The following is a 57671-nucleotide window of genomic DNA, read 5'->3' on the forward strand; positions in this document are numbered from 1 at the left end:
CAAGCATCTCTCAGCACCGCACCCTGATCCTGTTCAACTCCCCGTTGAACTGCTCTGGCGGAACCACAATCGACCACCAGTCGGCCACCTTTGCGGATGGGGTCTTGTCTCCGGCAAACCGAGACCCATAGTGAATCAATTGATTGTGGCGCGTGGCGCCAAAGGCGCCAACCAATGAGCCGACGTCGTTGAGGGCGTTTGGGTATTGCTGGTCGGAACCAGGCGCTAGTCTCGTCAGTGAGATCGTCGGCCGGGCCGACGATCGTGGCTGGTTGGTGGGACTGGCTGGGTGCACAGGGTGGGATTGCCGTTGGCATAGGCAGGGTTCCGAGGCAGTGGATCAACTGCCACCCTTGCACCTCAACGGGAAACCGGTCCCTTGCGCCCGTGCCACGGTCCATTTCATCCTGCCCTACCCGGTCACACCCATTGTGCGGACCCGCGATGAGCCGTAATTGATCATCGACATCTGCACGGCGGCTTGTACCTCAGCGTCCGCGTGACCATCAGTATCAACGCAAGTCCACCGCTTTGTGGACTCAAGCAGAGAGGCCCGCGGCTATCGCCTGTGACCGACTACACGAAGCTCGACCACATGTACATCGCCACCTGCTAGGACCCGGGTCAACGACTGGATGCACCACGCCATATCTCCTTCACAAGACCAGGTCGGGCGCTAGATCACCGACGGCGACTGCCTGCGGATCCCACGGGTATCCAGGCAGTCGTCACCGGCTCGCCTCTACCAGGTAGAGCAGGCTTGGAAGACCTAACTAGCGGGTCCAAGCACGCGGCCGTCCGTCAGTCTCCGGCCAGTACGGAGTCAAGGAACACGGCTCGAACGGGCGCGAAAAGGGATTCCCAACTGGCCACCTCACCAATCAACGTCCCCCGGTCGCGATCACTGTAGTCAACCGGCACCTCGGACAAGCCAGGCACATGCCCAACGAAGAAGGCCGCACCCTCAGCCGTGAGCGTCAGGTGGGCGCCTGGGTGGGGCCACATCATCAGGCTCAAGCTGAAGAACCCGTTGCCCCTGCGTGGGACCGAGCTACCGATCGACCAAGCAGTCAGAGCCGTGTCCCGGCTCGGTCCAGTCCATGTCAGCTCGCGAACTCCGCGAGCGACCAGCACGCCTGTGTCGGCCTCCTGAAGCTGAAGTGCCTGCCGAAGGTCGAAGATGATCCCGGCGATGCCGGCGAGCGCGTCGAACCGGACATCGACGGCCTGCGCCTCTTGCAGCGCATCGACCTCGGCCAAAGGGTCCATCTCCGGAAGCGATGCATGCTGGCGCAGACTGGCGGACAGACCAAGGAGATCGTTGATCTTCATCGCGGCAGCGGGATGTGAGCGAACGGGTCGGAGTTGGCGATCGTCTGACCCGTCAATGGATTGATCGTCTGCCCGGATGCATTCATGTACACGGCGTACCCACGCGGGTACTGGTACTTCCCTGAGGTCACGGGGTCCATAATACGGACGGTAGCGACTCTCTCCGAAATCTCGGGGGTGCCGCGCGGAACGACGTACTCCATTCCCTTGCCGGTGTGGGACAGAGTTCCAATCGCGCCCTTGGGGACTGCTGGCACTTTGACATCACCAACTCGCAAGACCTGAGGTGTTTTGAGGCCGCTGCCCACGGCCGTACGGCCCGCGAGAGCATCCGCCCACTGACCGCCAACTTCGGCTGCGGCGAGTCCCTCAGCGGTTCTGACTCCGATGCCGAAGACTTCGCCAGCGCCCGAGAAGCCGAGGCCGGTTAGCGCGAGACCGATCTTGCAGGCCCGCCAATTCGAGGAGTAGTCGCCCTCCATCTGAACTGCGGCTGCGCATGCCTGATAGGTCTGGACCAACGGGTCTACGAAGACTTCGTCGCCGACCTTCTGCTGGATCGGCTTGCCGTCGCCGAGCCACTCCCCGATCTTCCTCCCGATGGACGGATCGTTGGTGAGACTCATGGTGAACCAGTTGTAGCGGCCCGTGTCGGCGACGGAGCCGACGACTGATCCGCCGTCATTGAGGGCGGTTTGGTATTGCTGGTTGGACCAGTCGCTGGTTTCGTCGGTCAGGTCGTCGGCAGGGCCCACGATCGTGGATGGCTGATCTGGGTTGACCGGGCACAGAGCCGGGTTGCCGTTCGCGCACGACGGGTCGCCAGGCGGTGGTTCGGCGGTGTCTTTCGCGTCCCGATCAAGCTCCTTGCGCTTCTTGCATGCGGCGTCACACGGTGGCGGCGGCTTCGGGTCGCACCCATGCGCCTTGCACCGCGGCGGGCAACTGCCACCTTCACACTTCGGCGGGCAGCCGTGCGCCTTGCACTTCGGCGGGCAAGCGCTGCCCTTACAACCCGGGTCACAACCCTTCTTGCAACCGCCACAGTCACCGTGCTTGCAGACTGGTGGACAGGTCCCCGTCACCTTGCACGAGCAGCTTTCCGTCTGGTGGCAGTCTCGCTTGGGCGGAGGAGGCGGGTCGTTACATACTCGTTTATAGATCGTATGGTCACTATTCGGCCCGCCCCATCCCTGGAACTGCCATACGCAATTGGGCTGAGGGTCGAATGGACGATGGCCATCGGGGTCGTTCAGAGTGACCGGGTTGCCGCCGGCGTAGGCGTACAGGTTCAGGACTGAGCTGGCTGTGCCGGCGTCGTGGGTGATGGAGTCACGGGAGTTGAAGGTGCCGTTACCTGGGTTGTACCAGCGGGCTCCTTCGTTGATGTCGCCGGAGCGGGGGTCGGTCCAGTCGCCTTGGTAGCCGATTCGGTACTTGAGGCCGGTGGCGCTGGTGGAGTTGCCGAAGGGGTCGTAGGTGCGGGTGTCGGGGAGGCCGGTGGACAGGGTGGTGTCGGTGGGGTCGAAGCCGGCGAAGACGTCTCCGTGGCGGTCGGCCAGGACGAGGCGTTTGGTGGTGTCGTAGCCGACGGACAGCAAGCCGTCTGAGGCGGAGCGGCCGAAGAACTGGGTGCCGTCGGAAACGACCTCGTCGCTGAAACCGTCATAACGCATCCGAGCCGTGCCGGACTGCACCGGGCGGTCGAGGGCGTCGTAGGTGAAGTCGCGGCCGGACCTGGTGATCATCCGGTCGAAGGCGTCAAAGCTGAAGGCTTCCGTCGTGCCCGCCGTCGTCTGGGTCAGCAGGGCACCGCGAGGTGAGTAGGTGTAGGTGGAGGTGCCGTCGTCCAGGAGCCGGTTGCGTTCGTCGTACGACGCGAGCTTCGTGCCGGCCTTGATCCGGTTCGAATTCGCGTCCCAGCTGTACGCCGTGGTCGTGGTCCCCTTCGTCCACGAGGTGAGCCGACCGAGCTGGTCGTAGACGTAGGTGTTGTTCCCGGCGCCGGCGACACCGGTCGTGTTCTTGGCGGTGATGTTGTTGTCGGCGTCGTATCCGTAGGTGATCGACGACACCGACGCCGTACCGGCCTTTAGTACATCGGAGTTCATCCGGCCGTACGCGTCGTACCCGATTGTGCGGACCCGCGACGAGCCGTAGTCGACGGTCGACAACTGCCCCGCGGCGTTGTAGCCGAGCGTCTGCAGCGCTCGCGTCACCGGGTCGGTAACCGTCGTTGGCCGACCGTTCGTGTAGGTGAAGTCAGCGGTTCCGGCCGCATCGATCCGCTGCGTCAGCTGACCGTCCGGGTCGTAGCCTTGCGTTGACGTGCCGGACGGGCCATCAGCGCGAAGGAGCATGCCGCGGTCGTTGTAGGAGTAGGTATTGACCCCGTCGAGCGAACTCGAGGTCGCGAGCCGCCCGGCCAGGTCATAGGTCAGGTTGCGAGCCGATGTCGATGCTTCGGCGCCGGTCCCGTTCTCAACGGTCAACCGACCGGCAGCGTCGAAGGTTCGAGTCCGGGTGACACCGCCAGGCGAGAGCAGGGAGACCGCGTTACCGGCCGCGTCGTACGACGCAGTCCACGTGCGGTCCGCCACCGCCGGCTGAGCGGTCGTCGAGGGCTCGATGACCTTCTCGGGCAACCCGAGCGTATTCACGGAATAGACGGTCGTGTTGCCACGGCCATCGGTGTAGCGGGTGCGATTGCCGGCGGCGTCGTACCCGTACGAGATGCCGACTTGGTCCGTCGCCGACACCGGATCGATCTGCGCCGTGAGTCGCCCAAGAGCGTCATAGGTGTACGTCGACGCGCGATTCCCGGAGGCAGGTGTCGACGAGATCAGGTCCCCGTCCAAGTCGTACCCGAGAGCAGTCGTGCCGAGCGCAACTTTCGAGGCGTTCAACGTCTTGGACGCGACCAACTGCCCGGCCTTGTCGTACGTCGCGACGCTGCTGCGACCCATTGCGTCGGAGGACCGCACTTGCCGCCCCGCGTAGTCGTAGCCGAGCTGGGTGGCGACGCCGTTCGGATCGGTCGACTTGGTCAGCTGCCCGAGCGAGTCGTATGAGCTCAACGCGACCGCACCCGACGGCGACTGCGCGTTCACGACGTTGTCCATGTCGTCGTACGTCAGCCGGGTGACGAAGTTGCCCGCCGTCGGCTTCCGCTCGACATCCGTCGACGTGACCACGCGGTCGAGGTCGTCATAGGTCAACTTCTTCACCGCACCCAGCGGGTCTGTGGTCGACTCCACGTCACCGTTCGGCGTGTACGTGATCTTCGAGACCGCCCGTACGTCGTTCGTCGCGCCGGGCACGTCGACCTGCACCTGCTGGTTCAGATGGTCGTAAGTGAACCGGGTTGCATTGCCGCGCTCATCGATCTGCTCCAGCAGATTCCCGACCGCGTCGTAGTTGAAGGTCGTTTGCGGCGTCATCACCGCACCACCCGGCGGCGTGTACGGAGCACCCGTCACCGAGACCGTCCGGCCGACTTTGTCGAAGGTCGACTTCGTCACGTTACCGAGCGCGTCCTTCGACGACGTCGCCTGACCGAACGCGCCGTACCCGACCGTCGCTGTCGGCTGCACGTCCGCCGCGGCACCGCCGTCGTGCTCGGCCTTCACCGTCGGCGCGATCGTCTTGATCGCGCGGCCCAGCTCGTCGTTCGTGTACGTCGTCGTGAAGTCGGCCTTCACCGCCCCGGACGCGTTACCTCGCGGCGTCGTCTTCGATGTCGCCAGCCCGCGCTGGTCGTACATCCACGACGTCGTCATCGCACCGGACGTATTCTGCACTGTCTGCGAAACTCGTCGCCCGGCCGTGTCGAAGACGAACGTCGTCGTGTCCGTGACCGCAGTCGGCCCGGCTATATCGGCGTTCGACCAGCTCCCCGTGTCGTCCTGCTGCGTCACGTTGCCGGCCAAGTCATGCACGTACGTCGTCTTCCGGGCCAGGCCGGTCGGGTCGACCGTCGACGTTGCCACCCGCCCGGCCACGTCGATCGTGTACGTCGTCGTGGACTTGCCGTTATCCGTCACCGCCTTGGTCCGGTTCCCGGCGCCGTCGTACGTGTCGGACTCCAGCACGTAGTCCCGCGTGCTCCCGTCCGGGTTGTGGAAACTCTTCAGCGTCTTTGTCTTCAGCGTGTCGTCGAGGTTGTAGTCGTACGTGACCAGCCGCCCCATCGCATCGACCTCGGCCACCTTGCGGCCGGCCGGGTCGTACTGCGTCTTCGACCGGACGGCATAGTCGATCCCTTCCCGCGGCCCGTCCGTCGGCGGGTTGTTCGGGTCGGCCGGGAGGTTCAGGTCCCAGACCTCGGTCGGCATGTTCAGATCGCTGTACTTATACTCGAACCGGTTGCCGTTCGCATCCTCCGACCACGTCCGGTTGCCGGCGTCGTCGTACCCCTGTTGCGCTTCCTTGCCGTTGGCATCAACCGTCGACGCCAAGCGGTTTCGGTCGTCGTACGACATCGTCGACACTCGCGGATCGTCCGAGGTCTTCAGGTCCCGCGCTGTCGTCTTCGTGACGTTGCCGTCGGCGTCGTACTCCAACTCCGCCTTCTGCTGGTGCTGCTCCCCCGTCACGGCGTCGGTGGTCACCGGGCCAGTCACCGCCGCGAGGCGCGACATCTTGTCGTAGTCGTACGTCGTGGTCACGCCGCTCAGGTACATGTCCGAGACCTGTGTCTCGGTCTTCTTCCGCCCGATCTCGTCGTAGGTGTACTTCGTCACCAGACCGGACGGCGCCGTCGTCTGCACGAGATCGCCGAACTGGTCGTACAGGTACTGCGTCACCGCTGTCCGTGCCGCGTCCACCTTCACCGACTCGGTCTTCAGCAGCCCCGGCGGCATCGCCTTCCCGTCCGGACCGGTCTGCACTCCATCGGTGTACGTGTAGAGCTTGGCGCCGCCGTCCGGGCTGACGTCCGAAGCCACGTCTCCGTACGTCGTCAGGTTCGAGTACCGCTTGTACGTGTCGTCGGTCGCGCTCGCCGACCGTCCGTCGCGGTACGTCGCGAGCTTGTCCCACCGCGGATCCAGCGCCGGCCAGGCCGGATCGCCGTGGTACGTCGTGTAGTCCGTGTGGCAGTCCGTCCCGGCGCCACGACAGGTCATCGTCGACGTCACGTTCCCGCGATCGTCGTACTTCATGCTGACCTCGCCGCCGACCTCACTGGTGACGCCGGTCAGCTGACCGGTCTTGTCGTGGGTGTAACTGCGAATCGCGTAGCCGGTGTCAGGCCAGTGTCGAGTGGTGGTTGCGCTGGGTGGTCGCTGCGTGTCCTCACCGAGCGGCCTCCCGGTCCGCATCAGCCACCCGCCGAGTGCGTCGTACTGGTAGACGTAGTCGGTGTCGTTGGGACCGGTGACGTGAACCAGGCGGTATGCCGGGAAGTAGGGCGGGCGCCCCTGCTCCGTCTCCGGTGTTCCGAGCGTCCAGCCTCCGCCGTTCTCATCGACGTACTTCTGCACCCTGTCGTTGGCTGAGTTGTACTCGACCTCGGCGGTCGTTCGGCCGCCCGCGGAGGTGATCGACGACAGTTGGTCCGCGGCGGTCCGGCCCTGCTGCCAGTGCGCGGCCACGTCCCGTGTTGTCAGCGGGTGCGAGTACAGCGCGACCTCGTCGATCTGACCGGTGAAGTACCGCAACGCCTGCGTGCCGTACGACGGCCACGCGCTGGGAGCCGCGGCAACGGAGGCGCCGATCTCGTTCACCGCGAACTGCTCGTGGTCCACCACGCTCTGCGTGATCGTCCCGACCGCCGCGCCGTCCAGGTACAACGACTGCCGGGTTCCCATCGAGCTCAGGACGACGTGATGCCAGGCGCTGTCGTTCACCAGCGCCGACGAGGTCATCGGCGCCGCCGAGCCGTGCCAGAACTGACCACGAAGCTTGCCGTCGGCACCGACGTAGAGCACCGGCATGCCACCGGTCGTCGTACTGCCCAGCCGCTCCTTCTGGTACCCGATCAGCGGCTGGCTGGTCGCTCCGCTCGTCTTGAACCAGAGCTCGATCGCCTCGTCACGGCTTCGTGTCGCCATCCCGTCCGGCATCGAGATCCACGCGTTGCCGGCGAACGAGACGGCCTTGTCCGCGTCACCGACGCCGGACAGCGGGCTGGTCTGCCCGAACCCGACGCCGGAGTAGGTGCCGAAGGCGTCGCTGCGGACGATGTCGACCTCGTTCGTCGCATCGCGGTCGGATCCGTCGTCGGACATCCGGAAGTAGCCGTCCGGCTTGCTGTCGAGGACCGCGCTCCGGTAGTGCGAACCTTGCGCGGACCCGTAGGTGGTGCACTTCTGGTCCGCGTTGCACGACTTCGTCAGGACGTCACCGGAGTACTCGTAGGTCCACGTGAGCGGAGCGCCACCGACCGCGTCGGTACTGACCGACGCGACATGCTTGTTGTCGGTGGTGTAGGTGAAGGACAGCTTCCGGCCGGCGCCGTCCAAACTCGCGGCCGACTGCAGCGTCCCGTCAGCACGGTAAGAGAGCGCCACCGGTTTGCCCTGCGTGCTGTAGATCTTGCTCAGCTTGCCGGTGCCGGCAGCGAACTCGTACTTCGTGCCGGCGACGATCTGCAAGGTCCACGGTCCGGTCGCGGACGTGGCGGTCAGGATTGCCTTGTCGCCACGTGGCGCCGCGAACGTACCGTCCGCATTCTTGCCGAAACGCACCTGCCGCCCGTCCGGATAGGTGACCAGTGCGCTGCCGTCGCTCTCGATGAGCAGCCGCATGTCGTAGCGGCTGGTCCAGCCGGCACCGAACAGGCCGTCACGTCGCGGGTCGAGACTGTTGTACGTCCGCGCGACGTTCAGCTCCGGGCCGGCGACCGGTACGACGACGTCGAGCGCGGACGCGGTGTAGTTGCCGACCGCCGGATCGTACGGCTTGTCCTGGGACTTTCCGTCGTTGTTGGCGATGTGCGCGGTGATCTCCGGCTGGGGCACGTCGGTGAACAGGGTGATCGGAGTGCCGATCGTGTGCTGCCCGTCGTTGTCCTGGACGTAGATCTGCCACTGGTACTCGCGATTCCAGGCCAGCTTCCCTGCCGGTACCACCCAAGTCTTTGAAGACGTGTAGTCGCCGCTGAAGAAACAGCCCACGGTCGGGTTGTCGTCGACGACCTCACAGATCCGGAACGAGTACTTCAGGGTGCTCTCCGGAGCGTCGGGATCGATCCCGGACGCCCAGACCTGTGGCGTCAGCGTGTACGCCTGTGCGCCGTTGAGCGGCCAGACCTTGGACAGGTCGACCACGGGCGGGACGTTCTGGACGGTGATCAGCACAGCCTTCGGATCGACGCCCCAGTCGGTGTACCAGCGATAGACGGTGGTATCTCGATGCACCATCGAGAACTCGATCTGATAATCGATCCCGTCCGCCGAACCGGGCAACGCACCGACCGCAACGTCGAGATTGATCTTGCCGTCGTGTGGAACAGAGGTCGTTACCGGCGTCGCCAGCGCCGACACGTTGACCAGCTTGTCGTCCTTGAACACCCGGTAGCTCATGAAGTCGTTGCCCGGCTGCCAGGTGAAGTCACCCAGGTTCGTGATCGTCATCGGGAACTTGCCGGCCCTGTCCTGCGTGACGTAGTCCTCCGGCGGCTGGCTGCGAAGCGCGTACGTCGCGTGGTACGGCGAGTGCGTCACCGCCAGCTTCGGTGGGTTCGCGGTGCTGATACCGGCGAATCGCTTCCAGGAGTACCGGTCCGTGCGCTGGTTCGCGTACATCGCGAAACCGAAGTTCGACCGCTGTCCGTCGACCAGGCTCTGCAACCAGGACACACCCGCCGAGTTGAACGCGAGAGCGTCGTAGGTCGGCTGGCATGCGGTCGTACCCGTCGTGCTCGAGACATAGCCGCGCGAGAAGCTCTTGGACGCAATCACCGACGGGGCCGTCTGCGGGCCCGGGTATTTCAGGCTGGACAGCGGCGTGGACTGCCAACCCTCCATCACGCCGTAAACGTCGACGCCACGGGATGAGCACGTATCTGCCTGATAGTTGTAGACCTCTAGCTGTGCGCCGAGGATCGTGTCGTACCGGAACGCGTCAACCAGGTTCGGGAAGGAGAGCAGCGAGGTGTACGCGTTCCAGCCGCTGGTCGACGAGCAGTTCGTCGTACCCGACGCCGGGCGGCAGCCGATCTGGAGGTCACTCGCTCCGCTGACCGAGCCGTTGACGCCCGCGCTCACGGCATACGTCGGAGTCAGTCGATCTGTTGGGAAGACGGTCGGGTCGATTCGCACGGGGTAGACACGCGCCGGGTCGTCCAACCAGGCACTGTCGGGCGTCACCCTCAACGCCTGGCTGCCGCCGATCGTCACCAGTTCGTAGGTCACCGCGCTCGACGTCGCCGGGACCTCGACCGTGTTTGAGTCCACCATGGTGGCGGCCGGGATACGAGCCCGCTCGACGCCTCGCTCGTCGGTCAGCACGATCTCGCGGCCGACCAATGTGGCCATCAGGTTGCTGAGCTCGAGCGGGAAGACGTACGAGCGCGGGGCCGCCGCGGACTTGAGGACGATCGTTTCCTTGATGCCGCGCGGCTGTGACTCGAGCTCCAGGTCGGCGTTCGGCACGAAGTCAGGGAAGGCGACCTTGCTGCCCGCCATCTGACCGGGTACGCCGGTCGCGCCGTCGACGCTCCAGCCGATGTTGTGGCCGTCGCCGAGCTCGACCTGTGCGACCGGATCCGCGTCGGCCTGCGGCGCGATCCAGGAGGCGATCTCGGTGGAGATCGTCTCCCAGCCACCGCCGTCCCGCGGTTGCAGGTTGGCGTTGATCTCAGCCCATGACCCGTCCGGCTTCTGGAAGTTCAGCGGCGCCGGCGACAGCACGCTGGTCTCCGTGCCGTCCGTGTTCACGAACGTTTGGGAGTACCGGTCCCGCTTCTCCGGCAACTCCCGGCTCGTCTGCTTGTCGAAACCCTTGACCGCGGGCTGCTTGGTGGGCATCGGCGTAGCCGGCTTCGGTGCTGCCTGCTCTTTCGCAGCGTCAACGGGCTTCGCCGGCGTCACCGGGAACATCGACCGCAACGACGGCGGTTCCGCCGTGTTCTTCCCCGGAACCGCTGCAGGCAGCTTCCCCGATCCCAGGCGCTGTGTCGGCGCCTTGGCCTCCGCCTTGCCTGACATCGCAGCCTGCGGCATCGGAGGCGGCGTACCCGCTGCAGCCGCGGAGGTGGCCTGCACTGCCTGGCCAACCCCCGTCAACGGCACGGCCAACGCAACGAAAACCGCCGTCAGCTTCGCACTGCGAACCCGACGACGGCGAGCACGAGAAGACAGCCTGGACCCGGCCATGAGTGATCCCCCTGGGCGTGGACGACCTGCAACAGGACCCTGGGGTCCCCCGACCCCACCAGCGCCGAGCGGAATGTATCAGTCGTCGATCGACTCCGGCCAGTAACTTGCAACATCCGGTAAATCCCCAAAAATCTGTAACGCCGAGGGCTCGCCGAGCGATGTCACTCGCCGGTGCGAGGGGTGTGCGTCAGGTCTCGATCAGCCGACGGCGCAGGTCGGCAGTTGGGGCGCACGAGCCGGTCAAGAGGTCCATGACGTCGAGCCCTCCCGTCAGACCCGACCGGCAATCTCCCAAAGTCGGCACGCGGTCGTGCTTCACCGTCTCCTCCGCCATCACCGACCCCGGCGCCGCTTAGACCACGTCGCAGTTTGTGCGGTAATTCAATCGCTATCGAGTATCTCTCTTGCCCGCGCCTTCGGGGCCGGTCCCGCGTCTCGCCGGAGGACCGCTTCAGCCAACTCGCGCAAGCGTTGGCGATCGACCTCCAAGATATCCAGGAGATCTAGAGCTCCGAGCACGATGTGCTCGTCGTCATTCGTGGCCAAGCCGCGAAAGCAGGGGAGGAATCGGCTCAACTCTCGCCGACAGACGTCTCCAAGATCGCGATTGCCAAGAGCCAACTCGCTTTGGTCCGGCTCGCCTTCCGCGATCTCTACCAAGAGATCCAGCGCTCGACGCATACCGACATCGGAAGGCATCTCGTTACAGATGGCGTCAGACACCAAAATTGCCGTCCACACGGCTGACTCGAACAGTTGTTGCTGTACGACGACCCGATTGTCAAGCTCCCAGTATGCCTTTGACGCATCCTCGATCGTCGTCGCATTGATCATCCGCGACACGGCGCCTGGCACAAACGCTGCGCCACCGATCATCGAGCGCAGGACATTCCAGTCAGGGCCTTCCGGAATGAATGTCATCAATTCTCCCAAGGACCGTTCCGGTCGTAGAGTGTGCCTGGCGGGAACTGCCAAGGATTATAGGTAATTTGACACCCCGCGCAGACCGGAAATTGAACTTCGGGTAGATACGACAGGGATCTGTCCGGGTGTCAGTCTGTCAGTCGCCCAGAAAGCGTAGTTCGGAGGTCGCGGCCCGGCTGCCTTCGCGGCACAGCTCGGCGAGCTTTTGCAGGAAGGGGCGCAGGTGGTCGGGAGCTTGGTGCGAGAACCGGTGGGCCTCCGCTGCCAGATCAGTCAGCTCCTCTCGCTCGAACAGCACGTCAATGTAGGGGTCAACGCCCCGCGAGCATTGGGAACTCCGGCTCATTCCGCGCAGCGTGGCAGTGATGTCGTCCCACCACTGCTCAGCACCGCCGACCAGGCGGCCCTCGATCCACAACTCGACCCTGACAGACATCGCATTCACTCCTGGGACAGACTCGGGCAGAGGACACGCGGAATCAGTCGAGGCGGTCCACTCATGCCACCGAGTCCGGGAGGCCGTAGCGGGTGGTGTTGGTGGTTTCGAAGGCTGTTAGTTCGGCGATTAGGCCGGTGTCGATGCGGAAGACGTCCAGGGCGAAGAGGTGGTGGGTGGGGGCGCCTGGGGGTTTGAGGTAGGCGGCGAGGGTGGGTTGGTGGTTGATGGTGGTGGGGTGGAAGTGCCAGTGGCCTCGGTAGGTGGGGTTGAGGTTGGGGGTCAGGGAGCGGAGTGCGTCCGCCCGGCCGGAGAACCAGAACGGGTACGGCGGCATGGTGATGCGGATGTCTTCGTGCATGAGGGCGGCCAGGGCGGTGGGGTCGGCGTTGTCCCAGGCGGTCATGTATTTGCGCAGGAGTTGGTGCTCGACCTGCGACGGCGTGTGCGTGGACCAGTCGAGGCGGTGGCTGGGGAGATGGTCGCGGAGGACCGGCCGGGCTCGTTGGAGGGCTGAGTTCACCGCGGGGACGGACAGGCCGACGGCGGCCGCGGTTTCGCGGGCGGGCCAGCCGAGGACGTCACGGAAGATCAGGACGGCGCGTTGGCGGGCCGGGAGGTGCTGGATCGCGATCAGGAACGCCAGCTCGATCGTTTCCCGGCGGATCGCGGCTGCATCCGGCTGTTCCGGAGTGCTAGGAAACGGCTGCAGCCACGGAACGTCCTCGCGGGCCGGCAGCGCCTCAGCGGGAAACGACGCCGGCTCCAGCTGGTACGGCAAGACGCGCGGAGGACGCCGTACGTCGATGCACGCGTTGGTCGCGATCCGGTAGAGCCACGCGCGGACCGAGGAACGGTTCTCGAACGTCTCTCGGGCCTTCCACGCGCGGAGAAACGTTTCCTGGACGAGCTCCTCAGCCTCGTCGTACGACCCGAGCATCCGGTAGCAGTGCACCTGCAGCTCGCCGCGGTGCGCCTCGAAAACAGCCTCGAGGGAGAAGGTCAACTGCCGTCCTCCAGTTCGATCGTGCTCGGCATCGGCGCATGGCCGGCCAGCCGGAACCACAGCACGAGCCGCCGCTGCCGGAGGTCCCGCGCCGACACCACGATGTCGTTGTGGAACCGCCGCGCCAACTGGACCCGCCGCATCGCGAGGTTCAGCTCGCCCGTCCACGGCTCCACATCGGTCCCGCAGGCGTGGATCGCCCGCGTGAGCGCCGACTCCGCCTGCTCGCGCTCCTCCGACGAGGACGCCGCCCGCGCGCGTCGAGCGGCATCGAGCAACGCCAGCGCCGCCGCGGGGTCCAAGATCCCGGTCCCAGCCAGCTCAGCGACCAGCGCGGAACGCTGGGAGAGCTCTTTCTCGAGCGACGCCCGGGCGAAGTCGACCCGGGTGTGCAAGCGGTCCAACCGCCCGGCGGTCCAGCTCGCGTACGCGCCGAACAGCAGCAGCACCACGCCGACCGCGAGCAGCGCCCAAGAGACCTTCACGCCCCTATTCGATCATCTCCCGAGCCGGGTTACGCGGCGCTTACGGAGCGCTGACGGTCCGTCCGAATCCGGTCATCGAGGCCGAGCCCGGCACTAGCGTCGGAACCATGGCTGAGATCGGAGTGATCGGTGGGTCCGGGTTCTACTCGTTCCTGCCCGACGCGCAGACCGTGGACATCGAGACGCCGTACGGCGCGCCCAGCGAGCCGCCGACGGTCGGGGATCTCGACGGGCGCGAGATCGCGTTCATCCCGCGGCACGGCGCGGATCACCGGTTCCCGCCGCACCGCGTCAACTACCGCGCCAACCTCTGGGCGCTCCGCGAGCTCGGCGTCCGCCAGGTCCTCGGCCCGTGCGCGGTCGGATCCCTACGTCCCGAGCTCACCCCCGGCACCTTCGTCGTCCCCGATCAGTACGTCGACCGCACCTGGGGACGAGAGCACACCGTGTACGACGTTCCTCCCGTGGTGCACACGTCCATGGCCGACCCGTACTGCCCCAACGGACGCGCCACGGTGATTGCTACCGGCAACGTCGTTCCCGATGGGACGATGGTCGTGATCAACGGGCCCCGGTTCTCGACGCGCGCCGAGTCGCGGTGGCACGCGGCGCAGGGCTGGTCGGTGGTCGGGATGACCGGAGCGCCGGAGGCCGCGATCGCCCGGGAGCTCGCGCTCTGCTACACGTCGATCGCCGTCGTCACCGATCACGATGCCGGCACCGAGGCCGGTGGTGGTGTGACCGAGGCGGAGGTGTACCGGGTGTTCGGGGAGAGCATCGAGCGCCTCCGGGGACTGCTCCGCGAGGTCATCGGGCAACTCCCGAAGCCGGACGCCGGTTGCAGCTGCCGTGGAGGTGCCCGATGAGGGTCCTGCTCACCGGCGGCGCCGGGTTCATCGGCCGGCACGTCGAGGACCAACTGGTTGCCGGGGGCCACGAGGTCGTCGTCTACGACTCGTTCCGCCCGGACGTGCACGCACAGCGCCCCGAACCGCGACCCGGCCTGATCGTCGGCGACGTCAGAGACCGCGAGACGCTGGCGAGCGCTCTGCACGGGATCGACACGGTCATCCACCTCGCCGCCAAGGTCGGTCTGGGCGTGGACCTGGACGATCTCGACGACTACGTCTCCAGCAACAGCCTCGGTACGGCGGTCCTCCTCAAGGAGCTCGCCCACGCCAAGATCCGGCACCTCGTCTACGCCAGCTCGATGGTCGTGTACGGCGAGGGCCGCTACGACTGCGACCGCCACGGACAGGTCGCGCCGGAACCCCGGCGTACCGAGGATCTCGACGCGGGAAACTTCGAGCCGCCGTGCCCGGTCTGCGCCGCTCCACTCCGGCCCGGGCTGGTCAAGGAGGACGCCGTACTCGATCCACGGAACGCGTACGCCACCAGCAAGCTGAGCGGTGAGCACCTCGCGCAGTGGTGGGTCCGGGAAACCGGGTCACGCGTGAGCGCGCTCCGGTTCCACAACGTGTACGGACCGGGCATGCCGCGGAACACGCCGTACGCCGGGGTCGCGGCGATCTTCCGCTCCGCGCTCGACCGGGGTGAGGCGCCGCGCGTCTTCGAGGACGGCCGGCAACGCCGCGACTTCGTCCACGTCCGCGATGTCGCCGCGGCGGTCACGCTCTCGGCGGCCGCGCTCCCCCAGCAGCCGGCATTCACCGCGTACAACGTCGGCAGCGGCACTGTCACCACGATCGGGGAGATCGCGACCGAGCTGTCACGTGCGTACGGCGGGCCGGCGCCGGTCGTCACCGGTCAGTACCGCCTCGGGGACGTCCGCCACATCACCGCGTCCTCCGAGCGTCTGAAACACGAACTCGGATGGAAGCCCACCTTCGACATCCAGACCGGCCTGACCGACCTCCTCCACGACCGCTGACAACCGCCCGCGTTTCCTGGCGCCGGGCGGGCGCCAGGAAACGCTGTAGCTAGGCCGACACGGCTTTGCGCACCAGCTCGGCAATCTGTTGCTCGACGGCCGGCGTCAGCTCGGAAACGGCGAACGACACCGGCCAGATCGCCCCGTCGTCCAGCTGCGCGACGTCCTGGAAACCGAACGTCGGGTACCGGGCCTTGAACTTCGCCGCCGGCTGGAAGAAGCAGACCACCCGGCCGTCACTCCCCCACGCCGGCATGCCGTAGTACAGCCGCGGCGTGAGCTGCGGCGCCGCGGCCAGGACGACCTCGTGCAGGCGCTCCGCGGTCGCCCGGTCGGGACCATCCAGCTCCGCGATCTTCTCCCGCACCGCGGCGTCGCCCTCGGCCGTTGCCTTGAGCTCCTTCGCGCGCTCCTTCATCGCACCGCGTTCCGCGGCGGTGAACCCGTCGTACGACTGCGGCGTCATCCGGCGCCGCCGCGCCGGATCGGCATCAGCGTCGACGCCGCATCCGTGGTCAGGAACTCGCGGACCAGCCGCACGCAGTCAGCCGGCTTCTCATGCAGCAACAGGTGCGAAGTGCCCGGTACGACGGCCAGCTGCGAGGCTGGCAGCGCGCGGTACATCGCGATCGTGTGCTCGAGGGACACGAGGTCGTCGTCGGCGGCAACCACCAGCGCCGGGCACGTCACCGTCGCAAGTTCATCGGTGGTCAACGGCCGGTCTTCCTCGACCGAGCGCACCACCTTCGCAATCACCTCGCCGAAGTGATCGGCCCCGTCCGGCGACACCTCGGCGTACGCCGCGAGCAGCGGAGGTGGCGGCGGTGCGTCCAGAGATGGCCGCAGGATCATCCCGTCCGGGTGGAAGGCGCCGCTGATCAGCACGAGCCGCTCCACCAACTCCGGCCGGTGGACCGCGGTCCGCAGCGCCACCACGGCTCCGGCGCTGTATCCGGCCAGCCGCACCGGCCCGTCGGTCAGCTTCTCGATGAACGCCGCGGTGTCATCCGCCAGTACGTCGACGGCGAACGGCCCCGGCACGTCCGGAGTGTGCCCATGGCCCCGGCGTTCCGGCATCAGCAGCCGGAAATGGTCCGCGAGTACGTCGAGGTTGCCGGCGAAGTCGCGGTTGTCGGTGAGCCCTCCGTGCAGCAGAACCAGCGGCTCGCCGGTGCCGCTGTCGTCGTACCACATCTGTACGCCGTTGAGGTCGATGTAGTCGCCCATGCGAATCCTTCCGTAGTGGTCACCCTTCACGACCTACTACGGATCAGCCTCCGCAAACTCATCGGTCAGGCAGCACGAGCGGCAAATCGAACAGCGGGAACAGCCGCTCGGCCTGCAGGAACGTCGCCTGCTCGGCCACAAGCCCGTCGGAAAGCGTCAGCACGACGAGCGCAAACGGCTGGTAGCCGCCATCGACCGGCAGATACTGCCCGTACGCCGGCGAACCGTTCGCCAGCGTAGGGAGCACCCGAGCGCCGGCGCAGAACCCACCTCCCGCGATCAGACTGGCCCGGATGTCGTCGCGCCCGCGCAGCCACCAGGTGTACGGCGGCATCGACGAGATCGCGTCCTTGTGCAACAGCGCGACCAGCGCGTCGACGTCGTACCGCTCGAAGGCAGCGCAGTAGGCGTCCAACAGCTGTCGCTCCTCCTCATCAGAAGCCGGGGCCGAGCCGATGGGGGCGGTCGTCGAGCGGGCGCGCTGGAGTGCGCTGTTGACCGAGGCAACCGTCGTGTCCAGCAGCGCCGCCACCTCGGACGCCTGCCAGCACAGCACGTCTCGCAGGATCAGCACCGCTCGCTGCCGCGGCGGCAACCGGTGCAGCGCCGTCATGAACGCCAACCGCACCGACTCCCGCAGCGCCGCGTGATCCGCCGGATCCGCCTGCGGCGAGATCACCCGCTGATCCGGGACCGGGAGGATCCAGGCGCTCTCCGGTAACGGCTCCCCGATCTCCGGACCTGGCCGGGAACGCGGCGCCAGCTCCATCGCGCTCGTGCGGCGCTGGGCGCTGCGCAGTACGTCGAGGCAGATGTTCGTCGCGATCTTGTACAGCCACGGTCGCAGCGGGCCGCGCGACGCGTCGTACCGGTCCAGGTGCTGCCAGGCGCGGGCCAGCGTCTCCTGGACCGCGTCGTCGGCGTCGAACGGAGAACCGAGCATCCGGTAGCAGTACCCGGTCAGCTCGACCCGGTACGTCTCCAGCGTCGCGCCGGCCTCGGTGGTCACGAGACCGACCTTAAGCCGACGCAGTACCGCTCGGCACCGACACCGGAGGAAGGTCGATCTGGAACGCGCACCCGCCGTTCACGTTGGTGACGCCGATCTTGCCGTCGTGGGACTCGACCACGCCGCGAGCGATCGCCAGCCCGAGACCGCCGCCGCTCGACCGCCCGGCGGGAGCTGTTTCCGGCGTGCGCTGCTCGTCACCGCGCCAGCCGATGTCGAAGACACGCTCGAGATCATCGGCCGCGATCCCGCCACAGCCGTCCGTGACCGCGAGCCGCACCCGCCCGTCCGGTTCCCGGTCGACCGCGAGCGTCACGGTTCCGCCGCGCGCCGTGTGCCGGATCGCGTTGCCGACCAGGTTCGTGACCGCGCGGGTCAGCTCGTCCGGATCGCCCTGGACCGCGAGCCGGTCCTCGTCGGCAGGCGTCGACACGGTCAACCGGACGCCCTCGGAGCGCGCGTGCTCGCCGTTCTCCCCCGCCACGTCCTCGGCAAGCTCCCGCAACGAAACCGCCGACCGCCGCCGCGGCAAAGGTGCCGCCGACAACCGGGACAGCTCGAAGAGATCGTCCACCAGCCCGGTCATCCGGTCCACCGTCGACCGCATCTGCCGCAGCGCACCGGGTACGTCGTCGATCACGCCGTCCTCGAGCCCTTCCGCTACGGCCCGCAGACCCGCCAGCGGCGTCCGGAGATCGTGAGACATGAACGCCACCAGCTCCCGCCGCGAAGCCTCGAGAGCGCGCTCCCTGCGGTGTGACTCGGCCAGCTTCTTCCGGGTCATCTCCAGCTCGTCGGTCAGCGCGGCCAGCTCGGCCGGTACGACGCGGCCGACGGTATCTGCCGGCTCGTACGACGTACCCAGGTGCCGCAGCCGGCGCCCAACGTCGCGGGATCCGGTGCTGATCCAGTGCCCGAGCAGCACCGACATGCCCAGCCCGAGCAACGCCGCGAACGCCAGCGTCCAGAGCACCACCCACGAGTCGTGGTCGGAAATGAACATCGCCCGCACGCTCTGCAGCACCGCCGCCAGCGCGGCGGCCATCGGCGCCAGCGCCGCGACGATCAGCGTGATCCGCAGCGAACGACCGCGGAACCGCCAGAGCACCGCGGCCCCGACCGACGCGACGATCAGCGTCCACAACGTGGTGAGCGCCAGGATCGTGAACATGTCCTTGTTCATCGGCGCATCACTCCGCATCCCCGACGAAGCGGTACCCGGTGCGTGGAACGGTGAGCACCAGCTTGGGGTCCGAGGGATCGTTCTCGATCTTCTCCCGCAACCGCCGGACATGCACGGTGACGGTCGAGGAGTCGCCGAAGTCCCAGCCCCAGACCCGGCGCAGCAGCTCGGCCTTCGTGTACGCCTTGCCCGGGTGCGAGACCAGGAACGCCAGCAGATCGAACTCGCGATGGGTCAGCGACAGCTCGGCACCGTCGAGGTACGCCCGCCGGGCCGCGGTGTCGACCAGAACGGGGCCGGCGCTGAGCTTGCTCGGTGTCAGGTCCTGCCCGGCGAGCCGTTCCTCGCGGCGCAGCATGGCCTGCACCCGCAGCGTCAGCTCGCGCGGGCTGAACGGCTTGACCACGTAGTCGTCCGCGCCGACCTCGAGACCGACCAGCCGGTCCTCCTCCTCGCCTCGCGCGGAGAGCATGATCACGGCGGCCGCGTCGTCGGCCGCGCGCAACCGGCGCAGCACCTCGAGCCCGGACAGCCCCGGCAGCATCACGTCGAGGACGACCACCGACGGTTTCCACTGCTGCCAGACCTCGACCGCCGAGACGCCGTCCGCGACCACGCGGGCGTCGTACCCGGCCTTGGTCAGGTACGCCGAGACGACGTTGGACACGGTCGGGTCGTCGTCCACCACGAGAACACGAGTAGCCACGCTCAGAGCGTAGATCGTCCGGTCGGTACGCCGGCGCACCAGCACCGGAACGCAGTACGACGTAAGCGACCCGTAGCCGTGTCCGGACCGCCGGAGAGCGGTCTCTTCTCTACGGTCGAAGAGTGCCGGTTGATCTCGTCCTGCCCTGCCTGAACGAGGCAGCGGCGCTGCCCTGGATCCTCGAACGCCTCCCGCCGGGCGTCCGGCCGATTGTCGTGGACAACGGCTCGACGGACGGGTCACCGGAGATCGCGGCCACGCACGGAGCGGTCGTGATCCCTTGTGAGATCAAGGGGTACGGCGCCGCGTGTCACGCGGGGCTGGAGGCGGCAGAGGCCGAGGTGGTCGCGTTCATGGATGCCGATGCCTCGCTGGATCCGCTGCAGCTGGTGCGAGTCACCGCGCCGGTAGTGAGCGGGCGGTACGACCTCATGGTCGGGCGGCGGCGGCCGGTCTCTCGCGAAGTGTGGCCGTGGCATCTCCGGCTGGCGAACGCGGAGCTCTCCCGGCGGATCCGGCGCCGGACCGGGGCGATCCTGCACGATCTCGGTCCGATGCGGGCGGCTCGCCGTACCGCGCTGCTGGAGCTCGGGCTGCGGGACCGGCGTTCTGGTTATCCGTTGGAGACCGTGGTCCGGGCGGCGGACGCCGGGTGGCGGATCGCTGAGGTGGATGTCGACTACCTGCCGCGGTCGGGTCGGTCGAAGGTGACCGGTACGCCGCTGGGGGCCGCGCGCGCGGTGCTCGACATGTCGAAGGTGCTGGCTCGATGACGCGCGGGACGTTGATCGTCATCGCCAAGGAGCCGGTGCCGGGGCGGGTGAAGACGAGGCTGCAGAGCGAGTTCACGGCTGCCGAGGCGGCGGCGCTGGCCCGGGCATCGCTCGTGGACACGTTGAGCGCGATCCGAGCGACGCCCGCGGCGCGGCGGGTGCTCGCGTTGGAGGGTGAGCCGGGGCCTTGGTTGCCGGACGGGTTCGAGGTGGTCGGCCAGCGGGGTGGCGGCCTGGACGAGCGGCTGGCGGCGGCCTTCGAGGACGCGTACGACGGTTCGCCGATGTTGCTGGTGGGGATGGACACGCCGCAACTGGCTCCCGAGTTGAGGGCGTTCCGGTGGTCGGGGTGGGATGCGGTTCTCGGGTTGACCGAGGACGGCGGCTACTGGTGCCTGGGGCTGCGGAAACCGGATCGGCGGGCGTTGCTCGGCGTACCGATGTCGACGGAACACACTGGCGCCGATCAGCTTCGGCGGTTGTGGGCCCTGGGGTTGCGGGTGCGGTTGCTGCCGACGTTGCGGGACATGGACGAGCCGCGGGATGCGGCGTTCATCGCGGGCGAGTATCCGGCGCTGCGCGTTTCCCGGCTCTTCCGGCGGTTGCAGCATGCGGCGCATCCCGGGTTGCTGTTCGAGCAGGCGCTGGGTGGTACGGCGCGAGTCGTTGCTACCGGCATCGACGGGCGGACGCTGCCGTCGCTGTCGGAGCTCGACCGGTGGCAGTCGCCGGCGGACGAGGTGGACCGGCTCGCGCTGAGCCGGTGCGAGGGACCGGTGCTGGACATCGGGTGCGGTCCGGGGCGGATCGTGACCGCGCTGGCGGAACGTGGGATTCCTGCGCTCGGGGTGGATGTGTCGCCGCGAGCGGTGTCGCTCACTACCTCACGGGGGGCGGCAGCGCTCCGACGACCCGTCCAGGACCGGCTCCCCGGCGAGGGACGCTGGGGAAGCGTTCTCTTGATGGACGGGAACATCGGGATCGGCGGTTCCCCGGCCGAGTTGCTGAGGCGGTGCGCGGAGCTGGTCCGTCCGGACGGGCTCGTCCTGGTCGAGGTTGATCCGGACGACGATCTCGACGAGACCGCGCCGATCGTCCTCCGCAGCTCGACCGGCCGACGCTCCACTCCGTTGCCCTGGGCACGAGTAGGCACCCGCGCCCTCCTCCGCCACGCCCACACCACCCCACTACACCCCACCGAAGACTGGCGAGCCGGCCACCGAGCCTTCCTAACCCTCCGCCGGACCGCCTGATGCTGTCCGTGCACAGGCGGCGCTGGGTCGTGGTGGTGGTCGGTGGAGTCGTGAGCGTTGTGGTTGCCGCGGTTGTTGTTTGGGCGGCGGAGGCTGGGTGGTGGCCCAATGTGGTGCTCGTGGTGGGGAGTGTTCTGGTTGGGGTGGTGGTTTGGCGGCTGCGAGGGCTGACAGTTGGGGGGGTTCTGCTGGTTGCCGCGTTGTGTCAGGTGCCGGGGTTGCTGCAGGGGCCGATTACCAGTACGGATGCTTATCGGTACGTGTGGGACGGGCGGGTGCAGGTGGCCGGGCATTCGCCGTACGCGCATGTGCCGTTGGGCGACGAGTTGGCGGGGTTGCGGGATCCAGTGCTGTTCCCGGGATTGTCGCCGGAGGAGAAGTCGGGGGTCAGCGGACCGCCGCACCTGCCCAAGGATCCACAAGCGCTGGCGCAGTACTCGGCGGATGATGCCCGGACGCGGATCAATCGGCCGCGGGTGCCGACGATCTATCCTCCGGTGGCCCAGTTGTACTTCGCGGCGGTGGCGCTGGTGACGCCCTGGAGCGCAGGGACCTTTGGACTGCAGGTGGCCGCGGCGTTGATCGCGCTCGCGCTCACGTGGCTACTCGCCGTACGGGATCCGCGCTGGGCCGCACTGTGGGGTTGGTCACCGATCGTCGCGATCGAGGCGTCGAACGCCGCCCACGTTGACATCCTTGCCGCGCTGCTGATCACGGCCGCGGTGATGCTCACCGCGAGCCGGCCGAAGCTCGCCGCCGTCCTGCTCGGCGCCGCGGGCAGCGTCAAGCTCCTCCCGCTGCTCCTGCTCCCCGCGTTCCGCGGCCGGAAACCACTAGTTGCCCTCGGCACCTTCGCTGCGTCGTACGTCCCGCACGTGCTTGCCGTCGGCACCTTGGTGCTCGGGTTCCTGCCCGGTTACCTGAACCAGGAAGGCTTCGACGACGGCAGCTCGCGATCCGCCATTCTCGCGCTTTTGCTGCCTCCTGAGGCCCGCCAGGCCGCCGCGGCCGCGCTGGCAGTCGCGCTCGCAATGCTCGCCTTCTACCGGACCAAGCGCGATCCGATCGCGGTCACCTGCTGCTGGCTGTACGGCGCCGCGCTGCTGATCGCGACGCCGACGTACCCGTGGTACGAACTCCCGCTGATCGCGCTCGCCGCGCTGGCCCGCCGGCCGGAGTGGATGGCCGTACCGCTCGCGGCCTACCTCGCCTACGCCAGCTTCGGGCACGACACCCGCCAGGGCCTGAGCTACCTCGCGGCCGCTGTCATCGTTGTCAGCGTCGTGACGATCCGTTACCGAATCGCTGCGGTATCAGGTTTGACGGACGCGCCATCGCCTGCCAACACTGTCGACCGTGACCAAACGCCTCGCCCTCGCGACCTCGGCCGAACACGCTGAGTTGCACGAGCACGACCTCCCGCTCGCCGACGCCCTCCGCGCCACCGGTCTCGACCCGGTGGCCGAGGTGTGGACCGACCCGTCGGTCGACTGGTCGGCGTACGACGGGATCCTGCTGCGCTCGGTCTGGGACTACCACCAGCGGTACGACGAGTTCACCGAGTGGCTGGCGCTGGTCGACAAGGCCGGCGTACCGGTGCTGAACGACTCCGGTCTGGTCCGGTGGAACGGCGACAAGCGGTACCTGCTCGAACTGCGGGAGCGCGGGGTCGCGATCGTGCCGTCGCAGATCGCGGCCGGCGCGTGTCTGCGCGAGGTGGTCGGCGGACTGGCGGGTCAGGAGGTCGTGATCAAGCCGACCGTGAGCGCGAGCGCGACGCACACGATCCGCGGGGTCGCGGGATCCGCGGAGCTCGACCGGGCGATGGATGAGCTGCCCGAGCTCGTGTACCTCGTCCAGCCGTTCCAGCCGGAGATCGCTACCGCGGGTGAGTGGTCGCTGATCTTCGTCGACGGCGAGTTCACGCACGCGGTCGTCAAGCGACCGGCCGAGGGCGACTACCGGGTGCAGGAGGAGTACGGCGGCCTCGCGACGCTCGCGGAGCCGACGTCCGAGGTCCTGGAGAGCGCCCACGCGGCTCTCCAGGCAGCCGGCCGGACGCCCGTCTACGCCCGGGTCGACGGCGTAGTCGTGAACGGCCGTTTCCTGCTGATGGAGCTCGAACTCATCGAGCCGTACCTGTTCCTGCCGGAGCACCCGGAAGCGACCGAGAAACTGGCCGCCGCAGTAGCCGGCCGCCTCCAGCCCACCCGTCGCTAGCCGGCGGCGTCCAGCTCAGGGGCGTTCGAAATATGATCGGGTTAGTAGACATTTAGGGTCGGGGTATGCCGACGCTCGATGACATCCGCCAGGCCGCTCGGGAGCTGGACGGCCGGATCCACCGCACCCCGATGCTCACGTCCTCCGCGTTGAACGAGCGGTTCGGTGCGGAGCTGGTGCTCAAGGCCGAGCTGTTCCAGAAGACCGGCAGCTTCAAGGTCCGTGGGCTGCTCACGAAGCTGCTCCGGCTGACCGCCGAGGAGCGCGGACGCGGCGTGATCACGGTCTCCGCGGGCAACGCGGCCGGAGCGCTCTCCTGGGCGGCGCGCGACGCAGGGGTCCCGGCAACGGTGGTGATGGCGAAGACCGCCGTACCGGCGAAGATCGACGCCGCCCGCGGGTACGGCGCGACCGTCGAGCTGGTCGAGGGCGACCTGATCGCGGAGTACGAGCGGATCCGGGACGAGCGGAAGCTGACCGGCGTCCACCCGTTCGACGACGAGGACGTGATCACCGGGCACGGCAGCCTCGGGCTGGAGGTTCTGGACGAGCGCCCGGACCTGGAGACGGTCCTGGTCCCGGTCGGTGGCGGCGGGCTGATCTCCGGCGTCGCGCTCGCGGTGAAGCTGGTGAAGCCCGGGATCCGCGTGATCGGGATCGAGCCCGAGCAGGCGGACGTCGTCAGCCGAAGCCTGGCAGCGGGTGCGCCGCAGAAGCTGCCCACCGCACGATCCATCGCCGACGGACTCGCGGCACCGGTGTGCGGCACGCGCAACTTCCCGCTCATCCAGGAGTACGTCGACGACGTCGTCCGCGTGTCCGAGGAGTCGCTGCTCGAGGCGACCCGGCTGGTGATGTCCCGGACCAAGCTCGCGGTCGAGCCGGCCGCGGCCGCGCCGTTCGCAGCGTTGCTCAGCGGCCTGAAAACGCAATGTCCCACCGCCGTCGTACTCAGCGGTGGGAACCTCGACGTTGCGAAGCTGATGCTCTAAGCGGGCGCCGGAGTCAGCTGCACGTCGCGTTTCACGCCGTCGCTCGGATCGTCGAGTACGTCGCCGCGGCGTACCGGGTCGTTCTCCGGCAGCAGGATGTCCCGGGACACGACGAGCATCAGCCACAGCGTTCCCGCCATCCGCAGGACCACAGAGAACCAGTAGATCCGGTCCGGCACCTGCGGATCTCCAGGCGCCAGGAACTGGGCGAGATGCATCCAGACCAGCATCCAGTAGAAGCACTCACAGGCCTGCCAGATGAGCCAATCCCGCAGCCGCGGCCGGGCCAGCGCGACGAGTGGCAGCAGCCAGAGCACGTACTGCGGTGAGTACACCTTGTTGATCAGCAGGAACGCGGCGACCACGAGGAACGCCAGCTGTGCGAACCGTGGTGGACGCGGCGCCATCAGCCCGAGGATCGCGATCGACAGACAGAGCCCGGCGAAGATCACGATGTTGAGCTGGTTGACGTCGGCGACCTCGTGCTTCGCGAGCTTCAGCACGTACCAGATCGAGCCGTAGTCGCTCTCCCGCTGATCGTTGAACTGCCAGAACGAGAGCCACTCGTTCTTGGCCAGCAGGTAGATCGGCGCGTTCACCAGACCCCACGAGATCGCGGTCGCGAGCACGGCCTGGAACCACGGCCACAGTTTCCGGCCGCGGATGCACACGATCAGCAACGGTCCGAGCAGCAGGAACGGGTAGAACTTGGCCGCCGTCCCGAGGCCGAGCAGTACGCCGAACCAGATGGGTTTCCCGCGCGACCACGCGAACATCGCCCCAGCGGTGAGCGCGACGGCGAACAGGTCCCAGTTGATCGTCGACGTGAGGGCGAGCACCGGCGCGGCAGCGACGTACAGCGCGTCCAGTGGCTGCCCACGGGCCGCTCCCGGACGTTTCGCGACGCCGCGTGCGGTCGCGACCGTGAACCCGACGACGAACAGCGCGCAGATGAACAGCATCACCACGTTCACCACGAAGAACACGCCGGCCGTGTCGCGCTTCTGCTCGACGGTCAGGTCCTTCTTCGGGTCACCGGTGAACAGCCAGGTGATCTTGGCCGCGACCTCCATGAAGCCGCCGGTGAGCACCGGGTACTCGAGCACCGGGTAGTTGCCGGTGTCGAGGAACGGCCGGTTCCCCTCGGCGAACCCGCGCTCCTGGTACAGGAAACCGATGTCGGAGTAGCAAAGCGCCTTGAACGGCCGCCAGCTCTGCCGGTCCCAGCCGGCGTCCATGCACGGCGCCTTCTGGAGTACGCCGAGACCGAACGTGAGCGTGCAGACCGCAAGCGCGATCCGCAGCGGCGTCCACCACGACGAACCGAGCCGGGCGAACCGCCCCGACGGCCCACCGATCCCAACGGTCAGCCCGGCAACGGCCGGGTCGACCCCCGACGGCGTGCGGTGTGGTTCGGTCACGGTGGGCATCATCTCCTATCGGCTCACCTGGCGACCAGCAGAGGTTACCTACCTGGGTCCAGCGCGTCGGACAGGTGGTCCCGCGCGGCGTCAAGCTCTTGTGGTTCAGGTGCAAACCTTCCGGCGGCCGGACCGGGCGGCGGCTAAGGTCGGGAGGTGGACAGGGCGGCGGCGCGGATCCGGCTGCGGTGTCTTGGGGCATTCGAGTTGACCGTCGACGGGGAGCCGTTCGAGCTTCCCGGGCCTCGCCCGCGGACCGTGCTGACGACGCTGGCCCTGCATCCGGGCGAGACAGTCACCGTGGATCAGCTGGCAACCGCTCTCTGGGGTGATGACGAGCAGCCGAACGACCCGCGCGCCAGCGTCTACACGCTCGTTTCCCGTCTCCGGGCCCGGCTCGGCACTGACCTGGTGCAGCGGCGTCCGGACGGCTACCAGCTCGCGGCCGCCGAGGTGGACGCGATCGACTTCGACCAACTGATCCAGGCGGGCCGCCTGGCCGACGCGGTACAACTCTGGCGCGGTACGCCGTTCACCGGCCTTGGATCCACCTGGCTCGATCGGTACGAGGCGCCGCAGCTGGTCGAGCGCTATCTCGACGCGGTCGAACGCCTCGCCGCCGCCCCCGATCCGAGCCAGGTCCCCCGGCTGCTGGAGCTCGCCGCCGCGCATCCGCTCCGCGAATCGCTCTGGCTGCGCGTGATCGTCGCGCTCGACGCCGCCGGCCGGACAGCGGAGGCGCTCGACCGGTACGACGAGATTCGCCGCCGGGTCGCCGACGAGCTCGGCGTCGACCTCAGCCCGGCGCTGCAAACGGCGTACCAGGGCATCCTGACCCGGACCTCGGGCGGCCCGCAGCTGATCCCCCGGCAACTCCCGAGTCCGGGCGTGCGGCCGGTCGGCCGGGAGCACGAGCAGAAGGTTCTCAACGAGGTCGCGGATCGGGAAGCGCACCGCATCGCAGTGATCATGGGCACGGCCGGCGTCGGGAAGACGACGCTCGCCGTCCACTGGGCCCAGCAGCAGGCAGAACGCTTCCCCGACGGACAGCTGTACGTGAACCTGCGCGGCTTCGAGCCGACCGCGGCACCGGTCTCCGCCGACGACGCGATGCACGGTTTCCTGACCGCGCTCAGCGTCCCGGCGAACACGATTCCACCCGGTCCGGACGCGAAGGCCGCCCTGTTCCGCAGCTTCGTCGCCGACCGCAAGCTCTTGCTCCTACTCGACAACGCCCGCGACGCCGACCAGATCCGCCCGCTACTGCCCGGATCCACGGACTGCATGGTCGTCGTCACCACCCGGCTGCAACTCGATAGTGTGATCGCCGGTGGCGCCGAGCCGATCGTGCTCGACCTCCTCGGTCCCGACGCCGCTCGTCAGCTCCTCACCGACCGCCTCGGCGCCGAGCGCATCGGCAACCAGGACACTCGAGCCGTCGACGACATCATCCGGTACTGCGCCGGTCTGCCGCTCGCCCTCGCCCTCGTCGCCACCCGAGCCGCGATCCAGCGCGATTTCGGCCTCCACACGATCGCGGCCGAGCTGCGCGAGAGCCGCCTCAACGTCCTCTCCGGTTCGGACGTCCAGGTCAACGTCCGCGCCGTCTTCTCCTGGTCGTACGCCGAGCTCGGCGAGCAGGCGGCGTACCTCTTCCGCCTGATCGGCCGGCACCCCGGCCCCGGGATCTCGACCGACGCCGTCGCCGCGCTCCTCGATCTCCCCATGCCCGAGGCGACCGGCGTACTCCGCGAGCTCCAGCGCGCGCATCTCGTCGCCGAACCCCGCCCGGGCCGGTTCACTATGCACGACCTGCTCCGGGCCTACGCCCAGGATCTCCCGCCCGACCACGACGCCGCCGAGGATCGCCGGCGCGACTACTACTTGCGCACGGCAACAGCTGCCGCGGGCCGCCTGCAGCCGGGCGACTTCGAGTGGTTCGCCACCGAACTCCCGACGCTGTTGTTCTTCCAGGCCGATGCACCGACCGAGTTCCTTCCCCCACTCCAGGACTACCTCGACCGCAGTGGCCACTGGCTCGACTGGCTCGCTGCCGCCGACCTTGCCCTGACCGACGCCCGCAACCGGCAGGACCACCTCGCCGAACGCCAGGCCTTACTCGGCCTCGCACTCGCGCACACGCGGCTCGAGGACTATGCCACCGCGGCCGAGTTTGCCGAGGCGTGCCTGGAGGTTGCCCACAGCATCAACGATGTACCGGGGGCAGCCCGCGCCCTCCGGGTGCTGAGCCTCGATGTCAGCGCGCTCGGGCGGCACGAGGAGTCGCTCGCGCTGGCCCGCGAGTCATTGAGGCTCTACACTGACCTCGGCGACGAACGCGAGATCGCCACCTGCCTGAACGCGGTCGGCTGGGAGCTCGCGCACCTGGGCAGCCTGATCGAAGGTGAGGCCAGCTGCTCCGAATCCCTCCGGCGCCTGCTCGCGATCGGCGACCAGGAGCGCGCGGCCGCGACGTACGACACCCTCGGCGACATCGCCGAGCGGCTCGGCCACCAAACCGGTGCCATCAGCAACTATCGGGCCTCGGCCGATCTGTACCACGAGCTGGCTGACGTCTACCACGAGGCTGCGGCCCGCGACCGCCTCGGCGACGCCCTGACCGCAGCCGGCCACGACCCACGACCGGAGTACGAAACCGCCGCCAACCTGTTCACCCAGCTCCACCACCCTCACGCGACCGCAGTACAGGACAAACTAACCGGCTGACGACGTTTCGATCCGGGTCAGCCAGGCGGTGAGCAGGATTTCCAGCTGGGCGGTCTCGGCCGGAGTCAGGACTCCGAGCAGCCTTTGTTCGTTGGCCATGTGGGCGGTGAAGGCCTTGTCGATCAGTCGCCTCCCGGCCGGGGTCAGGCGGATCACGCGGCCGCGGCCGTCGGCGGTGCTGCGCCGGCGTTCGACGAGGCCTGCGTCGAGGAGGCGGTCGACGCGCTTGGTGACCGCGCCGGTCGTCACCATCGTGTGCAGCGCCAGCTCCCCCGGCGCCCGCTCGTACGGCGCGCCCGCGCGGCGCAGCGCCGCGAGGACGTCGAACTCTCCCTCGCTCAGCCCGTACTCCGCGTAGAGCACGGTCAGCTCCGCGGTCAGGTGGTTCGCGATCCGGTGCAGCCGGCCGATCACGCCCTGCGGAGCGGTGTCGACGTCCGGGCGCTCGGCCCGCCACTCCGCCTGGATTCTCGCTACGTGGTCCACGCCGCCACTATATCTTCCCGGGAAGATACTATAGTTTCCATGGAAGATACTGCCCGTTGGAGCCTGGTCACCGCGATCGCGCCGATCGCCTGGGGCACGAACTACTTCGTCACGCACGAGTGGCTGCCGACCGGGCACCCGCTGTACGGCGCCGTCTTCCGGGCGCTCCCCGCCGGGCTCGCGCTGCAGGCGATCGCACGCCGAAGACCTCACGGCCCCTGGTGGTGGCGCTCCCTGATCCTTGGTGTCTGCAACATGGGCGCGTTCTTCGCGCTCATCTACCTGGCCGCCCAACTGCTTCCGGTCAGCGTCGCGTCGACGATCATGTCCGCCGCTCCGCTGACCATGGCCCTCTTCGGCTGGGCTCTGCTGGCCGAACGTCCAACCACCCTTGTCCTCACCGGCGCCGCAGCGGGCATCGCCGGCGTCTGCCTCCTCCTCGGCACGAGCGGCACCGCCGTCGACCTGAAAGGTGTCGCCGCCTCGGTCGCCGCGCTGACCATGTCGTCGTTCGGCTACGTGTTCACCAAGAAGTGGCGCAGCCCCGAGAGCCCGCTCGCCACCACCGCCTGGCAGCTGATCGCCGGCGGCCTGGTCCTGATCCCGTTCGCGATCACCCTCGAGGGTTCTCCACCGGTTCTCGACGGGAGAGCGCTCCTTGGGTTCCTGTACGTCGATCTGGTGGCCACCGCGCTCGCGTTCACGGCCTGGTTCACCGGCCTGCGCCATCTCCCCGCGGCCACCGTCGGGCTGATCGGGCTCCTGAACCCGGTGACCGGCGTACTCCTGGGTCTGCTCTTCTCCGGAGAAACGCTCTCCGGAGAACAACTCGCCGGACTCGGTCTGGTGCTCTCCGGGATCACTCTCAGTCAGCTGAGGGCACCCTCTCAGCGGGCTCTCAGCGGGCACCGGCGACACTGAGAGTGTGCGAGTGCTGATGGTCGAGGACGAGTTGCGGCTGGCGGACACGGTTCACCGTGGCCTGACCGACGCCGGGTTCATCGTCGAGCTCGTGCACGACGGGGAGAACGCGATCTGGGCCGCGACCGAGCACAGCTACGACGTGATCGTGCTCGACATCATGCTGCCGAAGCTCAACGGCTACCGGGTCCTGGAGGTACTGCGGGCGCGCGGCATCTGGACACCGGTGCTGATGCTGACCGCGAAGGACGGCGAGTACGACCAGACCGACGCGTTCGACCTCGGCGCCGACGACTACCTGACCAAGCCGTTCAGCTTCCTCGTCCTGGTCGCCCGGCTGCGGGCCCTGATCCGGCGCGGCGGGCCGGAGCGGCCGGTGGTGCTCACCGCAGGTGACCTCACCCTCGACGTGGCCCGGCGCCGGGTCGAGCGCGGTGGCAAGGAGATCACGCTCACGCCGCGTGAGTACGGCCTGCTCGAGTTCCTGATGCGGCACCGCGGCGACACGGTCAGCAAGACCGAGATCCTGGCCAACGTCTGGGACCCGGCCTTCGACGGCGACCCGAACGTGGTGGAGGTCTACGTCCGGTACCTGCGGAAGAAGATCGACACCCCGTTCGACCGGCACGCGATCGAGACGATCCGCGGGATGGGCTACCGGATGGATCCCGAGGGCGGCTGAACCAGCAGGCCCCTGAGAAGATGGTGGGGTGAGCACGGTCGTGCGACGGCGCGTTGACGGCTGGTACCGCTCGTCCGGGGGGCTGCGCCAGGCCAGTGTCCGGACGAGGTCGACGGTGGCCGCCGTACTCGTCGTTGCCGTCGCGCTGCTGATCGGCGCCGCCGCCCTGCTCCTCCTGCTCCAGCGCGCGCTCATCACCGAGGTCAACGACGCGGCCGAGGCCCGAGTGGGTGAGGTCGCCGCGCTGGTCAGCGCGAACGGTACGTCGGGCCTGGGCCGCACTCTCGCCCAGACCACGCGGGCGTCCCAGCTCATCCAGGTCCTGAACGCCTCCGGCGAGGTCGTCGCCGCGTCGTCCGACCGCGTCGCGCGGACGCCGCTGTCCGACATGCGCCCGCCGGCCGGCGCGCTGATGTGGGCCCAGGTCGGTGACATGCCGCTGATCGACGACGACCACCTGTACCAGGTCGTCGCGCAGGGCGTGTCGTACCGCGGCCAGACGTACACCGCCGTGGTCGCAACGTCCGTGGAGACGCAGCGCCAGACCGTTCTCACGGTGGCGAAGTACCTGGCGACCGGGGTCCCGGTGCTGCTGATCGTGGTCGGGCTCGCGGGCTGGCTGATGGTCGGGCAGGCGCTGCGGCCGGTCGAGCGGATCCGGAGCCAGGTGCAGCGGATCGGCTCCCGGCGGATGACCGAGCGCGTGCCGGTGCCGGAGACGCGGGACGAGATCGCCCGGCTCGCGGTCACGATGAACGAGATGCTCGACCGGTTGGAGACCGGCCAGGCGACCCAGCGGCGGTTCGTGTCGGACGCCAGCCACGAGCTGCGATCACCGCTGGCGACGCTGACCGCGGCCCTCGAGGTCGTCAGCGCGGACACCACCGGGGAGGCGTGGCAGGACCTGCAGCAGGTGATGGAGGCCGAGACCGAGCGGATGCGGCGGCTGGTCGAGGACCTGCTCCTGCTGGCCAAGGCCGACGACACCGGACTGCGGATGCAGGAGACCGACGTCGACCTGGATGACCTGGTCGCGGCCGAGATCCAGCGGCTCCGGAGCTCCAAGCCGGAGCTGAAGGTCACCGGCGACGTCCATCCGGTGCGCGTGGTCGGCGACCCGACCCGGCTGAGTCAGGTACTGCGGAACCTCGTCGACAACGCCGCCCGCGCCGCGCACACCACGGTTCGGCTGACCACGACGGAGCAGAACGGGTCGGCCGTCATCACGGTCGAGGACGACGGCGACGGCATCCCGGCCGCCGACCGCCTCCGCGTCTTCGAACGCTTCGTCCGCCTGGACACCAGCCGCTCGCGAGCCAGCGGCGGCTCGGGCCTCGGCCTGTCGATCGCCCGCGAGATCACCCGCGCACACCAAGGCACGATCACCCTCACCCCGTCCGCCACCGGTGGCACCACCGCCACCATCACCCTCCCGGGCGGACCCTCAACCCCGTAGGTTTCCGGCATGAGCATCGAGCTGCTGAACCCGAGCGACCTGCCGACCCCCACCACCTACAGCCACGTGGCGATCGCCACCGGCACCAAGCTGATCTTCATCGCCGGCCAGGAGCCGGAGGACCTCAAGGGCGATCTCGTCGCTCCCGGCAACCTCGCGCTCCAGGCCCAGCAGACGTTCGCCAACCTCGGTCGGGCACTGGCCGCAGCCGGTGCCCGTCCAGACCAGGTCACCCGGCTCGGCATCTACCTCGTCGGCTACCTCCGCGAGCACCAGGCAATCGTCCAGGAAGCCCGCGTCGCAGTGTTCGGCGACCACAAGCCGGTCGACGTCCTGATCGGCGTCGCCGCACTCGCCCGGCCGGAGCAGCTGATCGAGGTCGAGGCAACTGCGGTGATCTAGCGCCAGCTCACCGGCAGACACGCGAGGCGGGCGCCCGCGACGCCGTGGTGGTCGGTGGCGTGCTCGTGGATGACGATCGAGCGGTCGCCGGGGTTGGGCGCGAACGGTACGACGGTTCGCGCCGTACCGGAGCCGCTGGAGGTGACGGTGAAGTCCAGCCAGACCTCGCGGGTCCGGTCGACGCGTGGCGGCTTGCGGCCGTCGAGTACGTCGGTGTTGTAGTGCGGACCAGCCGCGGCGCCATCCCCGGCGACGCACGGGCCGGTGTGCAGGTGGGCGCCATACGTGCGGCCGGCCGCGGCCCGCCCGACCCCGGTCACCTTCAGGCGGACCGCGCTCCGCGCGCCGTGCGAGACCATCACCAGCGTCGCCCGGGCGCCGGCGAAGGGCGAGGGACCGAGACCACGCAGTAGCCCGGTGCGCGTCACCGTGCTGGTCTTTCCGACGTCCGGGATCGCCACCTCGCCCGGTGGCACACGCGGCGGGCGCGACTGCGCCATCGCCATCGGTCCCGCGATCGCTCCGGCCACCGCGAGTACTGCGGTTGCCCCGAGCACCTTCCGAACAGTTACTGCCATGACTCCCTCTCGAACCCGGACGCGAACCACTGCCCCGGGCGGGGTGACGGCGAGCTACCGCGAATCTAGCCGACGAACCGCCACCGCCGCACGTTGCAGGGCACCGAGCGTCGTCCGCACGGCCAGCCGGGCAGCGCGTTCCGGCCGGTGCAACGCGTCGATGTGCCGTCGTGCGTGCACCCCACGAAGGGGGCGCAACGCAACGGCCGGGTGCGGTCGCGTTGTCCACCGTGGCACCAGCGCCAGACCGGCGCCTGCGGCAACCAGTTCGGCAACCACGGTGAACTCGTTCACCCGGTGCACCAACTCGAGCCGATGGTTGGCCGCGGCACCGATCGCCTCGATCGTCGCCAGCACCGGAAACCCATCATGCACAGTGATCCACGGCTCGCGCGCCACGTCCCGCGGCGTCAGCGACCGCTTCGCCGCCAACGGATGATCAACAGGTACGGCGACATCGAGCGGCTCGTGCAGCAAGGGAGTCACCGCCACGGATTCCGGCCAGGGCGGGGTGTGATCGAGCCGGTGTCCGAGAACCACGTCGTACTCGCGGGTCAACGGGGGAAACTCGTCCTGCGGCACGTCCTCGTCATGCAGCCGCACACTGAGCCCGGAGCTCAGCAACGGCGGGAAGAATGCCGCCGCCGCGCTGTGGAAGGCCGCGACCGACACCACCCCGTCCGGCTCTGAGACAAACTCGTCGACAGTATGTCGAGCACGCGCCAACGCCGCCTCGACCTCAGCCGCGGCGCCCGCGAGCGCCCGGCCGGCGTCGGTCAGGACGACCCGCCGACCGTCCCGCTCGGTCAACGGCACCGGGATCGTCCGCTGCAGCAGCCGAAGCTGCTGCGACACCGCCGACGGCGTCACCATCAGCGCCTCGGCAGCGGCCGTCACACTTCCCAGCTCGCCGACTTCCCGCAGTACGCGCAACTGTCGCTCGTCCATGTAGCCAAGCTACAACTTCGCTGTAGAAACTGACCCTTGGCTTCAACATCCCAGGACGCCACAGTTGAACCCGTGGCTACCTACGACCGCCTGATCGACCTGCTGGACACCGCCGGCGTCACCTACAAGCTGATCGACCACGACCCCGACGGCACCACCGAGACGGTCAGCGCGCTGCGCGGCAACGCGGTCTCCCAGGCGGCGAAGTGCATCATCCTGCTGCTCAAGCTCGACAAGCGCACCACTCGCTACGTCCTCGCGGTCGTCCCCGGCGATCGCCGCGTCGACCTCGCCGCGATCAAGCAGCTGTACGGCGCCCGGTACGTCGGCTTCGCGGACGCCGCCACCGCCGAGCGCCTCGCGCACTCCGTCCCAGGCACCGTGCTGCCCTTCGCGTTCGATCCCGAGCTCGACCTGATCGCCGACCCGGCCGTGATCGCCGAGCCGGAGCTGTACTTCAACGCGGCCCGCCTCGACCGCTCGGTAGTGATCTCCGGCGCCGACTACCACCGCCTGGCGCAACCCCGCATCGCGCCGATTACGTGAGCCGCGACCATCGCTGGTTGTCGGTACCGTCGCAGGCGGCCACGGTGACGGCGGAACCGTTGCCAGTGCCGACCGCGGTGAGGCACAGGCCGTCCGGAGTGGTGACGGTCTGGTCTGCGCTGAGCTGCCAGGTCTGCGTGGGCACACCCGTACAGGACTCGATCGTCACTGCCGACGTCCCGGCTGTCATGCACTTGTCGGTGTAGACGGTCAGCTGCCGGGTCGACGTGTAGTTCCAGGACTGGTTGCCGCCGTTGTTGCAGTCCCAGAGATCGAGCGCAGTACCAGGGCTGGTGGAGAAGCCGGGGACGTCGACACAGCGGTTGCTCGCGACCCCACGCAGCGGCTCGCCAGGCGGCGCGGGCGGCAGGGTGTTGACCGGCTCCTGCGCCAGCAGGCCCCAGCCCCACCAGAGCTGATCGCGGCCGGACAGGCTGTTGACCTGGAGATCCGCCGGCCCGACCTGGGTGGTCATCGAGTACGAGTCGCCGGTGCGCAGACCGGGCCAGTAGACGATGCCCATCCGTTGCTCCCGGGCGACCTGGGTGAGCGCGCCGAGGTACGCCGTGTAGACGTTGCCCTCGTGGTTCCCGTAGTTCAGCCCGATCGTCATCGGGGAGCCGGCCTCGTCGATGATCGTGCGCCACCCGTACGAGCCGATCCGCGGCCGCAGGTTCGCCAGCCAGGCGGCCTCGGTCGTGTCGGAGGCCCAGAAGCCGTAGAAGTGCAGCGAGAGCAGGGTTCCCCGGAGTTCCGGTGCGGCACCGACACCGGTGACGTTGTCGTTGTACCCGGTCCCGGAGATCACGATCCGCCCGCGCGGGAGGTCGTGGTGGCGCGCGATCCACGCCGAGGTCAGGCCGACCCACTCGGTCAGCGAGTAGCCGAACGGTTCGTTCATCGGCTCGAAGTACACCTGCGGGTTCCGGCCGTACGCACGGACCACGGTGTCCCACATCGCCGTGTACGTGGCCGAATCGTCGACCCGGCCGTCCTTGGCGTTGTCCGCCTCCCAGTAGCTGAGGATCACCTTGAAACCGGACGCCACTGACGCGTCGATCGCCGCCCGGTACGACGTCCACCACGCCGTACCGACGCTGGACGGGTTGATCGGCAGCCGGATCGTGTTGGCCTTGAGCTCGGTGCGGAACTCGCCGACGATCCCGCGCGCCTTGCGGTACGTCGTCGCATAGTCGTCCGCCGTACTCAGACCGGACGGAACGACCTCGTCGTGGGCGTAGTTGTCCCGCGGGTCGGCCCAGTTCACGCCCCGGAAGTCGTTGGTCCGCGGCGGAGCGGCCGCGGCCGGCCCGCCGAGTGCGGCGGCGAGCGTGCAGAGGGACAGCAGGACGGCGGCGATACTGCGGACGGATGCTCTCACCCGAGCGATGTTTACGTAAACATGTCCGCTCGTCAAGAGTTCAGCACGAGCTCCAGCCGCAGCCACTTGGCCAGGTCGCGCAGCTCGTGGTGGACCGCGGCGCTCAGCGCCTTCGAGAACGGCGCGTCCTCGTGGATCGCGTCCACCCGGAAGATGCCGGCCTTGCGGTCCGACATCGCGTCGATCTTCCCGACCAGCCGGTCCCCGTGCAGGATCGGCAGCGCGAAGTACCCCCAGCGCCGCTTGGCGGCCGGTTTGTACATCTCCAGCTGGTAGTCGAACTCGAAGAGCTCGGTCATCCGCTTCCGGTCGTACACGAGCCGGTCGAGCGGCGAGAGGATCGCCGTCCGCCCGGAGAACGGCTGGTCGAGCAGCGACGGATCGACTCGCCACTCGCCGCGCACGCCCTCGACCACGGCCGACTCCCCGGCGACCCCGGCATCGAGCGGCTCGCCCGGGCACTCGGCACCCCGCGCCCGCAGGATCCCCGTCGTCTGCAGCCGGCGCTCGTCGCGCCGCCGCTCGGCCTCGTCGAACGGCACGACCGGATCGTCCGGGTAGACCCGGGACGCGAGGTCCCACAGCTTCTCCCGGCCCTCGCGTCCGGCGACCGCGATCTCGCCCTTCTGCATCAGGAACTCGAGGATCTGCTGGCGGCTGCGGAAGTTGTTCCAGCCGCTCGACCGCCACGGCTTGACGCAGTTGTCCGGCAGTTCCTTCATCCGCAGCGGACCGTCCTGCCGCAGCACTTCGAGGATTTCGAGGCGGCTGCCCTCGTTGGCCTGCAGCCAGTCGCGGTGGTACTCCTGCCAGTCCAGCAGCTTCCCGGTCGGCGTCGTCGCCGGCCAGGCGTCCATCTCGGCCCGGAACAGCGCGATCGCCTCTGGCATCCGGGCGAACCCGCGGAACTCCAGGATCTGGTGCGATGCCAGCGCGTCCGCCAGCTCGGCCGGATCGTACGACGACCCGAGCCTGCTCCACATGACCAGGTCGGCGTTCGGCGCGACGTACGCCGTCTGGTCGAGCTGCACCACGTTCAGCCCGCGCACCACGTCGAACAGATCCGCCGGCCGTTCGCTGGTCAACAGCTGCGCCCGCACAGCGAGCCGCCGCGCGTCGCGCCGGCTCAACTGGTGGTGATTGCTCATGAACTGAGGCTATGGCACGCCAAGGACAGTAAACTGGGAATGACTGAGCAGGGTGGGGACCTGTGGAAGCTCAGGGGTCAGGGGGTCGTGGTGTCAGTGCGTGGTCGGGTGGTCATGCCCTGTACGGTTTTTCTGCTGGCGGTGGCCGGCTGTTCCAATTCGGACGCGGCGGGTAGCGCACCGACCGCGCCGACGCCGTCGATCGTCGTACCGAAGACGCCGCGGGTCGTGAAAGCGGCGACCGACTGCAAGCAGTCGACGGAGAAGCTCCCGGCCGAGTCGGAGACGGACGGCGTCCAACTGGACGTCAGCACGGACCCCAGCGGTACGTCGCTGCTGCTGAAGAACACCGGCAGCCTGACGGTCATCGTCATCCCGGACTCCAATTTCACCACCCGGCTGACCGCGGCGCCGTACGCCAACCCGAAGGACCAGTCGTCGCGGGCCGCGCTGATCGCGGTCAACAACAGCGGCGGGCTCGCCATGGTCCACGAGATCCCGGGGTACGTGCCGGTGACCCAGACCGTCACGCTGCCACCGCAGTGGGCGGTCTGCGCGCTCACCGACGACCTCAAGGAGATCGCCGGCGTCCGCTACCTGCAGGACAAGCCGTCCAGTGCGGAGTACTTCGTCACCAAGGGCATCGCCGACCAACTGCTCGCGAAGTTCGCGCCGGACAAGATCCGGCCGACGCTGATCCGCTGCGCCAAGAGCGCCCTCAACGTGCTCAAGACGCACCCGGAGATGTCGGACGTCGAGCAGTACGCCGAGATTCTCGGCACCCGGTCCGCCTGTCGCGGCAGCTACAAGGCACTGCTGGGCGGCAAGGAACGCGACGCCGAACAACTCGGCGGCACCGTTCTCAACCGGCTCCAGGGCGCGCCCCGGCTCGAGGACAACAGCAGGCTGTACGACGCCCTCGCCCGGAGCTGACCCCAGGGTGTGCTCCGGGTCGGATCAGGGTGAACTCCACTCCCCCGTGGCCCGCCGCGGCCGGAGACTGGAGTCCTACCGTTCGACCCCTCGGAGGAACTCAGCCATGATCGGCTTCATCGTCGCCGGACTCGTCATCGGAGCACTCGCCCGGCTCTTCACGCCCGGAAGGCAGCGGCTCGGCCTGCTGTCCACGCTGCTGCTCGGCCTGGCCGGGTCGGTGATCGGTGGCACCATCGCCAACCTCCTCGGCACCGGCAGCATCTTCGAGCTCAACGTGCTCGGCTTCATCGTCGCCGTGATCGCCTCGGTGATGCTGGTCGGCACCGCGGAGTCGCTCACCGCCCGCGCCAAGAAGCAGCAGATCCGGTAGCAATCCAAGGAGCAGACCCAGAGGCGCCGGTCACGCCTCCTCGTTGATCGCCATCGCCGACCGCGGCTCGCGCCCGAGCGGCTGCGGCGGCCGCGGCAGGAGGGGCCGGCGCTTCTCCAGTGTCCGGATCACCGGCTTGTCCGTGGTGACCGTGATCTCCTCGCCCGCGTGCTTGAGGGTGACCCGGGCGTCCGCACCGTCGTGCACGGTGTACTTGACCGCCACCGGATCGATCTCCACCTTCAGCCGGGCGTCGCGCCACCGGACCGTGAAGCTCAGCCCGGACAGGCCCATTGGCAGTGCTGGGTCGAAGCACAGGAATCCGTCGCGCTCCCGCAACCCGCCGAAGCCGGCGACCAGCGCGCTCCAAGCACCACCGAGTGACGCCATGTGCAGCCCGTCGCCGGTGTTGTGGTGCAGGTTCCGCATGTCGATCAGCGCGGCCTCGTAGGCGTAGTCGTAGGCCAGGTCGAGGTGACCGACCTCCGCAGCCATCACGGCCTGCACGCACGCCGAGAGCGAGGAGTCCCGGACGGTCAGCCGCTCGTAGTAGTCGAAGTTGCGCGCCTTCTCCTCGGCCGTGAACGCGTCACCGCACCAGTACGTCGCCAGCATCAGGTCGGCCTGCTTCACCACCTGGGTGCGGTACAGCTGGAAGTACGGCGCGTGCAGCAGCAACGGGTACTTGTCCTTGTAGCCTTCGAAGTCCCACAGCGCATACCCGGTGAAGCCTTCGGACTGCGGGTGTACGCCGAGGTCCTTGTCGTACGGCACGTAGACAGCGGCCGCCGCGTCCCGCCACGCCGCCTCCTCCTCGCTGCCGACGCCCAACGCCCTGGCCCGGAGGGGCAGCTTCAACGCGATCTCCGCCGCCGAGCGCAGGTTGCGCGCGGCCATCAGGTTGGTGAAGACGTTGTCGTCGGCAACGGCGCTGTACTCGTCCGGTCCGGTCACACCGGGCAGGTGCCAGCGGCCGTCGCGGTCGTGGTGCCCCAGCGACATCCAGAGCCGGGCGGTCTCGACCAGCAGCTCCAGACCGACCTCGTCGAGGAAGTCCTCGTCCGCCGTCGCCCGGTAGTACCGCATCACCGCCTCGGCGATGTCGGCGTTGATGTGGAAGGCCGCAGTACCAGCGGGCCAGTAGCCGGAGCACTCCTGGCCGCGGATCGTCCGCCACGGGAAGGCCGCGCCCTTGAAGCCCAGCTCCTCGGCGCGTTGCTTGGCCATCCCCAGCGTCGAGTGCCGCCAGCGCAACGCATCCGCTGCGGCGCCGGGCATCGTGTACGTGAGCACCGGCAGCACGAAGCCCTCGGTGTCCCAGAACGTGTGGCCGTCGTACCCGGCACCGGTCAGGCCCTTCGACGGGATCGCCCGCCGCTCGGCGCGCGCACCGGCCTGCAGGACGTGGAAGAGCGCGAACCGCGCCGCTTGCTGCAGTTCTGGGTGCCCCTGCACCTCGATGTCGGCGCCGTCCCAGAAGTCGTCGAGGAACTCGACCTGCTGCTTGGTCAGCCCGTCCCACCCGGAGAAGCGAGCACTGGCAAGCGCTGCGGCCACCTGGTCCCGGACAGCCGTCTCCGACCGCAGGCTGGACCAGCCGTAGGCCAGGTACTTCACCACGCGGAGACTCTCGCCGGGCTGCAGCTGGCAGATGACCGTGGTCCGCGCCCAGTCCTCGCGGACGTCCTGGTCGATGGCGTACCGGACCGAGGTGTCCACCTCGTGCGACATCGCCGCAGCCATCAGCTGCTGGCTCCGCGTGGTCCGGTGAATCAGAACGGTCCCGTGCTCACCGCCGTCGTGGCTGACCGGCTTGAGCGGGTTGTCGAGTACTGCGGCCACCCGCGGATCGTCGGACAGCTTCGGCTGGGCCTCGTTGGCGACCAGCTCGGACTGGATCACGAACCGGGCCGGCTGGTCCACCGGCTCGACGATGTACTCGATCGCGGCAACCGCGCGCTGGGTCAGCGACACCATCCGGCGGCTGCGGACCTTGATCCGCTTGCCACCCGGCGAGGTCCAGTCAACGTGCCGCTCGAGCATGCCGGTCCGGAAGTCCAGCGAGCGCTCGTGCTTGGTCAGGTACCCGTAGCGGATGTCGAACGGCGAGTCGTCGACGAGCAACCGGATCAGCTTGCCGTTGGTCACGTCGACGAGGGTCTGCCCGGACTCCGGGTACCCGTAGCCGGCCTCGGCGTACGGCAGCGGGCGCTGCTCGTAGAACGAGTTCAGGTACGTCCCCGGGATGGCGTACGGCTCGCCCTCGTCGAGGTTGCCGCGCAGGCCGATGTGGCCGTTCGACAACGCGAAGAGCGACTCCGACTGCGCCAGCTTGTCCATCGCGAGCCTGGTCTCGCGCAGCCGCCACGGTTCGATCGGGTGCTGCCCTCGGTCGATCATCAGCCCTCCAGCAGGTCGGCCAGGTCGCGGACGACCACGTCGGCGCCGTGTGCCTCGAGTTCGGTGGCCTGGCCCACCCGGTCCACTCCGATCACATACCCGAACTGCCCGGCGCGTCCGGCCGACACACCGGCCAGCGCGTCCTCGTACACGACGGCCGCGGACGGTTCGACCCCGAACCCCTTGGCCGCGGCAAGGAACGTGTCCGGTGCCGGCTTGCCCTTCAGCCCCTCGGTCCGGATCGTGATGCCGTCGACGATCTGCTCGATGTACTGCGCCAGTCCGGTGACGTCGAGCACCTCGCGGGTGTTCGCGCTGGAGGACACCACCGCGCGCCGCAGCCCGGCCTGCTCGGCGGCCTGCAGGTAGCGGCGCGACCCCTCGAACACCTCGACGCCCTCGGTGCGGATCTTCCGCTGCACGGCGTCGTTCTTCCGGTTGCCGAGGCCATTCACCGTCATCGCCGTCGGCGGGTCGTCGGGCGACCCGTCGGGCAGCGTGATGCCGCGGGCCGCGAGGAAGTCGCGCACACCGTCCGGGCGCGGCTTGCCGTCGACGTACGCGTCGTACTCCGCCCGTTTGTCGAACGGCTGGAACGGGATGCCGTGCTGCTCGGAGTACGCGCGCAGGAACTCGTCGAACATCTCCTTCCAGGCTGCGGCGTGGACAGCAGCGGTGTTCGTCAGCACACCGTCCAGGTCGAACAAGCAGGCCTGGATTCCGTCAGGTAGTCCGAGCATGGGCCCAGACTAGGGCGTCAACCGGTCGGGGAGGCCAAAGGCAGGGAAACGGGAGTAGCCGAATGTCATGATCTCCGCGATCCGCCCGTCGCTGACCCGCAGGACGTCCAGCTTGAACGCCCGCCACACCGTGTCTCCCGGACGCAACAGGTACGACGCTGCCGCGGGCAACCGGTTCGCCGCGGTCGGCACCAGCCGCCACTCGCCCTCCCGGTTCGGCCCGAACCCGCGCTCGAACAACGGCAGGCATGCGGTCAGCCCGTCGAACGCCAGGCGGTCCGGCGGCATCGAGATCCGCAGGTCCTCCGCGGCGATCGCGATCGCCGCTGCCGCGTCGCAGCGCTGGTGCGCGTCGATGAACCGCGCCAGCACAGCCTGCTCCTCGGCGGTCGGCCGCGGCGCCGCCCAGTCGGTACGACGTACCGGCAGCCGCTGCTGCATCGTCACGCGGGCCCGCTGCAGCGCACTGTTCGCTGCAGCCACGCTCGTCTCCAACAGGCCGGCCGTCTCCACAGCAGACCAACCCAGTACGTCGCGGGCGATCAGTGCGGCTCGCTGCCGGGCCGGTAGGGCCTGCAACGCGATCAGAAAGGTGAGCTCGATCGTCTCGCGGTCCACCGCTGCCACCTCGGGCTGCTGCGCCAGCTCGTCGAGCAACTGGTCCGGGTACGGCTGTAACCAGCTCAGGTCCTGCGGCGCGGGACGCCGGATCACGTCAAGGCAGATGTTGGTGGCGATCTTGTAGAGCCACGCGCGGAAGTACGTGCGGCCGTCGTACGAGTCCCGGCCTCTCCACGCGCGGAGCAGCGTCTCCTGGACCGCATCCTCCGCGTCGTTGTACGACGCGAGCATGCGGTAGCAGTGCACGTGCAGCTCCCGCCGGTGCTGCCCGGCGAGGGCGGCGAACGCGGTCTCGTCACCCGCGAACGCCGCCTCCTCCAGAGTCGTCACAGCGTCGTCACGGCTGGTGCCCGCGCTCCTGGACCATCCAGCTGTTGCCGTCCGGGTCCGCGAAGCTCAGGAAGGTGTTGTAGTCGGAGCGGTCCGGGTGCACCCCGTCCTGCTTGCCCTGGGCGCCGAAGTGGAACGGTTCGCTGACCTCGACCCCACGCTCTACCAGCTCCGCACGGGCCGCCTCGATGTCGGTCACCACCAGGTGCAGGCCCTGGTAGCTGCCCGGCTTCGCGGTCGTCAGGCCGGTGCCGATCGTGATCGCGCAGGCCGAACCGGGCGGCGTCAGCTGCACCACCCGGAACGAGTCGCCGGCCCGGTGGTCGACGTCCTCGGCGAACCCGAGCTGGTCGATGTAGAACTTCTTGGCCCGGTCGACGTCCGACACTGGCACGATCACGAGCTCGAGTTTCCAGTCCATCTGCGGCCTCCCGCGGTTCCCGTCGGTCCAGTCTGACCGACATCGATGACCGTGTAACGCCGCCCGGGCCAGAAACTCATCGGTCCCGCGATGCCTATTTCCCGAAGATCTCCGCGGCCCAGTTCAGCTGGGCGAGCTGCTGATACGTCTCGCCGCCCTCGTGCTCGTTGTACTGGTAGACCTCGATCGCCTTCTGCGCGCTGCCGTAGGAGTTGAAGGCCGCGAACACCGTCGAGGGCGGGCAGATCGCGTCCATCAGCGCGACCGAGAACAGCGCCGGTGCCGTGGCCAGCCGGCCGAGGTTGACGCCGTCGAAGTAGCTCAGCGTCCGCAGCGCCGCGTCGACGTCCTGCCGGAAACCCTTCAGGTACCGCGTGATCTCGCCGTACGGGTCCTCGTCGGTGATCCGCACCGCCCGCTCGAAATGGCACAGGAACGGTACGTCGGGGGCGCAGCCGAGCAGCTCGATCCCGGCCAGCGGCGCGAGGCCGGCCGCGGCGATCGAGATCCCGCCGCCCTGGCTGGCGCCGGTGACGACGAGCTTGGCCGGGTCGACGTACGGCGAGGTCCGCGCGGCCTCGAGGGCGCGGACGGCGTCGATGAAGACGCGGCGGTAGTAGTACGTCTCCGGGTCGGTGATGCCGGCGGTCATGAAGCCGGGCGTGTGATTGAGACCGGCGTACGTCGTGTCGTCCGGCGTACTGTCGAAGCCGCCGGCGCTGTAGCTCTGGCCGCGGGTGTCCATCACGAAGTGCGCGTAGCCGGCCTGGGCCCACAGGTTCGTGGCGTGCGGCAGTCCGCGGCCACCGGAGTACCCGAAGTACTGCACGACGGTCGGCAGCGGGCCGGTGGCGCCGGCGGGGACGTGCAGCCAGCCCTTGACCGGCGTACCGCCGAAGCCGGCGAACGTGACGTCATAGGTGTCGATGACGGCGAGCTTGTTGTCGACCGCGGTGAATGTCGCGGACAGGTCGCCGCTGCGCGCCTTCTCGATCGAGCGGCGCCAGAACTCCACCAGGTCGGCGGGCGGGGCCACGTCGGGCCGGTACTCGCGAAGCTGGTCCAGGGAAAGGTCGAACATGGCCATGGGCACGAAACCTACGCCCAGCGGGCGCGCGGATGGAAAACGATCTCCAGAAACTGGACACGCACTCCGTTCCGTCAAGGGGTGGTGACATGAGAGCATGCGTGGCTGAGGTAGCTGAGTAGTCAGTGAGGCCGCGGGGGGTGGCATGCGTCGATCAGTGCTGAACGGGGAGACCACAAGCCGGCAGGAGGTGCTGGACGCGTCGCTGCGTCTCCAGCTGGTGCGGGCGAAGGTGTGCGACGAGGTGGTCGCCAGACAGCCGTGCTCCGGCGACGTGGCCGAGGTGTTCCTGGTGCGGGACCGGACCGCTCTGAAGGACTGGCTCGAAGACCAGTGCGCCAGCTCGCGCGAACTGGTGGCGGTGACCTGGACCAGGCAGCAGTCGCTGGCGGACTACGTGCCCAGCCACCGGTTCAACCAGGAGCTAGTCGCGTCAGGGGTCCGCATGACGAGCTTCTTCGACACCAGCGAAGGCGACCCGATGCTGACCGACTTCTTGATCGCCGCGGAGGACATGCCGTACCACCTGGGCTACGGGCCGATCCAGCTGAAGCTGATGGACGGCAGCAGGGTGATCGTCGAAGGCCCCGTGCTGTCCGGCCACCGCAGCCTGCTCGTGCTGCACTGCACTGAGGCCGTCAACGCGACCAACCAGTACCTACGGGCCGTGCGCCGCGGCTCTGTCCGTGCCAGCGAGCTCCGGTACGACGGCAGCGGTCTGACGCCACGCCAGCGCGTCATCGCGGCCCTGCTCGGCGACGGCTGCACCGACGACGACATCGCGGACCAGCTGACGCTCAGCGTCCGCACAGTCCGGTACGAGGTGGCCAAACTGCTGGATGCGCTTCAGGTGAAGACCCGGTTCGCCGCAGGTCTCCGGTACGCCGAGTCGGCCGACCGGAGTGCCTGAAACGCTTGCTTTGCAGGAACCTGCAACGCATTCGACCGCTCTCGGCGCGACGCGCAGGCTGGCGTCCAGCCCGGTTCCGCGGGCTCACCCAGAGAGGACGCAGAGCATGCCGAACAAGACCATCGCCCGAGCGGTCGCCACTACGGCCGGAGTCGTGGGCATCGCCCTGGTGGGCGCGACCAGCGCGAGCGCCGCCGTGGTGTGGCAGTGGACCAACGCCTCCGGCAACGCGATCGGCCAGGCCACCTACACCGACACCAACAACGTCATCCACGTCAACGACCAGGAGGCCGACGACCACTCGATGGTCTTCGTGTTCCGGCCGAACGGCGGCGGCGCGACCTACGGCTGCTGGGACAACACCGGCGCCGGCACCGGCGGGGTGAACTGCACGATGACCCAGTTCAACGAGAACCAGCTCCTCGAGGGCCGGCTGTGCAAGGGCGAGTGGTCCGCGGACGCGTCCAGCCGGATCATCCTGTGGAACCAGTGCGACAACACCGGCTGGCGCAACTTCCGCAAGTAGCAAGCAGGTAGTCAGCAGATAGCCGGCAGGTAGTCGGCGCGGCAGGAGTGCGCCGTGCGGAGGTGTTCGCGGGCATCCGCACGGCGTCGCTCCCGCCGCAGCCACTCGCCGTACAGCAGCTGAGCGCGTGGGGAGCTGGACGGGCGGCGGATGCGGCAGGAACCTGGTCAGGGTGTTGATCTCGCACGGTGTCGACCGTGACCTGACTGTCGAGGAGCTGTCCGGATGAGCCAAGCCCCAGATGCCCCAGACGGCACTGTGTTGTCCGTCAATGTCGGGATGCCGAAGAACGTCGAGTGGAACGGCAAGACTGTGTTCACCGGTGTCTGGAAGTACCCGGTCGACGGACCGGTGATGGTCCGGCGGCTGAACCTGGACGGCGACGGACAGGGCGACAAGGGCGGCCACGGTGGCGAGCAGCGCGCGGTCATGGTCTACCAGCTCGACTCGTACCGGCACTGGTCGGAGCAGTTCGGCCGGGACGACCTCGAGTACGGCCAGTTCGGCGAGAACCTGACCATCGACGGGCTGCCGGACGACGAGGTGTGCATCGGCGACCGGTACCGCGTCGGCGAGGCCGAGCTGGAGGTCACGCAACCACGGGTCACCTGCTACCGGGTCGGCCTACGGATGGGCGAGCCAGAGCTCCCTGCCCTGCTGGTCAGCCACCACCGCCCCGGCTTCTACTGCCGGGTGATCACCGAAGGACCGGTGCGGGCCGGCGACCCGATCGTCAAGGTCTCCACCGGGCCCGGTGCGCTCAGCGTGGCGGACACGGATGCCCTGCTGTACTTGCCGAATCGCGACACCGCCAAGCTGCGGGTCGCCGTACAGATCCCGGCGCTGAGTCCAGGGTGGCAGGGGTCGTTCCGGGACCTGCTGACGGCGACAGATGCACCCAAGCCGGCATGGGAGGGCTTCCGTCCGCTGCGGGTGACCGAGGTGGTTCCGGAGAGCGCGAACGTGTACTCCATCAGGCTGGCTGCTACTGACGGAGAGGACCTGCCCGCAGCACGACCTGGGCAGTACCTGACCTTCCGGTTGCCCGGTGCCGTGCGCAGCTACTCGCTGTCCTCCCCCGACTATCGCGTCAGCGTCAAACACGAGCCACACGGTGTCGGTAGCGGCTACATGGCTCAGCTGACCGCCGGCACGGTCCTCGACGTCGCTGCACCCCGTGGCGACTTCTTACTGGAGGACGGCGACGGACCGGTCCTCCTGCTCTCGGCCGGCATTGGCCTGACGCCGGTCCTCGCGATGCTTCATGCGTTGGCCGGCACCACTCGCGAGGTCTGGTGGATCCACGCTGCCCGTGGACCGTCGGAGCATCCGCTCGCGGCCGAGGCGTACGACCTGCTGGCGAAGCTGCCCAACGCTCATGAGCGCATCTACTACAGCTCTGTCGACGGCCGGCTGACCAAGGACAAGCTGATCGAGCTGGCGCTGCCTACGGACGCGACGGCGTACATCTGCGGACCGGCGGCCTTCATGACCGACATGCAGGCCGCACTGGCCGAGGTCGGCGTCACGCGGGTCCACACCGAGCTGTTCGGTGCGTTGGCAGCGATCAACCCCGGCCTGATCAACCAGACCGCCCACACACCACACCAACCGGACGGCCCGGCCGGGACGGGACCCTTGGTGACCTTCGCCCGCAGCGGCATCTCCACTGCCATGCGGGACGGCAGTCTGCTCGAGCTGGCCGAGGCGTGCGACGTCGCGACCCGCTGGAGCTGCCGGACCGGAGTGTGCCAGACCTGTGTCACCCCGCTGCTGTCTGGAGAGGTCAGCTACTCCCCCACCCCACTCGAACCCCCGCCGGACGGGGAGACGCTGCTGTGCTGCGCCCGCCCGACAACCGACCTCGTCTTGGACATGTGATGCACGACAAGCTCGAAGTCATCGCTGGCTACGGCAACGTGAGGCCGAAGCCGGGGTGGTCGGTGAGGACGATGTACCCGTCCTCGAGGGTGTAGGCGCCGGGGCCGGGGACGCCTTCGACGATGGGGATGTTGCCGAGGCCGGCGGCGAGGTGGGCGGCGTAGAGGGTCTTGAGCGGGACGCCCCACGCGTGCGGCGATGCCTCGGCGGCGAGGCGGGGCATCGTGCGGCGCCAAGCGGTGAGGCCGTGGCCGATCACGTCCATCAGGGCGACGTCGATGAGTCCCTCTCCGGCGAGACGCAGTACGTGCTCGACATTGGGTTCGTACTCGCCGTCGGCGACCTTGGGGCGGTGCTGCAGCGTGGCCAGGTGCTCGTGGAGGGCCTGGAGGTCGGGGCGGCGCTCGGCGAACGGCTCCTCGATCCAGTAGAGGTCGCAGTCCGCGACGGCGTCGACGTACTCGAGCAGGCCGTTCAGGGTGAAGCCGTCGTTGCCGTCGACCAGGAGGCCGGCCGACGGGTAGAGGTCGCGGACCATGCGGGTGACCTCGATGTCCTGGGCGAGGCCGGCCGCGGTCGGCATCCAGCGGTGGCCGCGGCCGATCTTCACCTTGAAGTCGCGGAAGCCGAACTCGTGATCCTGCTCGAGGTCCCGCCGGATCTGGTCCAGCTCGTCGAAGTAGATCCCTCCGCTGTAGCACCGGACGCGAGGCGACCCGTGCGCGCCGAGCATCGCGTAGACCGGGACGTCCAGGATCCGGGCGGCCAGGTCGTGCAGCGGGTAGTCGAGGAACTCAGCGGCGGGCTCGATCACGCCGCGGTCCGGGTCGATCAAGTCGGCCAGGTTCCGCCCGATCAGCGGCCCCGGGTCCGCGTCGGACAGTGCCAGTCCCCAGCCGGTTGCCCCACGACCGGTCTCCACGACGTACGCCGTGACCTCGCCGCCGCTGCCGTGGTCGCCGAGGAACGAGTTGTGCCCGATCGCCCGGAGGTACCGGTAGCCGAGCTTGGTCGTGGTGACGGACGAGATGACGTGTTGCGCGAGCGTCACCGGTAGACCCCGATCAGTCGGCGGTAGGCGGACGGGTTGCTGAGAACGTCGGTACTGTCGGCGAACTGGTCGATCGCCCCGATCCGGCCGAACTTCAGCACGTCCTCGTCCGTCACCGTCCCCAGGCACGCGTCGGCGAAACGGTCCGCGCCGATCACGAGCGCGGGCCGGTCGAAGTACGGCCTCGGCCGCGGGTCGAGCTCGGCAGTGATCCCGAGCGCGTTGTGCCGTCGCGCCACCAGCTCGTACGCCGTCACCAGCGCGCGCTCGCGCTCCACGTAGTTGCTGGCAGCAACCACCTCCGCGAGCGCCCGGTCGAGGCCGTCCGGGTGGTCCAGCCGAGCGAACGCCGTACCGAGCCACTTGGTGTACGGCGCGTACGTCCGGGCCTGGAGCAGCGCGAGCCGCATCAGGTCCCGGGCCAGTCGGGCAGCCACTACCCGAGAGCCGAGTTCGTCGCCGACCTCGTGGGTGCGCTGGACGAACGCTTCCTCCTGGGCGATCCGCACCCACTGGCAGCCGAGCATCCACCGCCACAGCTGGTCCGGGTACCACGCCAAGGCGCTGCGGACCGCTTCGAGCCGGCCGTCGTCGGCGTACACCCGTCCGGCGACCACACCGAGGAGCTGCTGCTGCGGAGTGACCGCCCAGTCGGCCAGCTCGATCCCCTGCGTCGCGTCGAAGCCCAACTGGCCGCGTAGCCAGTCGCCCAGCGTCGAGACGGAGATGTGGTGCGTCGGCTCCACCTGGTCCCAGCCGAAGCGCACGGCGTACCCCTGGTAGGTGTCTGGCAGCCCCTGCTCCACCCGCTTCCGGACCGGCTCGACCTGGTCCGCGTCGACGAAGACAGCGAGCCGCGGTCCCCAGCCGTGGTCCGTCGACCGCTCGGTGTCGTAGCCGAGCACGTCCGAACCCCACCCGAGCAACCCTGCCGCGTAGCCGATGTCGCCCACCAGCGGCGCGATCACCTCGTCGTGGAAGCCCACGCCCAGCTCGGCCGCACTCTGGAAACCAGCCACCCGCCTACCTCCTTTGATTCCTCCCCCACCCCACCACCCCGGTCGGACGCTTAGAGTGCCCCGGTGACGATTTCGCATGTGGTGTGGGACTGGAACGGGACGCTGCTGGACGATAACCACGCGGTGCTGGCCGCGGTCAACCGAGTATTGACCGGCTTCGGACGCCCACAGCTGACCTGGCCCGAGTGGCAGGCGGTCTACACCCGGCCGATGCGCGTGTCGTACGAACAGGTCCTCGGCCGCACTCTCGACGACGAGGAGTGGGAGCGCGTCGACAAGCTCTACCACGCGCAGTACGACGACCTGCTGCACACCTGTGGTCTCGCCGTGGGGCTGCCGGACGCGCTCCGGGAGGTGGCGGAGAGCGGGCGGACCCAGTCGTTGCTGTCGATGTGGTACCACTCCCGGCTGACGCCGACGGTCGACGGGTTCGGGCTGACGCAGTACTTCACCCGGGTCGACGGGCTGACCGATGCGCTCGGCGGTGGGTCGAAGGCGGACAGTCTGATCCGGCACCTCGCCGTACAGGACCTGGACCCGGCGGAGGTGGTGCTGATCGGAGATGTGGTCGACGACGGGCACGCTGCGCAGGCGGCCGGTACACGCTGCGTGCTGGTGTCCACCGGCGCGATGACCCGGGAGGCGCTGCAGACTACGGGTGCCCCGGTCACCGACTCGGTCACCGAGGCACTTCGGCTACTCGACGTCTGAAGGGACGCCTCGCCCCCGTGAAGTCCAAAGTGCTTGCGGTGTTCGCCCTGCTCGGCTTCGTCTGGATGCTCTACCTGTTCTTCAACGCGGCCGACCTCGAGTACACCGGGCAGCGGTACGAGGAGAAGCACCTGAAGATCAGGTGCGTGTCGCTCGGCGAGGTCGGCTTCATGGGCCGCAACGTCAGCGGCCGCGGCCTGCCCGCGGGTTCCGTCAACGACATCTCGGACTTCGTCGACCAGGCCAAACGGGACGGTGAGGACAACCCAGACCGCTACCGCGCCGAGCTCGAGCAGACCGTCGTCGCCGACTGCCAGACCGCCCGCACCAACCGGCTGACGCTCCTGATGCTGGTCACCACCATCACGAGCGTCCTCACCATCTCCAGCCTGCTCCTCCGCCGCCCCAGGACGCGCATCGAGCACATAGCGGGCAAGGTCTTCCAGAGCTGAGGCCAGGGCGAGGCACGGCTCCGTCTAGGCTGGGCGCGTGGGGACGGGAGAGCTTCGGGGCCGCGAGCGGGAGAGCGCAGTACTGAGCGCGCTCGTTGACGAAGCGAGGTCCGGAAACAGCCGGGCGCTGCTGGTGCGCGGGGAGGCCGGGGTCGGCAAGTCGGCGCTGCTCGACGAGCTCGCGGCGAACGCGCAGGGCTGCCGGATCACCCGCACGACCGGTATCGAGTCCGAGATGGAGCTCGCGTACGCCGGGCTGCACCAGCTCTGCCGGCCGTTTCTGGACCACCTCGACCGGCTCCCGCCACCGCAGCAGGAAGCCCTCGGTACGGCGTTGGGCCAGGTCAGTGGGCCGCCTCCGGACAAGTTCCTGATCGGGCTCGCGGTCCTCAACCTGTTCGCCGAAGCGGGCGGGAAGCGGCCGGTCGTGTGCGTCGTCGACGACGCGCAGTGGCTCGACCTGATGTCTGCCCGGATCCTCGCGTTCGTCGCCCGGCGGCTCGCAGCCGAGTCCATCGTGATGGTGCTCGCGGTCCGCGACGGCCTCGAGCACCAGTTCGCCGGACTGACCGAGCTCGCGGTCTGCGGCCTCGGCGATGCCGATGCGCGGGCCCTGCTCGAGTCGGTGCTGCCTGGCCCGATCGATCCGCGGGTCCGGGACCGGATCGTGGCCGAGACCCGCGGCAACCCGCTGGCGCTGCTCGAGCTGCCGCGGGCGTGGACCGCGGCCGAGCTCGCGGACGGTCTGCCCGAAGGGACGCTGGCCGGCCGGATCGAGGACAGCTTCGTCCGGCGGCTCGAAGTACTGCCCGCTGACACTCGGTTGCTGCTGCTGACGGCTGCGGCCGAGCCGTTGGGTGACCCGACGTTGCTGTGGCGGGCCGCGGAGCGCCTCGGGCTGGGCGCGGACCCAGCGGGTAGTGCGATCGAGTCGGGGCTGATCAGCTTTGGGCAACACATCCGGTTCCGGCACCCGCTGGTGCGGTCGGCAGCGTACCGGATGGCGGCGCCGCACGATCGGTGCGCGGTACATCAAGCGCTCGCGGAGGTGACGGACCCGGAGACCGACCCGGACCGGCGGGCGTGGCACCGGGCGCAGGCGGCGACGAGGCCCGACGAGGGCGTGGCCGCCGAGCTGGAGCGCTCTGCGGAGCGCGCTCGGGCGCGGGGTGGGTTCTTCGCTGCCGGGACGTTCCTCGAGCGGTCGGCGGCGCTGACGCTCGACCCCGCCTTGCGGTCGGGGCGCTTGCTCGCTGCGGCGACGGCCAAGCGCGGTGCGGGTGCGCTCGACTCGGCGCTGGACCTGCTCGCTGGAGTCACGGTCGGGCCGCCGAACGTCGTACAGGAGGCCGAAGCCGAACGGCTGCGTGGCGAGATCGCCTTCGACCAGGGCCGCGCCCGCGAGGCCGCCCGGACTCTCCTGGACGCGGCGCAGAAGCTCGACCCGCACGATCCCGAGCGGGCGCGCATCGCCTACCTCGAGGCGATGTCCGCGGCGATCTGGGCCAGCGGGCCGGACGCGCCGGGGATCCTCGCGTACGCCGCGGCCGCAGCGCCACCACCGCAGCCGTCGGACCCACCGGCCGACATGCTGCTCCAGGCGCTCGCCGTCCGGTTCACCCGCGGGTACGCCGCCGCCGCGCCGCTGCTCGTGAAGGCGCTGGACAAGGCTCGACAGACCGAGATCAGCGCCAAGGACGTCGGCAGCTGGCTCTGGCTGGCCGGTAACCGGGCGGCCGGGATCGTGGCGATCGAGGTCTGGGACCTCGAGGCCGGGCTCGAACTCGCGGCCCGGCAGGACCGGATCGCCCGCAAGACCGGCGCGCTCGTCCAGCTGCAGTTCGCGCTGAACTTCCGGGCCAGCCTGGACTGCCTCGCCGGCGACCTCACCGCGGCCGCCGCCGCAGTCGAGGAAGAGGAGCAGATCGCCGCCGCGACCGGGAACCGGCAACTCGGGATCGGCCGGATGATCCTGGCGGCGAACCGCGGTCACGAAGAGACGGCGACCAAGCTGATCGAGGCGATGATCCGCGAGTCCGGTGCGCACAGCCAGGGCCGGACGGCAGCGTTCGCGACGTACGCGAGCACGGTGCTGAACAACGGCCTCGGCCGGTACGAGCTGGCGCGGGACGCCGCGCTGCAGGTGTTCGAGCAGGACATCGTCGGGTACGGCGCACTCGTCGCGCGCGAGCTCGCCGAGGCGGCGTCGCGGACCGGCGACACCAAGCTGGTCGAGACTGCACTGGCGAGGCTGACCGAGCGGGTCAGCGTCCTGCCCACGGATTGGGGCCGCGGCCTGGAGGCCCGCGCCCGCGCACTGCTGACCGGCGAGGAAGCGGCGTACGTCGAGTCGCTCGAGCACCTGGGTCGGACCAGTCTGCGGACCGAGCGGGCGCGGGGCGCGCTGCTGTACGGCGAGTGGCTGCGCCGGGAGGGGCGCCGGCAGGACGCGCGCGAACAGCTGCGAACCGCTCATGAACAGCTGAGCGCGATCGGGTGCGAGGCGTTCGCCGAGCGCGCGCGGCACGAACTGCTCGCGACCGGCGAGACAGTCCGCAAACGCGTACCGGAAACGAGCAACGACCTCACCGCACAGGAGGCCCAGATCGCCGGCCTGGCCCGGGACGGCCTGACAAACCCGGAGATCGCCGAGCAACTCTTCATCAGCCCCCGCACCGTCGAGTGGCACCTCCGCAAGACCTTCTCGAAACTCGGCATCACCTCCCGTCGCCAACTCCGCACCGCCCTTCCTCGCTGACACCTGAAACCGCGGCGCCCGCTCTCCGGTCAGCTCGGGTGTGACGCGGGTGTGACGGGGCGTTGGGGATGGTGGGGGGAGGGGACTCGGGGTGGGAGGGGTTTGTTGTGGTGATTCAGCCGGACGGTGTGCAGGGGCGCGAGGTTGCGAGTGGGCGGTGGGGGGACGAAGAGGTTCAGTACCTCGCCAATCGGGTGGTGGTGAAGTTTCGGGCACCGGCGGATGTCGGTGAGTACGGCGAGATGGTGGCCGCGTCCGAGAGTCTTGCCGGGGAGCTCGACGGGGCGACGGCGGTGCGGGAGCCGACGACCACCGGGCGGGTGGTGCTGAACGTCTCCCCCGGTACCGACGTCATCCAGCTGGCGCAGGAGCTGAGCAACCGGGACGACGTGCTGTACGCCGAGCCAGATGTCATCGACCACGCCGCGGTCGTCCCGAACGACACGCGGTACTCCGAGCAGTGGGCGTTGCCGAAGGTCAACGCGCCGGATGCCTGGGATCTCGAGACCGGTAAGACGACCGTCGTGATCGGCATCGTCGACAGCGGGATCTCGATGTCCGCGGCCGACGTCCTGGATCACCCGGACCTCAACGACACCGGCCGGTTCGTGCTCGGCACCGACTTCGTCGACGGCGGTACGCCGCGGGACCTGAACGGCCACGGTACGCACGTCGCCGGCATCGCGGCCGCGCTCGGCAACAACTCCAACGGCGTCGCCGGCATGAACTGGGCATCCCGCGTCTACGTCTGCCGCACCTTGGACGTAACCGGCAACGGAAGTGCCGCGGACTTCGCCGACGCGGTCGAGGAGATCACCGACTACGCGGTCGCCAACGGTCTGAAGGCTGTCATCAACTACAGCGGCGGCGGCGCGGCGAGCCAGACCAAGCTCGACGCCTGCAACTACGCGAGCACCCGCGGCATGCTGCTGTGCGCGGCGGCCGGCAACGACAACGGCGGCCCCGTGATCTGGCCGGCGGCGTACTCGACGACGGTGCCTGGCGTGATCGCGGTCGGCTCGACGACCTCCACCGACACCGTGTCCAGCTTCTCGAACGTCGGCCCCGAGGTGACGGTCGTCGCGCCCGGCAGCGGGATCCTCTCCACGCTGCCGACGTACGCGGTGACGATCACCGCCGGGCTCAACTACGGGTTGCTCAGCGGTACGTCGATGGCGACGCCACTCGTGACCGGGCTGGTCGCGCTGATGTGGAGCAAGAACAACGCGAAGACGAACGTGTCGATCAAGCAGTGCCTGATCGACACGGCCGTGAAGCTCGGCGCCGGGACGTTCGACAACGCCTGGGGCAACGGGCGGGTGGACGCGGCGGCCGCCGTGCGGTGCGTGAGCCCGATCTTCCAGCCGACGTTCATCCCGAAGCTCTGCGACCTGGAAACCGTGATCAGGATCAAGTGCCAGCCGGAGTCCCGGCTCGTGCTCTGCCAGCCGGAGTCCCGGATCGTGATCTGCTGGCCGCCGGTGACGAAGCTGAAGGTCAGTTGCCAGGTCTCCCGGCTCCCGATCCTCTGCCCGGTCAACTCCAGCGTGCTGCGCTGCCCGCCCGTCAGCCTGATCGACGGCTGCGCGTCCAACGTGCCCGGGTGTGAGATCGACATCGACCCGACGGGTCCGATCGTGAACCCGCCGATCGGGCGGCAGTTCGTCTTCGTCGACGACGCCGGCCAGGCCCAGGTCTGGCAGGCGCCCGAGGGAGCCGAGACGGAGAGCTGGTACGGCGACGCGCAGTACGTGTACCGAGCCGATGACGGCAGCATGCGTCCGTTCCAAGCCGGGGACGGCGAGTGAGGACGCCTGGTCCGCTCACCCGCAGCTTGCTCGCCACCGGCCTCGTGACCGCCGCCGACATCCACACCCACGGCATCCGCGCCGTCGACACCAGTCGATCGCACGACGTCGTGATCGTGGAGGTCGGCGACGGACGCGGGTACGTCGTCAAGCAGGCGGACCACGCCGACGACGACACCCAGGGATCGCCGGCCCGCGAACGCGCGATCTACCGCCTGGCCACGCGCCATCCGGAGCTGGCCGCTCTGGCTCCGTTGCCACGGCACATCGACAACGACATCCTGGTGCTCGACTACCGGGCTGCCACCCGCACGGTCGCGGAAGTTGCCGTTGACAACGGTTGGTACGACGGCACGCTGGCCGCGGCCCTCGGCCGGACGATCGCGACCTGGCATCGCGCGAGCCGACCGTACGTCGATGAGGTGCCCGCGGCCGGCGCGCCGTGGATCTATCGCGCGCTCGATCCCGAGCGTCCGGCGTACACCCGGACGAACGTCGGCGTAGCACGGCTCCTCGCGCGTCTCGAAGTCGGGCCGCTGGTCGACTGGCTGCCCGAGCAAGCTGACCTGTGGCGGACCGACACGGTGATCCATGGCGACCTGAGGTTCGACAACTGCCTGGCCGGGCCTGATGGCCAGATCTCTTTCATCGACTGGGAGTGCACGACGCAAGGTGACCCTGCCTGGGACCTCGGCGCATTGATCGCCGAACTGCTGAGCCTCTCCCCCGCGACCGACGCCAAATCCTGCGCCCCCATCCTCACTGGCCCTGCCCGCCTGTTGCTCAAGGCCTACGCCGAAACCACCCCGGCGCGGCCCGCCCCCGCCCCGCCTGCCCCCGCGCCGCCCGTCCCCGCGGAGCGGGTGCCGGCGGAGCGCGTGTTCGACGCGGCCGCGGCGCGGCTGTTGCTGCGCGCCGTACAGCTCGCCGGCCGCGGCGATCCAACGCTCGATGCGGAGCTGGACCGCCATCTCGCGCTGACGATGGCGCTGGCCTTCGACTCGTCGGTCCGCCCATGATCGCCGAGGACCTGGCCGCGTTGTCGGCCTTCGTGCCGGGCCAGCAGTCGGTCGAGGCGATGGCGACCCGCCTGTACGTGGAGTGGTACCTCGATCCGCGTCCAGCCCGCCCGCAGACCGGACCACCGACAGCCGTGGAGGTCTCAGCGGCGGCCGCGCTCGACGCGGCGCACGCGGCCGGCGACCGGTTCGAGCCCGGCTGGACCGCCGCGCTCGTCTCCACCACCGGCCGTGTGAAGGCCACGAACGGGCAGACAGAACGGTTGGTCGAGCTCGGCTCGTACGTCGACCTCGACCGCCCCGGCCGCTGCGCCGAACCGGGCGACCGCCTGCTCGTCACCGCCCGCCGGTCCGGTGTCGAGGACGGCTTCTGGATCAGCCGCAGCAGCGACTGGAGCGAGCTGCCGCTCACCCGTCTCTATGTCAACATTTCCTTGCCCAAGGCACCGATTGCCGTCACCCGGATCACCTCGGCTCTCGACGGCCACCGCTACGCGCTGAAGGTCGCCCTGGCCACCGACGGACAGCAGCGCCCCGACAGCCTGGTCATCTATCTCGAACGCGACGCCTACCACCGCGAGCTCGCGCAGCTGCTGGCTCCCTGTCTGGCCGACCTGATCGAACTTCTCGAGCCCTGGACCCCGCGCTTGACCGCAAGCCTCGCGCCCGGCATTGCCGCCGCCGACGGCGCGGCCGACGGAAGCAGCTACGGCGCCGAACTCTGCCGGCATCTCGCCGCCGCTCTCCACCCGGGCTCCGACCCGGCGACCGTCGCGCTCGATCTCTTCCGGCAACTGGGCCTGAACCCCGACCGCCCCTATCTCGAGGCGGGTGAGACCCGTGACTACTACTGCCTCAACTGAAACCGAACTCACCCCGACCGAGGCAGGCGACCTGGCTGCGGAGATCGCCGACGCCCTCAACCACCAGGCGCTCTGGTACGAAGACCGCTGCCTCTGGCTGGGCGACGACGTCGAGCCCACCGCCGCCGAACCCCGCCTGATCCACCACGACACCGGCGCCGCCCTGTACGGCGGCACCGCCGGCATCGGCTGGTTCCTGGCTCACGCAGCCCACCACACCAACAACCCCACCACCGAACGCACCGCGCGAGCCGCCCTCCACCACGCCCTGACCTGGGCCGAGAACACGGGCAGCCCGGGGCTGTTCACCGG

49 protein-coding genes (1 of these 49 running past the window's edge) are annotated in these 57671 nt (G+C 68.8%); 25 read left to right on the plus strand and 24 right to left on the minus strand.

What is annotated here, in order from left to right; all coding sequences use genetic code 11:
* Positions 1–801 precede the first annotated feature (801 nt).
* From AB0E69_RS10405 to AB0E69_RS10430, 6 genes are all read right to left on the minus strand, one after another.
* The gene (locus AB0E69_RS10405; protein WP_360142439.1) at positions 802–1332 is read right to left on the minus strand and encodes a hypothetical protein; all 531 of its coding nucleotides are present in this window, start codon (positions 1330–1332) and stop codon (positions 802–804) included.
* Positions 1329–10499 (minus strand): LamG-like jellyroll fold domain-containing protein, encoded by a 9171-nt coding sequence (locus tag AB0E69_RS10410; protein WP_360142441.1) that lies wholly within the window; start codon positions 10497–10499, stop codon positions 1329–1331. The genes AB0E69_RS10405 and AB0E69_RS10410 overlap by 4 nt, the downstream gene beginning before the upstream one ends.
* Positions 10500–11036: 537 nt before the next feature.
* A complete protein-coding gene (locus AB0E69_RS10415; protein ID WP_360142443.1) occupies positions 11037–11576 on the minus strand; it encodes a hypothetical protein in 540 nt (179 codons plus the stop codon).
* 139 nt (positions 11577–11715) lie between these two features.
* On the minus strand, positions 11716–12015 hold the full coding sequence (locus AB0E69_RS10420; protein ID WP_360142445.1) for a hypothetical protein: 300 nt from the start codon (positions 12013–12015) through the stop codon (positions 11716–11718).
* Positions 12016–12076: 61 nt separating this feature from the next.
* Positions 12077–13021 (minus strand): RNA polymerase subunit sigma-70, encoded by a 945-nt coding sequence (locus tag AB0E69_RS10425; RefSeq protein ID WP_360142447.1) that lies wholly within the window; start codon positions 13019–13021, stop codon positions 12077–12079.
* Entirely contained in the window at positions 13018–13506 is a 489-nt protein-coding gene (locus AB0E69_RS10430; RefSeq protein ID WP_360142449.1) for a hypothetical protein, read from the minus strand. Before AB0E69_RS10430 ends, AB0E69_RS10425 begins: the two co-directional genes overlap by 4 nt.
* A gap of 107 nt (positions 13507–13613) precedes the next feature.
* Here AB0E69_RS10430 and AB0E69_RS10435 point away from each other — a divergent pair, with 107 nt between their 5' ends.
* Positions 13614–14372, plus strand: a complete 759-nt coding sequence (locus AB0E69_RS10435; protein WP_360142451.1) for an S-methyl-5'-thioadenosine phosphorylase — start codon at positions 13614–13616, stop codon at positions 14370–14372.
* The gene (locus tag AB0E69_RS10440; protein ID WP_360142453.1) at positions 14369–15397 is read left to right on the plus strand and encodes an NAD-dependent epimerase/dehydratase family protein; all 1029 of its coding nucleotides are present in this window, start codon (positions 14369–14371) and stop codon (positions 15395–15397) included. Before AB0E69_RS10435 ends, AB0E69_RS10440 begins: the two co-directional genes overlap by 4 nt.
* 49 nt (positions 15398–15446) lie before the next feature.
* Here the strand turns inward: AB0E69_RS10440 and AB0E69_RS10445 are convergent, their stop codons facing one another.
* The 5 genes from AB0E69_RS10445 to AB0E69_RS10465 are packed head-to-tail and all read right to left on the minus strand — an operon-like array spanning position 15447 to position 19522.
* Positions 15447–15863 carry a hypothetical protein gene (locus AB0E69_RS10445; protein WP_360142455.1) on the minus strand — a complete coding sequence of 139 codons (417 nt, stop codon included), beginning with the start codon at positions 15861–15863 and terminating at the stop codon, positions 15447–15449.
* The gene (locus tag AB0E69_RS10450) at positions 15860–16624 is read right to left on the minus strand and encodes an alpha/beta hydrolase (RefSeq protein ID WP_360142457.1); all 765 of its coding nucleotides are present in this window, start codon (positions 16622–16624) and stop codon (positions 15860–15862) included. Before AB0E69_RS10450 ends, AB0E69_RS10445 begins: the two co-directional genes overlap by 4 nt.
* A 58-nt stretch (positions 16625–16682) precedes the next feature.
* Entirely contained in the window at positions 16683–17633 is a 951-nt protein-coding gene (locus tag AB0E69_RS10455) for a sigma-70 family RNA polymerase sigma factor (protein WP_360142458.1), read from the minus strand.
* A gap of 10 nt (positions 17634–17643) precedes the next feature.
* Complete coding sequence (locus tag AB0E69_RS10460; protein ID WP_360142460.1) at positions 17644–18816, minus strand: HAMP domain-containing sensor histidine kinase; 1173 nt, start codon at positions 18814–18816, stop codon at positions 17644–17646.
* Between the two features lie 7 nt (positions 18817–18823).
* A complete protein-coding gene (locus AB0E69_RS10465) occupies positions 18824–19522 on the minus strand; it encodes a response regulator transcription factor (RefSeq protein WP_360142462.1) in 699 nt (232 codons plus the stop codon).
* Positions 19523–19644: 122 nt separating this feature from the next.
* Here AB0E69_RS10465 and AB0E69_RS10470 point away from each other — a divergent pair, with 122 nt between their 5' ends.
* The 5 genes from AB0E69_RS10470 to AB0E69_RS10490 all read left to right on the plus strand — a co-directional run bounded on the left by AB0E69_RS10470 (position 19645) and on the right by AB0E69_RS10490 (position 24760).
* Positions 19645–20295 carry a glycosyltransferase family 2 protein gene (locus AB0E69_RS10470; protein ID WP_360142464.1) on the plus strand — a complete coding sequence of 217 codons (651 nt, stop codon included), beginning with the start codon at positions 19645–19647 and terminating at the stop codon, positions 20293–20295.
* The gene (locus AB0E69_RS10475) at positions 20292–21548 is read left to right on the plus strand and encodes a DUF2064 domain-containing protein (RefSeq protein WP_360142466.1); all 1257 of its coding nucleotides are present in this window, start codon (positions 20292–20294) and stop codon (positions 21546–21548) included. Before AB0E69_RS10470 ends, AB0E69_RS10475 begins: the two co-directional genes overlap by 4 nt.
* Positions 21549–21766: 218 nt before the next feature.
* Positions 21767–22948, plus strand: a complete 1182-nt coding sequence (locus tag AB0E69_RS10480; protein WP_360142468.1) for a glycosyltransferase 87 family protein — start codon at positions 21767–21769, stop codon at positions 22946–22948.
* The gene (locus tag AB0E69_RS10485) at positions 22905–23768 is read left to right on the plus strand and encodes a hypothetical protein (protein WP_360142470.1); all 864 of its coding nucleotides are present in this window, start codon (positions 22905–22907) and stop codon (positions 23766–23768) included. Before AB0E69_RS10480 ends, AB0E69_RS10485 begins: the two co-directional genes overlap by 44 nt.
* A gap of 65 nt (positions 23769–23833) precedes the next feature.
* Positions 23834–24760, plus strand: coding sequence for a threonine/serine dehydratase (locus AB0E69_RS10490; protein WP_360142472.1), 927 nt, complete (start codon positions 23834–23836; stop codon positions 24758–24760).
* On the opposite strand, the gene AB0E69_RS10495 is transcribed toward AB0E69_RS10490, so the two are convergent.
* Positions 24757–26181 (minus strand): glycosyltransferase 87 family protein, encoded by a 1425-nt coding sequence (locus AB0E69_RS10495; RefSeq protein WP_360142474.1) that lies wholly within the window; start codon positions 26179–26181, stop codon positions 24757–24759. The genes AB0E69_RS10490 and AB0E69_RS10495 overlap by 4 nt on opposite strands.
* Positions 26182–26337: 156 nt before the next feature.
* On the opposite strand from AB0E69_RS10495, the gene AB0E69_RS10500 reads away from it, so the two are divergent.
* Positions 26338–28908, plus strand: coding sequence for a BTAD domain-containing putative transcriptional regulator (locus tag AB0E69_RS10500; protein ID WP_360142476.1), 2571 nt, complete (start codon positions 26338–26340; stop codon positions 28906–28908).
* Here AB0E69_RS10500 and AB0E69_RS10505 read toward each other — a convergent pair.
* The gene (locus AB0E69_RS10505; RefSeq protein WP_360142478.1) at positions 28897–29394 is read right to left on the minus strand and encodes a MarR family transcriptional regulator; all 498 of its coding nucleotides are present in this window, start codon (positions 29392–29394) and stop codon (positions 28897–28899) included. The genes AB0E69_RS10500 and AB0E69_RS10505 overlap by 12 nt on opposite strands.
* Positions 29395–29433: 39 nt before the next feature.
* Here AB0E69_RS10505 and AB0E69_RS10510 point away from each other — a divergent pair, with 39 nt between their 5' ends.
* From AB0E69_RS10510 to AB0E69_RS10525, 4 genes are read left to right on the plus strand one after another with little or no spacing between them, the layout of a single operon-like run.
* On the plus strand, positions 29434–30315 hold the full coding sequence (locus AB0E69_RS10510; RefSeq protein ID WP_360142480.1) for an EamA family transporter: 882 nt from the start codon (positions 29434–29436) through the stop codon (positions 30313–30315).
* Between the two features lie 4 nt (positions 30316–30319).
* A complete protein-coding gene (locus tag AB0E69_RS10515) occupies positions 30320–30997 on the plus strand; it encodes a response regulator transcription factor (RefSeq protein WP_360142482.1) in 678 nt (225 codons plus the stop codon).
* A gap of 28 nt (positions 30998–31025) precedes the next feature.
* Positions 31026–32453 (plus strand): ATP-binding protein, encoded by a 1428-nt coding sequence (locus AB0E69_RS10520; protein WP_360142484.1) that lies wholly within the window; start codon positions 31026–31028, stop codon positions 32451–32453.
* Positions 32454–32462: 9 nt separating this feature from the next.
* A complete protein-coding gene (locus tag AB0E69_RS10525; RefSeq protein ID WP_360142486.1) occupies positions 32463–32855 on the plus strand; it encodes a RidA family protein in 393 nt (130 codons plus the stop codon).
* On the opposite strand, the gene AB0E69_RS10530 is transcribed toward AB0E69_RS10525, so the two are convergent.
* Positions 32852–33433 carry a superoxide dismutase family protein gene (locus AB0E69_RS10530; RefSeq protein ID WP_360142488.1) on the minus strand — a complete coding sequence of 194 codons (582 nt, stop codon included), beginning with the start codon at positions 33431–33433 and terminating at the stop codon, positions 32852–32854. The genes AB0E69_RS10525 and AB0E69_RS10530 overlap by 4 nt on opposite strands.
* Before the next feature lie 54 nt (positions 33434–33487).
* Entirely contained in the window at positions 33488–34381 is an 894-nt protein-coding gene (locus AB0E69_RS10535) for a LysR family transcriptional regulator (RefSeq protein ID WP_360142490.1), read from the minus strand.
* A gap of 72 nt (positions 34382–34453) precedes the next feature.
* Here AB0E69_RS10535 and AB0E69_RS10540 point away from each other — a divergent pair, with 72 nt between their 5' ends.
* Positions 34454–34927, plus strand: coding sequence for a YbaK/EbsC family protein (locus AB0E69_RS10540; RefSeq protein WP_360142492.1), 474 nt, complete (start codon positions 34454–34456; stop codon positions 34925–34927).
* Here AB0E69_RS10540 and AB0E69_RS10545 read toward each other — a convergent pair.
* Both AB0E69_RS10545 and AB0E69_RS10550 read right to left on the minus strand, forming a co-directional pair.
* Complete coding sequence (locus AB0E69_RS10545; protein WP_360142494.1) at positions 34920–36308, minus strand: ricin-type beta-trefoil lectin domain protein; 1389 nt, start codon at positions 36306–36308, stop codon at positions 34920–34922. The genes AB0E69_RS10540 and AB0E69_RS10545 overlap by 8 nt on opposite strands.
* 32 nt (positions 36309–36340) lie before the next feature.
* Positions 36341–37456 (minus strand): crosslink repair DNA glycosylase YcaQ family protein, encoded by a 1116-nt coding sequence (locus AB0E69_RS10550; RefSeq protein ID WP_360142496.1) that lies wholly within the window; start codon positions 37454–37456, stop codon positions 36341–36343.
* Between the two features lie 39 nt (positions 37457–37495).
* On the opposite strand from AB0E69_RS10550, the gene AB0E69_RS10555 reads away from it, so the two are divergent.
* Positions 37496–38389, plus strand: a complete 894-nt coding sequence (locus tag AB0E69_RS10555; protein WP_360142498.1) for a hypothetical protein — start codon at positions 37496–37498, stop codon at positions 38387–38389.
* A gap of 106 nt (positions 38390–38495) precedes the next feature.
* Entirely contained in the window at positions 38496–38762 is a 267-nt protein-coding gene (locus tag AB0E69_RS10560; protein WP_360142500.1) for a hypothetical protein, read from the plus strand.
* Between the two features lie 30 nt (positions 38763–38792).
* Here the strand turns inward: AB0E69_RS10560 and AB0E69_RS10565 are convergent, their stop codons facing one another.
* The 5 genes from AB0E69_RS10565 to AB0E69_RS10585 all read right to left on the minus strand — a co-directional run bounded on the left by AB0E69_RS10565 (position 38793) and on the right by AB0E69_RS10585 (position 44361).
* Complete coding sequence (locus tag AB0E69_RS10565; protein WP_360142502.1) at positions 38793–41162, minus strand: glycoside hydrolase family 65 protein; 2370 nt, start codon at positions 41160–41162, stop codon at positions 38793–38795.
* Positions 41162–41902, minus strand: coding sequence for a beta-phosphoglucomutase family hydrolase (locus AB0E69_RS10570; protein ID WP_360142504.1), 741 nt, complete (start codon positions 41900–41902; stop codon positions 41162–41164). Before AB0E69_RS10570 ends, AB0E69_RS10565 begins: the two co-directional genes overlap by 1 nt.
* A gap of 9 nt (positions 41903–41911) precedes the next feature.
* Positions 41912–42853 carry an RNA polymerase subunit sigma-70 gene (locus AB0E69_RS10575; RefSeq protein ID WP_360142506.1) on the minus strand — a complete coding sequence of 314 codons (942 nt, stop codon included), beginning with the start codon at positions 42851–42853 and terminating at the stop codon, positions 41912–41914.
* Between the two features lie 7 nt (positions 42854–42860).
* Positions 42861–43274 carry a glyoxalase superfamily protein gene (locus AB0E69_RS10580; protein WP_360142508.1) on the minus strand — a complete coding sequence of 138 codons (414 nt, stop codon included), beginning with the start codon at positions 43272–43274 and terminating at the stop codon, positions 42861–42863.
* A gap of 94 nt (positions 43275–43368) precedes the next feature.
* Positions 43369–44361 carry an acetylxylan esterase gene (locus AB0E69_RS10585; RefSeq protein WP_360142510.1) on the minus strand — a complete coding sequence of 331 codons (993 nt, stop codon included), beginning with the start codon at positions 44359–44361 and terminating at the stop codon, positions 43369–43371.
* A 145-nt stretch (positions 44362–44506) separates the two neighbouring features.
* Here AB0E69_RS10585 and AB0E69_RS10590 point away from each other — a divergent pair, with 145 nt between their 5' ends.
* The 3 genes from AB0E69_RS10590 to AB0E69_RS10600 all read left to right on the plus strand — a co-directional run bounded on the left by AB0E69_RS10590 (position 44507) and on the right by AB0E69_RS10600 (position 47678).
* A complete protein-coding gene (locus AB0E69_RS10590) occupies positions 44507–45271 on the plus strand; it encodes a LuxR C-terminal-related transcriptional regulator (protein ID WP_360142512.1) in 765 nt (254 codons plus the stop codon).
* Between the two features lie 106 nt (positions 45272–45377).
* A complete protein-coding gene (locus tag AB0E69_RS10595; protein ID WP_360142514.1) occupies positions 45378–45797 on the plus strand; it encodes a hypothetical protein in 420 nt (139 codons plus the stop codon).
* A gap of 225 nt (positions 45798–46022) precedes the next feature.
* Positions 46023–47678, plus strand: coding sequence for an MOSC and FAD-binding oxidoreductase domain-containing protein (locus tag AB0E69_RS10600; protein ID WP_360142516.1), 1656 nt, complete (start codon positions 46023–46025; stop codon positions 47676–47678).
* A 28-nt stretch (positions 47679–47706) separates the two neighbouring features.
* Here the strand turns inward: AB0E69_RS10600 and AB0E69_RS10605 are convergent, their stop codons facing one another.
* Together AB0E69_RS10605 and AB0E69_RS10610 are read right to left on the minus strand one after the other, a co-directional pair.
* Positions 47707–48729: an enolase C-terminal domain-like protein gene (locus AB0E69_RS10605; RefSeq protein WP_360142518.1), complete on the minus strand. Its 1023-nt coding sequence runs from the start codon at positions 48727–48729 to the stop codon at positions 47707–47709.
* Positions 48726–49748: a DUF4037 domain-containing protein gene (locus tag AB0E69_RS10610; protein ID WP_360142519.1), complete on the minus strand. Its 1023-nt coding sequence runs from the start codon at positions 49746–49748 to the stop codon at positions 48726–48728. The genes AB0E69_RS10605 and AB0E69_RS10610 overlap by 4 nt, the downstream gene beginning before the upstream one ends.
* Before the next feature lie 63 nt (positions 49749–49811).
* Here AB0E69_RS10610 and AB0E69_RS10615 point away from each other — a divergent pair, with 63 nt between their 5' ends.
* From AB0E69_RS10615 to AB0E69_RS10645, 7 genes are all read left to right on the plus strand, one after another.
* Positions 49812–50459, plus strand: a complete 648-nt coding sequence (locus AB0E69_RS10615; RefSeq protein ID WP_360142520.1) for an HAD family hydrolase — start codon at positions 49812–49814, stop codon at positions 50457–50459.
* Between the two features lie 17 nt (positions 50460–50476).
* Positions 50477–50911 carry a hypothetical protein gene (locus AB0E69_RS10620; RefSeq protein ID WP_360142522.1) on the plus strand — a complete coding sequence of 145 codons (435 nt, stop codon included), beginning with the start codon at positions 50477–50479 and terminating at the stop codon, positions 50909–50911.
* 37 nt (positions 50912–50948) lie between these two features.
* Entirely contained in the window at positions 50949–53669 is a 2721-nt protein-coding gene (locus tag AB0E69_RS10625; RefSeq protein ID WP_360142524.1) for an AAA family ATPase, read from the plus strand.
* Between the two features lie 107 nt (positions 53670–53776).
* Positions 53777–55477 carry a S8 family serine peptidase gene (locus tag AB0E69_RS10630; protein WP_360142526.1) on the plus strand — a complete coding sequence of 567 codons (1701 nt, stop codon included), beginning with the start codon at positions 53777–53779 and terminating at the stop codon, positions 55475–55477.
* The gene (locus AB0E69_RS10635; protein ID WP_360142528.1) at positions 55474–56496 is read left to right on the plus strand and encodes an aminoglycoside phosphotransferase family protein; all 1023 of its coding nucleotides are present in this window, start codon (positions 55474–55476) and stop codon (positions 56494–56496) included. Before AB0E69_RS10630 ends, AB0E69_RS10635 begins: the two co-directional genes overlap by 4 nt.
* The gene (locus tag AB0E69_RS10640; protein ID WP_360142530.1) at positions 56493–57359 is read left to right on the plus strand and encodes a T3SS effector HopA1 family protein; all 867 of its coding nucleotides are present in this window, start codon (positions 56493–56495) and stop codon (positions 57357–57359) included. The genes AB0E69_RS10635 and AB0E69_RS10640 overlap by 4 nt, the downstream gene beginning before the upstream one ends.
* On the plus strand, positions 57337–57671 hold the beginning of the coding sequence (locus AB0E69_RS10645; RefSeq protein ID WP_360142532.1) for a lanthionine synthetase LanC family protein. It continues 922 nt past the right edge of the window; only the first 335 of its 1257 coding nucleotides appear in the window; its start codon is at positions 57337–57339; its stop codon lies off the right edge, out of view. The genes AB0E69_RS10640 and AB0E69_RS10645 overlap by 23 nt, the downstream gene beginning before the upstream one ends.

The organism is Kribbella sp. NPDC026611 (assembly GCF_040638345.1).
In the GTDB taxonomy this organism is placed as follows: domain Bacteria; phylum Actinomycetota; class Actinomycetes; order Propionibacteriales; family Kribbellaceae; genus Kribbella.

Excerpts from the sequence above, each read along its gene's own strand:
- AB0E69_RS10560 (WP_360142500.1), top strand. The coding sequence starts at position 38,496 with ATGATCGGCTTCATCGTCGCCGGACTCGTCATCGGAGCACTCGCCCGG.
- AB0E69_RS10445 (WP_360142455.1), bottom strand. The coding sequence starts at position 15,863 with ATGACGCCGCAGTCGTACGACGGGTTCACCGCCGCGGAACGCGGTGCG.
- AB0E69_RS10510 (WP_360142480.1), top strand. The coding sequence starts at position 29,434 with ATGGAAGATACTGCCCGTTGGAGCCTGGTCACCGCGATCGCGCCGATC.
- AB0E69_RS10525 (WP_360142486.1), top strand. The coding sequence starts at position 32,463 with ATGAGCATCGAGCTGCTGAACCCGAGCGACCTGCCGACCCCCACCACC.
- AB0E69_RS10435 (WP_360142451.1), top strand. The coding sequence starts at position 13,614 with ATGGCTGAGATCGGAGTGATCGGTGGGTCCGGGTTCTACTCGTTCCTG.
- AB0E69_RS10590 (WP_360142512.1), top strand. The coding sequence starts at position 44,507 with ATGCGTCGATCAGTGCTGAACGGGGAGACCACAAGCCGGCAGGAGGTG.
- AB0E69_RS10555 (WP_360142498.1), top strand. The coding sequence starts at position 37,496 with ATGACTGAGCAGGGTGGGGACCTGTGGAAGCTCAGGGGTCAGGGGGTC.
- AB0E69_RS10475 (WP_360142466.1), top strand. The coding sequence starts at position 20,292 with ATGACGCGCGGGACGTTGATCGTCATCGCCAAGGAGCCGGTGCCGGGG.
- AB0E69_RS10405 (WP_360142439.1), bottom strand. The coding sequence starts at position 1,332 with ATGAAGATCAACGATCTCCTTGGTCTGTCCGCCAGTCTGCGCCAGCAT.
- AB0E69_RS10415 (WP_360142443.1), bottom strand. The coding sequence starts at position 11,576 with ATGACATTCATTCCGGAAGGCCCTGACTGGAATGTCCTGCGCTCGATG.
- AB0E69_RS10440 (WP_360142453.1), top strand. The coding sequence starts at position 14,369 with ATGAGGGTCCTGCTCACCGGCGGCGCCGGGTTCATCGGCCGGCACGTC.
- AB0E69_RS10410 (WP_360142441.1), bottom strand. The coding sequence starts at position 10,499 with ATGCCGCAGGCTGCGATGTCAGGCAAGGCGGAGGCCAAGGCGCCGACA.
- AB0E69_RS10420 (WP_360142445.1), bottom strand. The coding sequence starts at position 12,015 with ATGTCTGTCAGGGTCGAGTTGTGGATCGAGGGCCGCCTGGTCGGCGGT.
- AB0E69_RS10570 (WP_360142504.1), bottom strand. The coding sequence starts at position 41,902 with ATGCTCGGACTACCTGACGGAATCCAGGCCTGCTTGTTCGACCTGGAC.
- AB0E69_RS10450 (WP_360142457.1), bottom strand. The coding sequence starts at position 16,624 with ATGGGCGACTACATCGACCTCAACGGCGTACAGATGTGGTACGACGAC.
- AB0E69_RS10565 (WP_360142502.1), bottom strand. The coding sequence starts at position 41,162 with ATGATCGACCGAGGGCAGCACCCGATCGAACCGTGGCGGCTGCGCGAG.
- AB0E69_RS10580 (WP_360142508.1), bottom strand. The coding sequence starts at position 43,274 with ATGGACTGGAAACTCGAGCTCGTGATCGTGCCAGTGTCGGACGTCGAC.
- AB0E69_RS10530 (WP_360142488.1), bottom strand. The coding sequence starts at position 33,433 with ATGGCAGTAACTGTTCGGAAGGTGCTCGGGGCAACCGCAGTACTCGCG.
- AB0E69_RS10585 (WP_360142510.1), bottom strand. The coding sequence starts at position 44,361 with ATGGCCATGTTCGACCTTTCCCTGGACCAGCTTCGCGAGTACCGGCCC.
- AB0E69_RS10535 (WP_360142490.1), bottom strand. The coding sequence starts at position 34,381 with ATGGACGAGCGACAGTTGCGCGTACTGCGGGAAGTCGGCGAGCTGGGA.
- AB0E69_RS10550 (WP_360142496.1), bottom strand. The coding sequence starts at position 37,456 with ATGAGCAATCACCACCAGTTGAGCCGGCGCGACGCGCGGCGGCTCGCT.
- AB0E69_RS10490 (WP_360142472.1), top strand. The coding sequence starts at position 23,834 with ATGCCGACGCTCGATGACATCCGCCAGGCCGCTCGGGAGCTGGACGGC.
- AB0E69_RS10595 (WP_360142514.1), top strand. The coding sequence starts at position 45,378 with ATGCCGAACAAGACCATCGCCCGAGCGGTCGCCACTACGGCCGGAGTC.
- AB0E69_RS10600 (WP_360142516.1), top strand. The coding sequence starts at position 46,023 with ATGAGCCAAGCCCCAGATGCCCCAGACGGCACTGTGTTGTCCGTCAAT.
- AB0E69_RS10640 (WP_360142530.1), top strand. The coding sequence starts at position 56,493 with ATGATCGCCGAGGACCTGGCCGCGTTGTCGGCCTTCGTGCCGGGCCAG.
- AB0E69_RS10460 (WP_360142460.1), bottom strand. The coding sequence starts at position 18,816 with ATGAACAAGGACATGTTCACGATCCTGGCGCTCACCACGTTGTGGACG.